The sequence below is a fragment of the Halalkalibacter kiskunsagensis genome (assembly GCF_037027555.1).
Taxonomy (GTDB): Bacteria; Bacillota; Bacilli; order Bacillales; family Bacillaceae_D; genus Halalkalibacter; species Halalkalibacter kiskunsagensis.
Genome location: NZ_JAXBLX010000005.1, coordinates 1 through 57,671, shown reverse-complemented (window position 1 = coordinate 57,671; position 57,671 = coordinate 1). Strand labels below are relative to the sequence as shown.

Here is a 57,671-nt window from a genome sequence, read left to right as displayed (position 1 = left end):
TCTGTTTTATCTTTGATAACGGAAAGCTCTTCTTTCGACTTAGTTAAAGCCTCATCAAGACGACTAACCTCACTGGTTGGATCTTGTACTTCTTTTAACTCAATTGTCATATCAGGCTCTTCATGTACGAAAGCCTTCGCAATCGCCACACCAGAAGAAGCAGCGATACCCGTCAGTTTTTGCATTATTCTCCTAATCCTTCCTTAATAACTCCTTCAATTGCTTGTAGAGCTTCTTCAGCATCTGAACCTTCAGCTTTAACCGTAACCTCTGCTCCTTTGCCTACGCCTAAAGACATAACACCCATAATTGACTTAAGATTTACTGCTTTCCCTTTATAATCTAGGGTAATATCTGAAGAGAATTGACCTGCTTTGTTTACTAATTGTGTAGCTGGGCGTGCGTGAATTCCCGTCTCTGCTGTAATTAAAAATGTTTTTTCTGCCATAATAATCTACCTCTTTCTTTTTAGATAAATTTATTAAGAAAAAGGGATCTATCCCTTTTCTCTCTTACCTACTTCCCCCACTATCTGTACCTTAATCACGTTATATTGAAAAAGGCATGAGTAAAGAAACGCATATGCAGATAACAATGAGAGCGTACAACTATAGAGTACCCCAACTGAATCCCATATACACTTCCATACTCATGCCTGATCGAATCAGTAACACGTTATATTAAGTGCATTCATCTTAGAAGAATGTAATGTACAAGTACGAATGTAGGATTTAAACAATAATTAGTATAGCATAACTAATTTTTTATTTACAATAGATTAAATCATTGTTTTTGGAATTCATAAACGTTTTGTGTTTATTTTTTCATTAATTCGTAATCATGTTTGAAAAGCAATCATAAGTAGACCAAAGTGGATATATGCAAGAAGTTAATAATAATCCTCGAAATAAAACACGTAGTTATAGTTCTACACATATACTATCGAGACTAAAACCCTTCAATCGTGGGACTGAGTCCCCACATCGCTCTCAGCCCGAGCAAGAAGGAGTGAACTCATTGAAAGGAGCAGAATTCGGACCTAAACCTTTGCTTACGAAAAGGGAACGCGAAGTTTTCGAACTTCTTGTCCAAGACAAGACAACGCGTGATATTGCACAAGAACTTTTCATAAGTGAGAAAACCGTACGAAATCACATCTCTAATACGATGCAGAAGCTGGGAGTCAAGGGGCGCTCTCAAGCGGTAATCGAATTAATAAGACTAGGAGAACTTGAAATATAGGTACGCTAAAAATCTCAGCATTATTTCGTTGTTTCACCTAAGTTTTAGTCGTATCATATTTAGAATGAAGGTGACTCATCTTTTTGATAATTAATTCATTATCCTTTACTGACCTCACGTGCCATGCAATAGAAATTAGTCGATACACTCTCTATTATTGCATAGTGGAGGTCAGAAAGATGCAGTCACCTTCTTTCTTCTATTCTAATTCTTTTTCTAAAACCATTTTCATCTCATCATCCCACGGAATCGAACGACCTGTATTTTTGCTTATTTGGACAACCGTCCCTCTTCCTGTCAAACAAAATTCAGCATTTTCATTCACAACCATATAATGTAAATCAAGGGAAGAACGGCTAATATGATTGATATGAATTGATACTGATAATTTCTGATCAAACGTCATTTGTTTGATGTAATCACACTGCAAATCTGCTACGACAATCATCGTCTCATACCTAACAGAAGCCCATTTTTGCATGAAACCGAGATGTTTAAAAAACTCCATTCTCGCCTCTTCAAAGTAAACAAAGGCGCTTGTATTATTTACATGGCCAAAAGCGTCTGTTTCAGAGAATCTCACTTTCACTGGAATCGAAAAAATAAATTTTTCTTTCCACTCATTTATATTCTCTATATATGAGGGTATCTTCATTTCAAACCACATCCTTCTCTTACTAGTAAGAAGAAAGAGCCTGATCTCTAAGAGACCAGACCCCTATCTTACGCACCGAAAAAGTTTTTAAATGATTGTAAAGTCGTTGAGCGGTTTAATGCTGCAATTGACGTTGTAAGTGGAATCCCTTTAGGGCAAGACTGTACACAGTTTTGTGAGTTTCCACAGTTAGCCAGTCCACCTTCACCCATAATAGTCTCTAAACGTTCTTCTTTGTTCATTTCACCTGTTGGATGAGCATTAAACAAACGAACTTGTGAAAGCGGTGCTGGTCCGATAAAGTCAGCTTTGCTATTAACATTTGGACACGCCTCTAGACATACACCACATGTCATACATTTTGAAAGTTCGTACGCCCATTGACGCTTCGTTTCTGCCATACGTGGACCAGGTCCAAGATCATACGTTCCATCGATAGGAATCCACGCTTTTACCTTTTTTAGCGAATCAAACATACGGCTGCGATCAACCATTAAATCTCGAACGACAGGAAAAGTTTTCATAGGCTCAAGACGAATCGGCTGCTCAAGCTGGTCAACTAGCGCCGTACAAGATTGACGAGGCTTACCGTTAATAACCATTGAACAAGCCCCACAAACTTCTTCTAAACAATTCATGTCCCAGGCAACTGGAGTTGTTTGTTCCCCTTTTGTATTAACAGGGTTACGACGGAACTCCATTAATGCAGAAATGACGTTCATATTTTGACGGTACGGTACCTCAAACTCCTCAACATAAGGAGCACTATTCGGGTCATCTTGACGTGTTACATTGAATTTAATTGTTTTTTCACTCATGATTTAGCAGCTCCTTGCTTTTTTTGTGAGTAGTCACGTTTACGAGGCTTAATAAGTGACGTATCAACCTCTTCCCATGAAAAGTCAGGGCCATTTTTCGCTGGGTTAAATGTAGCCTTCGTTGTCTTCAAGAACTCTTCATCATTACGCTCTGGGAAATCAGGCTTATAATGAGCTCCACGGCTTTCATTTCGGTTGTAAGCTCCAAGCGTGATCACACGTGCCAAACTTAACATTCCGTCTAGCTGACGAGTGAATGAGGCACCTTGGTTGCTCCACTTCGCTGTATCATTGATATTAATGTTTTTAAAGCGTTCCATTAATTCTTGGATTTTCTCATCCGTTTTTTGTAGCTTATCATTGTAACGAACTACCGTTACATTATCTGTCATCCATTCACCTAGTTCTTTGTGAAGAATGTAAGCATTTTCTTTTCCATCCATCTTCATGATATCATCATAAGCTTGCTGCTCTTTCTTTGCTTCATTCTCAAATAAAGAAGTAGGCATAGCATCCGCTGTTTTGTCTAAGCCATTCATGTATTCAACCGCTTTAGGACCTGCCACCATTCCACCATAAATAGCTGATAGAAGTGAGTTTGCTCCTAATCTATTTCCTCCATGTTGTGAATAATCACACTCTCCGGCTGCGAACAATCCAGGGATGTTCGTCATTTGATCATAATCGATCCACATACCACCCATAGAATAGTGAACAGCAGGGAAAATTTTCATAGGCACTTTACGAGGATCATCACCCATGAATTTTTCATAGATTTCAATAATTCCACCTAGTTTGATATCAAGTTCTTTTGGATCTTTATGAGAAAGGTCAAGGTAAACCATGTTCTCACCGTTAATTCCAAGCTTTTGCTCAACACACACATCAAAGATTTCACGTGTAGCGATGTCACGAGGAACTAGATTTCCGTAAGCTGGATACTTTTCTTCTAAGAAGTACCAAGGCTTACCATCTTTATACGTCCATACTCGTCCACCTTCACCACGTGCAGATTCACTCATTAGACGAAGTTTATCGTCACCAGGAATCGCGGTTGGATGAATTTGAATAAATTCTCCATTTGCATAGTGAACCCCTTGTTGATATAACTTCGCTGCGGCATAGCCTGTATTAATTACGGAGTTAGTAGACTTACCAAAGATAATTCCAGGTCCTCCAGTAGCCATAATAACTGCATCACCTTGGAAGCTACGGATCTCTGATGATTTCAAATCTTGTGCTGTAATTCCACGACAGGTTCCCTCATCATCTACGATCGCTGAAGTGAATTCCCAGCCTTCGTACTTGGTAACAAGACCACTTACTTCGTGGCGACGAACTTGCTCATCAAGAGCATATAATAATTGCTGACCTGTTGTTGCACCTGCAAATGCTGTACGGTGATGTTGCGTTCCACCAAAACGACGGAAATCTAGTAAACCTTCTGGTGTACGGTTAAACATAACACCCATACGATCCATTAAGTGAATGATTCCCGGTGCCGCTTCTGTCATTGCTTTTACTGGAGGTTGGTTTGCTAAGAAATCCCCTCCATAAACTGTATCATCAAAGTGTTCCCAAGGAGAGTCACCTTCCCCTTTCGTGTTAACCGCTCCATTAATTCCACCCTGTGCACAAACCGAGTGCGAACGTTTTACAGGAACTAATGAGAATAGATCAACGGGTACACCTTTTTCTGCTGCTTTAATTGTCGCCATCAGACCAGCTAGTCCGCCTCCGACAACAATAATTCTTCCTTTACTCATATTGACCCACTCCTTAAATGTTTGCTAAGTCTGGATTAACGAATGCTAGAATAGCTCTAATACCAATGAATGTTAATACAAAGAAAACCGCGATCGTTACATATGTTGCAATTTGTTGTGAACGAGGTGTCACTGTAATTCCCCATGAAACTGCAAATGACCAAAGACCATTGGCAAAGTGAAACGTTGCAGCAACTACACCAACAATATAAAATGCAATCATAAATGGATTGCTGAAAATATCAGCCATCATGTCGTAGTTCACTTCTGCCCCAAAAGCTGCGGCAATTCTTGTTTCCCATACATGCCAAGCAATGAATATTAATAGAACTACACCAGAAATACGTTGTAATACAAACATCCAGTTACGGAAGAAGCCATAACGACTTGTATTGTTTTTTGCCTGGAAAGCAATATAAAGACCGTATATTGCGTGATAAAGTATTGGGATAAAAATAATAAAAATTTCTAGTGCATAACGGAAAGGCAAACTTTCCATGAAGTGAGAAGCTTGATTAAATGCGCTTGCTCCTCTTGTTGCAAAATGGTTTACTACTAAGTGTTGAATTAAAAATATTCCGATTGGAATCACACCTAGCAATGAATGTAACTTACGATTGAAATACTCTCGATTACCAGCCATACTTTTTTCCCCCCACAAATGTTTTGTCCTTCCAAACTTTTTAACACTATGATTTTTTTCTATCTTTTTTATTATATTGTAACCTTCCAATTTTAAATTAAAAGAAAATTGGAAAGTAACAATATTATGAAACTTTTAGTAAGTTTCTGTGAAAAAAATCCGACAAATTTATTGTACCCCCATCATGTACCCTCGTCAAGAAAACGTATACAAATCTTCAAGGTTTCAGATAGAGAAAAAAGCCCTTCCATGAGGGCTTTTGAGATATTTTAGTGAATTTATCCAATAATAATTCTTTCCGTTGGATATTTGAAATGTGTTTTTGTTTCCCTTTTTCTAATTGAGAATAAAAATGCTATTAATCCAACTCGTCCAATAAACATAAGAATCATTAGTACGAACTGACTTGGAAATGACAGATTAGGCGTAATCCCCATTGACAAACCACATGTTCCAAACGCTGAAGCTGTTTCAAAGATAATAGAGATTAAACTGATTTGACTTCTCCCTTCAAAGGCAGCTATCAATGTGACAGCCGCAAATAGCATGATTAGGAATACCGATAGAACAATAAATGCTTTTTGTCGATCCTCAGGGTGTATTTCTCTCCCAAAAACTTTTACATCGTCTTTCCCTAGCGCAAAACTACGAATCGTTAAAAACATGACAGCAACGGTAGTCGTTCGTATTCCTCCACCTACACTAGAAGGACTTGCTCCAATAATCATAAGTCCAGAAATAAAAAGCAAGGTTCCAATATTTAATTCTGAAACATCCATAATCGCAAGCCCACCACTTCTAGCTGTTGCCGAATTAAATACGGAATAAAACAATTGCTGGTGCCATTCTAACCCAATGTAATAATGTCCAGTCTCTAACGCCCATATACCGATAATACCGATAATAAACACGGCAAAATAAGTCGTTGTTGTAATTTTCGTAAACAAACTAAACTTAAAATTATTATTTCTTTTTGAGAAGTACTCTCTTAGTTCTAATAAAACTGGGAACCCAATTGCCCCAGCAAAAATCAACAAAATGACAACAAACTGCACGTAATAATCATTTACAAACGGAAGAAGGGATTCCCCTGTCACATCAAACCCAGCATTCGTAAATGCACTTAATGATGCAAACGCTCCTTGGTAATAAGCTTGTCCAACCGTATCAAAATAACGGATAAAATAAGTGCCAAGTATAAGCGCACCAACTAATTCAATGATCAAAGCGACAAATAAAATTCCTCGCATCAAATTAACAAGACCTGAAAACGTATTTTGATTTTGGTCAACCATTATAAGCATGCGTTGCGAAAGGTTAATTTTTCGACCAAATAGCATCCATACAAACGTCCCCATTGTCATAATTCCAATTCCACCTAGTTGAATGGCCAATGCAAGAAAGATAATTCCTATGTAACTGTATGTTTCAGGAACATTGACAACCGTTAATCCGGTAACACTTACCGCACTAACAGATGTAAATAAAGCCTCTGAATACGAAACATCTACCCCTGGCAGATGAGAGATTGGTAAATATAACAATATGCTAAAGACAAACATTGCAATAATATAGGCGATAATAATAACCCTAAATGGGGAAAGGAATTGATTTAGACCTGATTTCATGTGATACGTACCTCCGTGTTCATTCGCGCTTAAGTATATCATTTAAGAAACAGCAAGGCTAGAATCACAAGGAAATGAATTCCAAGGTCCTAAAGTCACCTCCTGATAATCTTTTCACATCACAGCTTACCTAATTTGATCTTCTTTTCTCCTTATCGTAAATTGATGATTGTTAATTTTGCTTGTACGCTATTGCAACATCGTTTATGATCAAAACTATAAGAGAAGCAGCACGCAATTGTTTCTTACAAGCAAACAACAGACCCTATTTTATTCGTTAATATTACGCCAATTTCTCCATTGGCTACATAACGTTAAATCACTTGACATACGAACTAGTCATTACTAACAAGAGGATGGAAGAGGTGCATCACCCGATGGAAGTAGAAACAAAACTATTTGGATATGATTTAATTCGCAACGATGTGTTAAAAGATTTACTAGGTAAAGACCATGATACGATTCTTTATTGGGTTGGAAAGTCTCTTGCACGTAAATACCCGGTTTTGACAGTGGAAGAACTAATCACTTTTTTTGAAGAAGCGAATTGGGGAACACTCTCAAGACTTAAAGAAAAGAAACAAGAGCAACTTTTTGAACTTAGTGGTCCATGGATGAACAAATCGGATCAACGTTGTTACCAGCTAGAAGCCGGTTTCCTAGCCCAACAAGTGGAAACTTGGAACAAGTGTATCTCTGGTGCGACATATACCGAAAAAAAAGGCACAATCCTTATCAAAGTCGAAACAGACAAAAAAGACACCGTTTGAATAAGAAAAACGATGCGGCTTTCTTTTGAAGCAATGTGTAGAACTATGACTTAAATCGTTTAGGTGTGCTCTTCTCCAAAGAAGCACGCATCGCAGGGCTATTGTCCTACTTCGAGTAACAAAAAAGACCTCTTTGAACAAACCTTCACCGTTTAAATCATTATTCACACTTATTATTTTCTTACCTAAAAAACAAACGCAAACCTCGGAGCATTTCTTATCAAGCAAAAATATAGACGAAAAGGCATCGAACCTTTTCGTCTATCTCATTACCAAAAGGGGCTGACAGTTTTGGCATAAGGTTAAACTGTAACAACCTCTCGTACTTCTCCTGCTAATTGAAAATGCTCATGAAGCATTTCCACTGCAAGAACCATGTCTACTTCTTTCACAACAACAGACACTTTTATCTCTGACGTACTCACCATTTTTACGAATACATCATTCTGTGCAAGTACTTCAAACATTTTTGCAGCGACACCAGGGTTAGAGACCATACCTGAACCAATGATTGAAACCTTAGCAAGTCCTTCCTCAAAAGAAACATCGGCAAATTGTAAATTATCTTTTGACTTTTCTAAAACTACAAGTGTCTCCTTTAAGGAGCTTTGTGTAATCGAAAATGAGATGTTTACGTGCTCATCATCATATTGATTTTGAATGATAATATCAACATTCACTTGATTTTCTGATAGCTTCGTAAATAATTTTGGTAATGTATCAATGCGGTTTGGTAAGCCCCTCACTGTCACTTTCGTCACATCATTCTCAAATGCAATACCACGTACGACCAAATTTTGTTCCATTGAAACTTCCTCCTCGATTAACGTACCACAAACTTCTTCCATACTCGATGCCACCATTAGTGGCACTTTATAATTTTTCGCAAATTCCACTGCACGCGGATGCAACACTCCCGCACCAAGGTTCGCCATCTCTAACATTTCATCGTATGAAATAGAGTGTAATTTTCTTGCTTTCTTCACATAACGTGGATCAGTGGTAAATACCCCTGTTACATCTGTATAAATATCACAGCGACTAGCTTTTAATGAAGCAGCTAGAGCGACTGCAGTTGTATCTGAGCCCCCGCGTCCGAGCGTTGTAATTTCACTATTCTCACTTATGCCTTGAAAGCCTGCTACAATAACTACTTTTCCTTTAGCAAGCTCTGCTTCTACTCGTTCATTGTTAATAGATGAAATTCTTGCATTGCCATGACTCGCTTCCGTTACCATGCCAGCTTGCCATCCCGTCAATGAAACAGCTTCAATTCCACACTCATGAAGCGCCATTGTTAATAAAGAGATCGTAACTTGCTCTCCTGTTGAAAGAAGCATATCCATTTCTCTCTTACTCGGGGTGCCGGTAATTTGATTTGCTAATGATACAAGTTCATCCGTTGATTTCCCCATTGCAGATACGACAACAATAAGTTCATGGCCCTCTTTAACAGACTGTTCCACTCTTGATGCCACATGCTTGATTCTCTCTACTGATCCTACTGATGTTCCGCCATATTTCTGTACTATCCTTGCCATTTTCCGCGTCCTCTCCTTATTCCTCACGGGGATAATGGAATGCAAAAAAGCAACAATAAGGAAAACCCCTCACTGTTGCTAGTCATACCAGTCCGGTACCACACTGCTCCCTTGTTCTCTCGTGAGATAGTTCTCCACATACCAATTGGGTGTAGGCATGTGACAGCCCTATGCTTCTTCAACATAGGTCCAGCACAAGAAAGATGAGACTGTTCTTGCACTTCGGCGAATTCCCCTTTCAACTTTCATCAACGGTTCTCATACCTCCGAAAGTGTACTCTTAGTCTTCGCTCCTCTACCAATCACTTCATTTGAAGTGTGGCATATTCAATTGATTTACATTTTAGCAAAGGATTTAAAAACACGCAAGAGAGATTTATAAACAAAAAGGGACGACCTTTCCTTTTTGTTTATAAATCGAAGCAATGTGCGGAGCCGACGTTATCTTTTAAGCCTTTTGAGCGCTTTTCTCAAAAGGCGCACGGCGTGTGGAGCCATTGCCGCAGGTTCGCACTCTTTATGATTAAAGGGACGACCTTTAAGGCCACTAAAAAAGGTTGCTTTTTACCTTTTCAGCGGCCTCCGATTTTTCCCTTTTTGTTATAACTTTTACCCTTTTTCTTTTAACGTCTCAATAATCGTCTCTGCTACTTTTTCTGGAATCGCAAGCTGTGTTAAATCTTCAACCGTCGCTTCTTTTATTTTTTTCACTGATCCAAAGTGTTTTAAAAGCTGACGTTTTCGCTTTTCTCCAACTCCAGGAATATCATCGAGCGCTGATTTGAAAAATGTCTTACTGCGAGTTTGTCGATGAAACGTAATTGCAAATCGGTGCACTTCATCTTGAATTCGTTGCAGCAAATAAAATTCATGACTGTCACGTTTAAGTGGTACGAGTACAGGCGGATCTCCCATCAACAATTGTGATGTTCGATGCTTTTCATCTTTTGCTAGTCCACAAACTGGAATTGATAAACCAAGTTCATCGGCAATCACTTCTTGGGCGACTGCAATTTGCCCTTTTCCACCATCAATAACAATGAGATCAGGTAAAGGGAGAGACTCCTTTAACAGCCGAACATAACGCCGTCGAATCACTTCACGCATCGATCCATAATCATCTGGGCCTTCTACTGATTTTATTTTGTATTTCCGATAATCTTTTCTACTTGGTTTACCATCAACAAATGAAACCATTGCTGAAACTGGGTCTGTTCCTTGTATATTCGAGTTATCAAACGCTTCGACTCGATAAGGAGTAGCAATACCCATTGCTTCTCCTAACCGTTCAACTGCTTTAATCGTTCTTTCTTCATCTCGTTCAATTAACGAAAATTTGTCTTTCAATGCAATCGCAGCATTTTGATTCGCAAGATCAAGTAACTCTTTTTTCTTTCCTCGTTTCGGGTGATGTGCCCTCACTTCTAATAATTGTTCCATCAATTCCAAGTCTACATCATCTGGTAGTATAATTTCTGTCGGTTTAATATGTTCTTTTTTCATATAAAATTGCCCTATAAACGTCATTAAGTCTTCTGGGGCATCTTTATAAAAAGGAAAAATCGAAACATCGCGTTCAATCAATTTCCCTTGTCGAATAAAGAACACTTGAACACACATCCAGCCTTTATCGTACGAAAATCCGAATACATCACGATCAACGAGATCACCAATCATCATTTTTTGCTTCTGAATGACCGTATCCATATGTTGAAGCGTATCACGAATTTCCTTTGCACGCTCAAAATTCATTTCTTCAGCAGCTTTCATCATTTTCTCAGTAAGCTGTCCTTTAATTTCATCATGACCAGAACGAAGAAATTTCGTTATCTCTTGAACCAACACTTGATTCTGCTCTTTCGAAACCTCAGCCACACATGGTGCTAAACACTGACCAATGTGATAATAGAGACATACTTTATCGGGGAGTGTTCGACATTTCCTTAATGGATAAAGACGATCAAGGAGCTTCTTTGTCTCATTAGCAGCCCCTGCATTTGGATAAGGTCCAAAATACTTGCCTCCATCTTTCTTTACTTGTCTTGTTGTAATAAGTCTCGGGTGGTCTTCATTCGTAATTTTTAGATAGGGGTATGATTTATCATCTTTTAACATGACATTGTACTTCGGATCGTGCTTTTTTATTAAATTCATTTCTAGAATTAACGCTTCAATGTTTGACGATGTAACAATATATTCAAAGTCGGCAATTTCACTAACAAGACGCTGTGTCTTGCCATCATGTGATCCTGTAAAATAAGACCGAACTCGGTTTTTCAATACTTTTGCTTTTCCTACATAGATGATCGTACCCTGGCGATCCTTCATTAAATAGCAGCCAGGCTGATCTGGAAGAATTAATAATTTCTCTTTAATCTGGCTCATCCCATTTCCACCTCTCTTTCTATTGTTTATCCAAAAGAGCTTGAAATGCAAGTCAGAAAAACTGGAAGTAGTAAAACAAAAAAACTACTTCCTCAAAGAGAAAGCAGTTCCTTATCTTAGTTTACGTTTAAAAGCCTTTTATAGATGTTTATTAAGCAGTTCAGCTAATGCTTCTTTTGGTTGGAAACCAACAACTTGATCAACCACTTGACCATCTTTAAAAACAAGAAGTGTGGGGATACTCATAACGCTGTACTTTCCAGCTGTTTCTTGATTTTCATCTACATCAAGTTTAGCAATTTTTACTTTATCGCCCATTTCAGAATCTAACTCTTCAAGGACTGGAGCAATCATTTTACAAGGTCCGCACCACGGTGCCCAGAAATCTGCAAGTACAACACCTTCACTAGTTTCAGATGCGAATGTTTGATCAGTTACTTTTACGATCGCCATATTTATAGCCTCCTCATGTTTTACTTTTTGAATTCAAAACGATTATACCAAACAGTTTTCCTGCTGGCGAATAAGTTGCTTGAGAAAATTCGAATCTCCCTTAAAAAAGCTTGGAAATATCTTTAGTTACGTGTAGTTTTATTTAAAAGTGTGTCGACACTTCTTACATTTCTACCTTTCATACTTTCCCCTATTGCCTCTTTGTCATTCGCCTGTGATTAATAGGCGGCAATGAAAAAGAGAAGGTCTTCACCTCCTCCTTGACAGTTATTAGTTTGATACTAAGCTGTTTTTTAATTCTTGCGTTAATATCGGGACAATTTCAAACAAGTCTCCAACGATACCATAATCAGCCACTTCAAAGATCGGCGCTTCTGGGTCTTTATTAATGGCAACAATGACCTTCGAATTCGACATTCCTGCTAAGTGCTGAATAGCGCCTGAAATACCAATCGCAAAATATAGGTCAGGAGTAACAACTTTCCCTGTTTGACCAATTTGAAGTCCATAATCGCAGTAGTCGGCATCACAAGCTCCACGCGAGGCTCCAACAGCACCACCTAGTAGGTCTGCGAGTTCTTTTAGGGGTCCAAATCCTTCTTTGCTCTTTACACCACGCCCTCCAGCTACAATGACGTTGGCTTCTGATAAGTCAACACCACCCGTTGCTTTACGAACAACATCACGTATCGTCGTTCTAAGGTCCTTTATATCAACTGTCAAAGTAGAGACATCGCCGCTGCGAGAAGGATCTATGTCAAGTGCTGCTATGTTGTTTGGACGAATTGTCGCAAACACTACTCCTTCATTTACTTTCTTCTTTTCAAAAGCTTTCCCCGAGTAAATAGGCCTAGTAAATATAGGTTTACCAGCTTCTACTTCAATTGCAACAGCATCTGATATCAAACCTGCGTTAGCTTTCATCGCAAGACGAGGCGTAACATCTTTTCCTATAGCGGTATGTCCAAGTATAACCACTTCAGGATTTTCTACATCGAATACTTGCAACAATGCTTGTTGATACGCATCAGTCGTATAACTTTTTAAGTCTTTATGATTGACCACAACGACACGATCAGCTCCATAGTGAATCAGTGTTTCAGATAAACCGCTTACATTTTCACCTAACAAGACACCGACAACTTCCCCACCGTCAGCCACTGTCTTACCAGCTGCAATCGCTTCAAATGAAACATTCCGTAATTCTCCATCTCGAACTTCCCCGACGACCACTATTTTTTTAGCCATGAATACCCCTCCTATTTATATGTGTATAAAGCCCATTGTTACTAATTATCCAGCGCTTCGCTTATTGCGGTCTCTGATTTATCCAAAAGGGAAAAACGCCCTTCTTGATTTTCGAATAATTTCTCACTGAGAAATTTAGGCAATGGCTTCACTCGCTGCACGTTTACTATGAGAAAATCACTCATAGTAGACTTAAAACCTTGCAGCGGCTTCGCTCATTGCGGTCTCTGATTTATCCAAAAGGGAAAAACGCCCTTTTGGATAAATCTCTTATATTACTTTCGCTTCAGTTTTAAGTAATGAGACAAGCGCTTTTACTTGAGTTGCTGCATCACCTTTGAGAATCTTTCCAGCTTGCTTTTCAGGAGGCAAGAAGATTTCCACTGTTGTTGTTTTGGCTTCTACATCATCTTCTTCTAGATCAAGGTCATCTAAATCTAACCTTTCTAATGGCTTTTTCTTCGCCTTCATTATCCCTGGCAAAGACGGATACCTCGGTTCATTTAACCCTTGTTGAGCCGTCAATAACACAGGAAGTTCAACTTCAATCGTTTCCTCATCGCCCTCTACATCTCTTCGAATCGTAGCGACTCTACCTTGAACTTCTACCTTTGTAATCGTGGTTACTTGTGGAATGGCTAACAGTTCTGCCACTCTAGGTCCAACTTGACCAGATCCACCATCAACAGCGACATTTCCAGCTAACACAATGTCCAATTCTTGATCTTTTAAATAAGTTGCAAGAAGAGTTGCTGTTGTATATTGATCGAGCTCATCTACCTCTTCACTATCAATTAAAACAGCTTTATCAGCTCCCATTGCTAGTGCTGTGCGAAGCTCTTTCTCAGCTTCTTCTTCTCCAACTGTAATAACTGTAACCTCTCCACCATGTTTATCACGTAGTACAATTGCTTCTTCAATTGCGTATTCATCGTATGGATTGATAATAAACTCTGCTCCGCTATCATCAATTCGATCACCACTAATTGTAATCTTCTCTTCTGTATCAAAAGTGCGTTTCATCATGACAAATATATTCATATTCGTCCCTCCTAATAAAAGTAATGTTCAATGTACTAGACATTTCTTACTTATTAAATGTTGGTGAACGCTTTTCAATAAAGGCAGCAATTCCTTCCTTTCCATCAGGAGAATCAAATACTTGACCGAATAACTCGGCTTCACGAATCGAACCCTCTTTATGGGATCGTGGATAATTGTAACGTAATAGTTCAAGGGTAGCCTTAACAGATTCTCTGCTTTTCTCAGCAATTTTCTTTGCAAGCTTTTTGGCTTCTTCTAAGAGAACATCCTCGGAATAAACTTGATTAACAAGCCCAACCATTTTCGCTTCAGAACCGGTAATCGGATCGCTCGTTAACAGCATTTCTGTCGCTTTAGCTGTTCCAACAAGATGAGGGAGGCGTTGACTTCCAGAAAAACCTGGGATTAGACCGAGTTGAAGTTCTGGTAACCCAAGCTTAGCATCCTCCGTTGCTAGTCTCATATGACATGCCATCGCAAGCTCTAACCCACCTCCCAAAGCTGCTCCGTGTATGCAAGCTATAATTGGTTTCTGAAATTCTTCGATTCGATCAAACAATTGTTGACCATTTCGTGCCATCTTTGCGAATTCTGCTCCATTTTTCACACTTGTAAATTCTTTAATGTCAGCCCCGGCTGCAAAAAATCGTCCTTTGCCATATAATAAGAGAACGTGAACGTCTTCATTGCCTTCCAATTCAGAAAGTACTTGATCAAGTTCTATTAGGACAGCACTTGAAAGAGCATTTGCTGGCGGCTTTTCTAACGTAATGACAGCAACCCTTTCTTCAACTTTCACAGTGAAAAATTGCACATTCTTCGCTCCTCTCCCAATCGTTATGCACGAAACCCACGCATGAGCATTTTGTGTACTGGTTTCGCTGATGATTCTAAATTATATTTACAATCTTTCATTACCCAATTTGTCACAACCTCATCTAATGTACCAAAAACCATTTGACGAGCTAGACGATTATCAAGATCTGCTTGGAAATAGCCGCTGCTTTTTCCTTCCGTTAATAATTCTTCTAGCAATAGCAGGTAATCTTTTAAAATCTCATTAATCTTCTGACGAAGCTCTGTATTTGACTGGCGTAATTCAAGCTGTGTGACAATCGCAAGGTGTTTGTCTGCTTGGAGCTGTTCAAAGTGCATCGTGATTAAAAGTAAAAATTTTTCCTCGATCGATAAGTTTGGAGTCATGCGGTCACGAATTTTACGAACGAAATCACCCATTTTCTCTTCAAATAACGATGTCAATATATCTTCTTTGTTCTCAAAATATAAGTAGATGGTCCCATCAGCCACTCCAGCCTCTTTAGCAATTTTTGATACTTGTGCTTGATGGTACCCATGATTAGCAATCACTTTCACAGCTGCTTCTATAATCTGGTTGTATTTAGGTCCTTTTTTCTTTCCCACTGTCGTCTCTCCTTTTCAATGAATGAATATTCATTCATACCTTTTATTTTAGTTAAAAAGAATGAGACTGTCAATGACCTACCTTAAATATTAGAAAAATTCACCCTAATTTCTTTTCTTCTTCAACTAACACTCTTTTTAAAATCTTCCCTACCATCGTTTTCGGTAGTTCCTTTCTAAACTCATACTTACGCGGGACTTTGTAAGCCGCTAGATATTTCCGACAATAGGCATTTAATTGCTCTTCTGTCAAACTAGCCCCTTCTTTTTTCACAATAAATACCTTCACTGTCTCTCCACGGTATTCATCTGGAATGCCTATAGCAACGGCTTCTTGTACGTCTGAATGGTTATAGAGCACCTCCTCAATTTCACGAGGATAAATGTTGAATCCTCCAGCTATTATCATATCTTTTTTACGATCGACAATATAAAAGAAACCATCTTCATCCATATATCCCATATCACCAGTTAAGAGCCAATTATCTTTCATAACGGCATCTGTTTCTTCTGGACGATTCCAATAGCCCTTCATGACTTGAGGACCTCGTACGGCCAATTCGCCTACTACGCCTACTTTTGCAGGTTCTCCTGAATCCATCGACAAAATGATAGCGTCTGTATCTGGCCAAGGCAAACCAATGCTCGCTTTCCTCCGCTCTCCTCAAACCAAATTACAATGAGTAACTGGAGCAGCTTCAGTTAAACCATACCCTTCGACTAGCTTCCCTCCTGTAAGCTCCTCAAATCGCTCCTGTATTTCAAATGGCAGCGATGCCGAGCCGCTTATGCATGTTTTAATTGAAGATAAGTTATAGTTTGTAATATCTGGATGATTAATTAATCCGATATACATAGTCGGCGCACCTGGGAAAGACGTAATTTTCTTTTCCTCGATAATCTTTAATACTTGTTTCGGTTCAAAGCGAGGAACTATGTACAATGTATTCCCCATGATTAAATTTAAATTCATACATGCTGTCATGCCATAGACGTGAAAGAAAGGAAGCACTGCAAGAGCTCTTTCTTTTCCTTCTTCCATTTTGTACATCCAATGGCGTGTTTGAAGAGTGTTTGCAATGACATTTTCATGAGTTAGCATCACTCCTTTTGCCACTCCTGTTGTCCCACCTGTATACTGCAAGAGAGCTAAATCTTCTTTTGGGTCAATCTGAACAGTTGGCCTTTTATCTACCCCAGTACTGACTAGCTTTACAAATAGATGTGTCGTTTCATTATACTCGACGTTGATTTTCATCCCCGTGTTCTTTTTTTGAATAAATGGATAAAGCAAATTTTTTGGAAAGGGGAGGTAATCTTTGATAGCGGTTACAAGAATGTGTTCGAGTACAGTTGAATTCTTTACTTTCATCACTTTCGAATACAATAAATCAAGACAAATCATCATCTTTGCACCTGAATCAACTAATTGATGCTCGATTTCTCTTTCCACATACAAAGGGTTTGTTTGAACAACAACTCCTCCTGCCATTAATGTTGCAAAATAAGCAATTACTCCTTGAGGACAGTTTGGTAGCATAATAGCTACTCGATCCCCTTTTTTCAAACCTAATAATTGCAGATTGTTTGAAAACCGTCTGACAGATTGATCAAATTCCTGATACGTTAGTGATTTCCCTAAGAATTCAAGGGCCAAATGATTCGGAAAACGTTTGGCAGCTTCCTCTACCAATTCATGTAAACCTACTGCTGGGTATTCAATTGTAGTTGGAATTTTATCATGATAATGTGTTATCCACCGTTTCTCAATTACATTAATCAAACAAATACCCTCCTTAAACTCTCCTTTCAAATAAAAGCTATCCTCTCTTCTCTATTGTAATGAATATCCATTCATTTTCCTATAGCTTTTTACTATTTTTAAAAAAAATTCATTCTAACTCATAGGTTTCAGAGTTTTTTCTTGTGAAATACTAGTTAATGAGGTGATTTATGATGAAACACTTGTTTTATTTAGTTGTGCTTTCTTGTCTTCTACTCTTTGGATGTCAGTTAGAAAATCTGACTAAACCAAGTCCTACTGATGATAACGAAACTGTGTCAATTCCTGATGTAGAAGAAGAAGCAGAGCAAGGTGAGCGAGACGGTGAGATGAAAGAAGGTGAAATTTCTTTAACTGAAATCATCCATACATATCAACCCTTTACTGATTATGATATGTATCATGAGGGAACTGGTTTAGGTGAAGGGATGACCTTTCTTGCAACGAACGAACCATTTGTTCTCGCCCATGGACATCAAGGGCAAGCAGTAGCCTTTTATCGAATTCTAGAAATAGTTGAAGAGGAAAATAAGGTTGCCATAACGCATGATTATAGAGAAGAAAGTGAAGAATTTGAATCGATTCATAGCCAACTCGAGAATGGTATTTCTGCATTTGAAATACTTGAACAATACAAGGTTAAAGAACCGAATGCAGACATCGAATATTTTTCATCTACAAATGAGCGCGATAAAGTAACACTTACAGATGGTCAAGAACTTACAACCCTTCCTGTTCGAGTAGATGATACCATTTACCATTTCGCCAAGGACCATGGGCTCGTTCAAATCCATTACAAAAGTGACAGTGTGATTGAGATGTTTGGTGAAGAACAAATAGCCCAGCAGAATCCTCATTTATAAGAACAAATCCGCAAAGCGGTTTTGTTTGAAAGCTTTGAATATACTTTCACTGATCTACAGGTTAAGATCGTTTTTAATTTCCTTTACAAAAACGAAGGTCTGCCCCGTTTTTTGGGACAGACCTATTACTTTTACTCATTAATGACTGTTTGTTCTAATGCTTGCTTTTGTTTCTCTTCTTCTACAAGTACGCGACGAAGGATTTTTCCAACTAATGTTTTTGGTAGTTCATCACGAAATTCATATAACCTTGGTACTTTAAATGCTGCTAGGTGCTTTCGGCAATAGTCATTTAATTCTTTCTCCGTAAGAGAACTACCTTCTTTTCGGACAATAAACGCTTTTACCGTCTCTCCGCGATACTCATCAGGCACTCCAATTATAACCGCTTCTTGAACTGCCTCATGTTCATATAACACTTCCTCAATCTCTCTAGGATAGATATTAAATCCACCCGCGATGATCATATCCTTTTTTCGATCAACGATATAAAAATAACCTTCTTCATCCATGTACCCCATGTCGCCTGTAAGAAACCAATCATCTTTAAATACTTTTGCCGTTTCTTCTGGGCGGTTCCAATAGCCTTTCATGACTTGAGGCCCTCGTATCGCAATCTCTCCTACTTCACCAATATCGGCTCGTTCTCCTGTTTCTGCCGATATTATAACCGCTTCTGTGTCAGGCCAAGGCAGACCAATACTTCCCGACTTGCGTTTTCCCCAAATTGGTGTTGCTATGGCAACAGGGGATGTTTCGGTTAATCCATATCCTTCAACAAGTTTTCCGCCAGTTAGCTCTTCAAATTTCTGCTGTACTTCTAACGGCAAAGGGGCTGCTCCACTTAAACATGCTTTGATCGATGATAAATCATGGTCTTTAATATCAGGGTGATTGATAAGAGCAATATACATCGTTGGAGCTCCTGGAAACAACGTAATTTTCTCTTTTTCAATTGCTTTCAAGACATCTTTCGGTTCAAATTTTGGCAGAATAACCGTTGTATACCCATTCATAATACCTAAATTCATACTTACGGTCATTCCGTACACATGAAAAAATGGCAAAGCCGCTAAGCCCTTTTCTTCTCCAGCAGTTGTCTTATATGTCCAATGAATACATTGGATCGTATTCACGACAAGGTTTTGATGAGTGAGCATAACTCCTTTGGCTGGTCCTGTTGTTCCGCCAGTATATTGAAGAAGGGCTAAATCACAGACAGGATCCACCTCAACCTTCACGTCCGTTGTTTTTCCTACCTTTATAAAAGGTTTAAAGGACATTGTATGTTTATCGTAGACAACATCAACTTTTATGCCAGTTTTTTTCTTTTGAACAAGCGGATAGAGTAAGTTTTTGGGAAATGGTAGATAGTCTTTAATGCTCGTGACGATGACATACTCTAGATTCGTTTTCGACCGTACTTTTTGCACTTTGGGAAATACAAGATCTAGACAAACGATGACTTTTGCTCCTGAATCAATCAATTGATGCTCCAGCTCTCGCTCTACATAAAGAGGGTTTGTCTGAACAACGATAGCACCAATCATGAGTGCTCCATAATAACTAATAACTCCTTGTGGACAGTTTGCGAGCATAATCGCAACACGATCCCCCTTTTTTACACCAATAGATTGTAATTGATTAGCAAACCTCTTTGCTTCGGTGTATAGTTCGGTAAAGGTCATTTCTTTGCCTAAAAAATGAAGAGCAACATGGTTTGGATAGTTCTTTGCTGATCTTTGCAAATAATCATGTAAACAGTTCTCATCATACTCAATGGAGTGTGGCACTTCCTCAGGATACTGATCAAGCCAAATCTTATCAATCGTTGTCATTGCTATCTCCTCCTCACCAAAATAAGCTTACTCCTTTCTCATAGTTCAATCTCCTCTACCTCCATTCTATTGTAATCGCTTACAATATTGAATCATTTTTTTTGAAAATTCCGCTCTTTCGTCAAATTTCAATTAAAATAGTGCAATCTCACACAAAATTCCCTTCTGCAGGCTCTTGATTTAATATGAATTATTGAAAAAGCAGACCACATTGTCGTAGTCTGCCAAAAAAATATTGTTACTTTTGCACTAGCTTCTTTTTTATGGAGCATAAAAAATCATAAATATGATGCCCGCTAAAATAAATACCCCACAACTGACATATAAAATTTTCATTAATAACTCCACTACTTATAACTCCTTTTCCTGTGTTCAAGAAATCATACTTCACTTAGAATTAAACCATTTACTAGCGTCCAATAATACTTGCTCCTATAACATAAGATAAGCCAACCGATATGATCATAGCAATGAAGCCAACTGCACGATTATCACGTTGAATTTCCTCATCAACCTTGAAGCTTGGAGTTAAAAATTCAAACATAAAATAACTAAACAGCAATAAGAGAAACCCGAGTACTCCCCACCCAAGCATGGTGAGAAGAGAATCTGAATGCTCAATTGAATGCCTGAAAATATTAGCCATCCCAAAGATCTTTCCTCCCGTTGCTAGAGCTACGGCAATATTCCCATTTTTAATTTCATACCAGTTTCGATAGCTTGTTACGATTTCAAAAATCGCTAAAAATAAAATAAGAGCAAGCAAAGAAACACTATAATAGGCTATTGTTCGAATCCATTCATATTCAAATAATACGTCCATTCGTTTTCGCCTCTCTTATTTTAATTCAACCACGGTGTTTCCGAGTCCGCCTTCATTCATTCCTCCATCACGCTCACCTTTAACTTGCGGGTGCTTTTTAAGTAACTGCTTTACCCCTTTACGAAGAGCCCCACTCCCTTTACCGTGAATGATTGAAACTTGATGATAACCAGCGAGCAACGCATCATCGATGTATTTTTCGACAAGGAGCATGGCTTCTTCAAATCGCTTACCACGTAAATCCAATTCAGATTTCACATGAGATTCCCCGCCCCGAATCATGGCAAGAGGTTTCGTTTCAACTGGCTTTGGTCGATCAAGAAGTTGTAGGTCATCTTTCTTTACTTTCATTTTCATGATACCCATTTGTACTTGGAATTCATTGTCATTGATTTTGTCTACGACAAACCCTTTTTGACCAAAACTAAGTACTTTGACTTCATCTCCAGCTTGAATCTTCTGGTTGGATTTAGCCGCGTCTTTCTTTATTTTCTTTTGCTTAGAAGTTAATTTTGGTGTAGCTTGCTCCAAGTGTTTCTTTGCATCAATAATCTGATGTTCTTTAACAGAAAGGCCTTCTTTTTGCATTTCCCGAAGTTCTAAAATAATAAGCTCTGCTTCTTCCTTTGCATTTTTAACAGCTTTCTCAGCCTTTTCTTCTGCTTCTCTAAAGATTCGTTCCTTCTCCTCTTCTAAACTCTCTAATTCTTTAATGAGATCAGCTCGTAGCTTTTCCGCTTCTAGTCGGAGTGATTCTGCTTCCTCTCTCTCACTTTCAGCTGATTTTTGACTTGTTTCAAGAGAAGAAATCATTTTCTCAATTTGATTTGTTTCGCTGTCAATTTGCTCTTTTGCTTTTTCGATCACTCTTTCATCAAGTCCAAGTCTTCTTGAAATCGCAAATGCATTGCTTCGTCCTGGAACTCCTATTAATAGACGATAAGTCGGTCTTAACGTTTCAACATTAAATTCTACACTAGCATTAATCGCTCCTTCACGATTATAAGCATAGCCTTTTAACTCGCTGTAGTGTGTTGTTGCAACAACGCATGCTCCGCGGTTATAAACGTCATCTAAAATAGAAATGGCTAGAGCAGCCCCTTCCGTTGGGTCTGTCCCTGCTCCTAATTCATCAAAGAGAACCAAACTTTGAAAATCAACTTTATCTAAAATGTCCACTATGTTCGTCATATGAGAAGAGAATGTACTTAAGCTCTGCTCAATTGATTGTTCATCGCCAATATCAGCAAACACCTGTTTAAAAACAGCCACTTCAGACTCTTCTTCAACTGGCACATGTATACCTGCTTGTGCCATAAGAGTAAGCAAACCAACCGTCTTTAAAGTGACCGTCTTTCCTCCTGTATTTGGACCTGTAATAATTAAGGAACGATATTGGCCACCAAGTTCAACATCAATAGGAACGACTTCATCCTCTTCTAATAATGGATGGCGTGCCTTTTTTAAATACATAAAGCCATCTTCATTTAATATTGGTTCTGTTGCTTTTATTTGCTTAGCATACCTTGCTTTGGCAAAGATAAAATCAAGAACTGCAAGAACAGTGAGGTTATGCAAAAGGAAATCTGCCACTTCAGCTACTTGAGTCGAAAGCAGAGCTAAAATACGTTCAATCTCTAGCTTTTCTTTGACTTTCGCTTCACGTAATTGATTGTTTAGTGTCACGATTGCTTGCGGCTCGATAAAAAGCGTTGCTCCAGAACCAGATTGGTCATGAACGATTCCTCCAAATGAACTTCGATACTCTTGTTTCACCGGAATCACAAAGCGATCATTTCGGATTGTCACGATAGCGTCTGATAACATTTTCTGTGTACTAGAAGATCGCGTGATGCTCTCTAATTTCGAACGGACGGAGGATTCATAACTTCGAACTTGTTGACGAATCGTTCGAAGTTCTGAGCTAGCCGAATCAAGTACATGGCCATTATCATCTATGCATTGCTTAATTTCACGTTCAACGTCCGTTAATGGCTCGATTTGCTCTGCATACTCATTAAGAAGTGGTAAAGCAATCTCCTCTTCTTCTACCATTGTATGGATAAACTTCTTGAGTCTACGTCCTCCATAAATCGTACTTGCAATCGCGATTAACTCCGTTGCAGAAAGTGCTCCGCCTACTTTTGCCCTCTTCGCATTTGCTGCCACATCTGTAATTCCACCAAGTGGTGCCTGCCCCTTTAATCTTAGAACTTTCGTCCCCTCTGCTGTTTCCTGCTGCCATTTGCGAACTTCTTCTATATTGGTAGACGGTTTTAATGCTTCAATTTTCTGTCTTCCTAGAGAAGATGACACATGGTCGAGCAGTTGTTTCTTCATTTTTTCGAATTCTAACACTCGTAATACTCGTTCCATTTACGTAACTCCTTCACCTTTTTAAGGACCAACTCATACTGCCTTATTTAATAATAATATCCTTAAAACGTTTCATCGAAAACATCGAGAAATCTTGTTTTATTTTCTGATTCAAAATCATTTGACTCATCATTTCGCCAATAGCACTTGCAAACTTAAATCCATGCCCTGAAAAGCCAGCTGCTATTACAACATTGCTATGTTTTGGATGATAGTCAATAATAAAGTCTTCATCTGGTGTTTTTGTATATAGACATACCTTTCCTTGCTTCAACTGACCGTTTGCTTTCTTCATATATGTAGCGAGAAACGTTCTTAAATCTTCTTCATCTTCAGGGAATGAACTGAAGTCTCTGTTTACATTTGTTGGATCGACTAATAATCCACCGTCATGACGTCCCACTTTCAAACCAGAACCTTGAAAACTTGGAAATCCATAATACATCCCTTCAGGAACATCAAATGCAAAAGCTGGGTAGTTTTCAGATCTGTATAAATCCTCATTGGAGTCAAACCAAGCAAAGGTTTTTCGAACCGGTTGAAGTGGTAGGTTTAAACCTAAATTTGTAAGAATTTTTTTTGAACAAGCTCCTCCACTAATTACCAGGCACTCCCCGTAATAAGTATCTTTATTGCTCTTTACTTCTACCGTATTTGCATGAAGGTTTATATGTTTAGCTTCCGTATATGGGAGAACCTCGGCACCATGTTTAATAGCTAGTTCTCGGTAAGCCTTTAAACATGCTTCGGGAAACAACACACCAGAATTGCGTTCATAACAACCTATATAGTTAGAAGAGACGGTTATCCCTCTCCATCGATTTTCTATTTGAGATTTGTCTAAAGTTTCAAGTGACAACGAGAACGTTTCAGCACTTTTGATTAATTCTTTCATAAAGACAGATTCTGATTCACCAACACTTAATACGCCAGTCTGACGAAACAAATTTCTCCCTGACTCCTGTTCTAGTTCGTTCCAGAGTTCTTGTGCTCTAAGCGCTAATGGAACATAGCCACTCCCTTCCCCATATGCATGGCGAATAATACGCGTTTCACCATGGTGGCTTCCAAACGCATGAGGAGGATCTTGTGAATCAATTAGTAGAACCTTCTTCCCTTGCTTTGCTATATAATAACCAGCAGCCATCCCCATGGAGCCTGCACCTACAACAATACAATCATATTTCATTTTCATTCCCCTTGTTTAACCCATCTATCGACGAAGATAGTTTTGCATTTTTTTTAGCGACCACGTATTCATCACTGAATCTGATGGAAGCATAGCCTTTCTAGCTACAGCGGTTCCATAATCCATTAATTCTAATGATTCCTTGCTATGTGCATCTGTGTTAATGGCCAGAATAACACCAGCTTCTTCTGCTTTTTTAACCCAATAAGCAGATAAATCTAAACGATGCGGATTAGCATTTAACTCAAGTGCAGTATTTGTTTCTTTTGCCAATTGAATGAGCAATTCCACATCTACATTATAGCCGTCGCGACGACCAAGCAGTCGACCTGTTGGATGAGCGATTAAATCAACATGTTTGTTCTTTAGTGCAGTGGTTAATCGCTTCATGATCATTTCCCTGTCCTGTTGAAAGGACGAATGGATCGCAGCAATGACAAAGTCCACTTCAGCAAGGATGTCATCTTCATAATCAAGTGTACCATCAGGCAAAATATCCATTTCAATTCCTGTTAAAATCGTAAAGTCATCATATTGTTTGTTTAATTTTCGAATCTTTTCATGTTGTTCTTTTAAACGCTCAACCGATAGTCCGTTAGCAACTCTTAAATACTTTGAATGATCGGTTATGGCGATATACTCATACCCTCTTTTTCTTGCTGTTTCCGCCATATCCTCAATCGAGTGAGCTCCATCGCTCCACGTCGTATGCATGTGCAAATCACTGAGAATTTCTTCATTTGTTATATAGATCGGAGCCTTATCTTTTTTAGCAGCAAGCTCTACCTCACCTTGATCTTCCCTTGCTTCTGGTGGAATAAAAGGGAGATGAAAATGCGCAAAGAATTCCTTTTCATTCTGAAAGGTTTTTACTTCACCTGTTTCAACGTTTTCTACTCCATATTCACTTATGCTTTCCCCGCGCTTCTTTGCTAGTTGTCTCATTTTCACATTATGGTTTTTCGAACCGGTAAAATGATGAAGAGTCGTTGCAAACGCCTCTGGTAATACCATTCTAAAATCAACCGATACCGGAAAATCTGTCGTGATTTCTACAGAGACTTTCGTATCTCCACTAGCGATCACTTTACTAATTGCTTCAAGTCCAAGTAGCCGTGATTTCACCGTTTCTGGATCTGTTGTCGCAATGATAAAGTCTAGATCTTTCACCGTTTCGCTCATTCTACGTAAACTTCCTGCACGTGAAAAACGCTCGACTCCTTGCATGTCTGTTAAAGCGCGTTCAATTGCTTCTGCTATTGGTAGTACGAGGGGCAGAGCTAAACGTTCCGGACGCGTATTTGCTTCTTGAATTGCAATCAGAATTTTCTCTTCTGTTTTCTTCCCAAATCCGGCTAACGCTTGTACTTTCTTCTCTTCACACATTTGCTTGAGTGTCTCAATATTTATTACTTGTAACTCCTTGTATAGTTTCCCTATTTTCTTTCCTCCTAGACCAGGAAGCTTTAAAAGAGATAAAAGTCCAGGCGGAACTTCTTGTTGTAGCTCTTCTAACAAGGTAGACTTCCCTGTGTTTTTCAATTCCAAAATGACTTCTGCCGTCCCTTTTCCAATTCCATTTAACGAAGCTGGCTTTTCAATTTCATCTAATGTACGTTCATCTGACTCTAATGCTAATGCTGCCTTCCGATAAGCAGATATTTTAAAAGGGTTGTCTCCTTTAATTTCTAGATAGGTTGCAATCGTTTCAAGATAACGAATGACATCTTTTTTGTTCATATTCACCGTTCCTTTCTTTCTACTATCCATCATACCGATAGTTGGCAGACAAAATCAACGGTTGTCACTTAAGAAAAGCGACTGCGTCGGTTTTCTTATAGCAATAAGCGTAGCTGCTGCCCAGGATTCAAGTCAAACTACCAGTGGAGAATAGTCGTTTGACGCAAAGCGTGCGAACCATTTCCCTTCTTCGAGCAATCAAAAATCCTCCTCAATCATACCTTCACACTTGTTGAATCGTTATTCAAATTTTGTTATTTACCTTTAAAAAAAGGTATGGAAAAGAATGAGCATCCCTTTTCCATACCTTGATCTATATTATATATTGAACCATACGATGTTCGACTACAATTGATTATTTATCCATAGTTCTTTAAGCCACTCTGATAAAAATGGTGTATGGTTAAGCATGACTTGAACTACAATTGATCGTTGCATCACATCTTGAACAACTTCAATCGGTAGAAGTGCCACCACAAATAGTAGTACAAACAAAATAAGATACGTCTCTACAAAACATAATATTCCACCAAATAATTGATTAATCGAACGCAATATTGGTAAATGTGCAAGGAAATCCAGCATTGACCCTAGTAAATGTAGAACAATTTTTGTTGCGAAGAACAACATAGCAAAAGCAATTCCGGAATAGTAAACACCTTCAGCATCAAAAGTATTAATAATCATTCCGACCGTACTATCTGATGAAAATTGCGGGTATGGAATCCATAATCGAATATAGGTTGCAAGCTCCCCAAAGTATTTATAAGCGACTACGATGGCAACAACAAAACTTACTAGATGTATAATTTGGAGAATAAACCCTCTTCTTCTACCAATAAAGAAACTACAAAATAAGATAAATAGGATGAGAAAGCTAAGCATGTTATTCGTCTCCTGTCGTGCTTTCTTGGTTGATTTCTTCGTTTAACCTTTCATTTTCCTTAATTAACTTCATATAATCATCAACAATGTTAACGGCCGTTAATACAGCTAAACGGGTTGTATCAAGATAAGGGTTGCGTTTTTTTATTTCTCTCATTTTTCGATCCACTATATGAGCCACTTCTTTTACATGTGCCGGAGGCTCTTCACCGACGACTGTATACTGTTGACCATATATTGAAACAGATATCCGTTGCTTTCCTCTTTGCTTTGCCACGGAAAAGCCTCCTATCTGACAATCAAATCTATAACTCCATGAAAATCCTACATTCTATCATAACATGAAGATTTGGTTATTGAAACAAAGTGTTTGTAAGAAAATATGAGAATGAGTACACAAATCCATTCTTTGCACAGGTCAAAGAGGGAGAACCTTTTATTTTAACCGCGGAGATACATTCAAACAAATAAAAGGAAAAAAAGACTACCACGTCTAGTCAGCTTCATACATTGTGCAGCACTAGCGGGGTAGCCTCTTTGGTTCCTTTTTTTAGTCACAAAAAACAACTGAAAGGGATCCTTATCCTCTTAACGCAGCTCCTACATGTTCTTCAAGCATTTTCAATACTTGTGAATGTGCTTTTGTAACTTCCTCATCCGTTAACGTACGTTCTGGATCAAGATAAGTTAGTGAAAAGGCGAGCGACTTTTTTCCTTCTTCCATATGCTCACCCTCGTATAAATCAAAGAGTCGAACTTTTTTCAATAGTGCTCCTCCTGCCCAGCGAATAACAGCTTCCACTTCTCCAGCAGAACGATGACTGTCAACAACAAGAGCAATGTCACGAACCATCGCAGGGTATCGTGGTAAATTCTGATACACAACTGGCTTCGTTTCAAATTTCAGAAGAGCTTGTAATTCAAGCTCGTAAACGTATGTTTCTTTTAATCCTAATTCTTTTTGCAAAGCTGGATGTACTTGCCCGACAAAGCCCACTTCTTTCCCATTAAGCAAGACTCGTGCTGTTCTACCTGGGTGTAAGTCAGGCAATTTCGCTTGTTCAAATACAATTGGCTCAGTTAAGCCTAATTCTGCAAACAGACCTTCTAGAATTCCTTTTATAACATAGAAATCCACGGCCTTTTTCTCGCCTTGCCAGCTATGCTCATGCCATAAACCTGTCAAGGCACCTGCAACCATTTCTTTCTCTGTTGGTTGTTTCGTTAGTGTCTCTTCATCCATTAAGAAAACTGAACCAATTTCAAATACGTGTACATCTTGATTTTTTCGATTCACATTGTAGCTTAGAACATCAAATAGATGTGGTACTAAACTTGTTCGCATTGTACTTCGATCTTCACTCATTGGCATCGCCAGGCGAATTGGTGAGTTTATCGTTGTTTCAAATGCAAACCCTTTTGCTTTTTCAGGGCTCGTTAAGGAATACGTGATGACTTGAGATAAACCTGAACGTTCTAATACGCGACGAACATGACGTCTTTTTGTCTGATATTCAGTAAGAGCACCTTGAGTTGTTGCCCCTTTAGGAAGTGTAGTTGGAATATGATCATAACCATATAATCTTGCTACCTCTTCCATTAGATCTTCTTCAATTTGAATATCTGAACGACGAGAAGGAACGGTTACATGCAAGACATTGCCATCTTGCTCATACGTAAATCCTAACCTCGACATAAAAGAAGCTGCTTCTTCGATTGTCACACTCATCCCTAAACGATTGTTTACTCGGTCTAAATCAAGACGGACGGTTGCCATTTCATATGAAAGGACATCTTCCTCCACTACACCTGAAACAATAGTTCCACCAGTAAGCTCAGCAATCATAGCTGCTGCTCTTCGGCCAGCTGCCAGTACGCGGTCTTGATCGATACCTTTTTCATATCTTGTACTCGCATCACTTCTAAGCCCTAAGTCGCGGGAAGCTTTCCGAATCGTTGCCCCTTTAAAATAAGCTGCTTCTAAAAGTACAGTCGTCGTTCCATTATGGACCTCAGACGTCGCGCCACCCATTACACCAGCTATGGCTACAGGTTCGTTGCCATTTGTGATAACAAGGTGTTCATTTGAGAGCGTACGCTCTTGATCATCAAGCGTTACGATCTTTTCGCCATCTTTCGCGCGACGAACGACAACTTCTTTTGAACCAAATCGATCATAATCAAAGGCATGAAGTGGTTGACCATATTCAAGCAATACATAATTTGTTACATCAACAACATTGCTAATTGGACGAATCCCTGCTGCCATTAGACGATTTTGTAGCCAAAGAGGGGACGTGCCGACTTTTACGTCCTTAATGATTATCGCTCCGTAATATGGATTATCCTCACTTGCCTCAACTGTAACATTAATATAATTAGATGCCTCTTCTGCATTTGTTATGACATCAATGTTTGGCAACGTTACTTCTCGTTCATATAATGCCCCGACCTCATAGGCTACCCCTAACATATTCAAGCAGTCCGAACGGTTTGGTGTTAAATCTAATTCTAATACTTCATCATCGAGGTTGAGCGCACTAAGAGCGTCACTCCCTACTTCTACAGGATCTTGGAAGACATAAATCCCTTCAGCAAATTCTTTTTGAACGAGTTTGCTCTCAATTCCAAGCTCTTGCAATGAGCAGATCATACCTTGTGATACTTCACCACGAAGCTTTGCTTTTTTGATCTTGAAATTACCTGGAAGCACAGCCCCTACTTTTGCCACTGCAACATGTTGACCTGATGCTACATTCGGAGCACCACATACGATTTGTACAAGTTCATCTCCAATGTCCACTTGGCAAACATTTAATTTATCTGCATTTGGATGTTGCTTACATTCTTTTACAAACCCAACTACAACACCTGAAACCCCATGGTTTAATTGATGAACAAAATCAATTTCAATGCCGCCACGAGTCATTTTCTCTGCTATGTCAACAGCAGAAAGATCTTTAATATCAATATAATCTTGTAACCATTTATATGAGACTAACATGTATAATCCTCCTTTACACCCGTTTGAACTGTGCTAGAAAACGCATATCATTTGTATAAAAATGACGAATATCATCAATATCGTATTTTAACATTGCTAATCGCTCTACACCCATTCCAAATGCAAAGCCACTATATTTCGTTGAATCAAATCCACTCATTTCAAGAACACGTGGGTGAACCATACCAGCACCTAGCACTTCAATCCAACCCGATTGTTTACAAATACGACAACCGCTTCCACCACACATCCCACAAGACACATCAACTTCTACAGATGGTTCTGTAAATGGGAAGAAGCTTGGACGCAAACGGATTTGACGATCTTCTCCAAAAAATGATTTTGCAAATTGCTCTAACACACCTTTTAAATCACTCATTCGTACGTTTTTATCAACGAATAAACCTTCCATTTGCATAAATTGATGTGAGTGTGTTGCGTCATCATCATCACGGCGGAACACTTTGCCAGGACAGATAATTTTCACTGGCCCTTTACCTTTATGTATCTCCATCGTCCTCGCTTGCACAGGTGACGTGTGCGTACGCAACAGAAGTTCTTCAGTAAAATAGAAAGAATCTTGCATGTCTCTTGCTGGATGATCTTTCGGAAGATTTAACGCCTCGAAATTATAATAGTCTACTTCAATTTCTGGACCCTCTGCAACAGAAAATCCAAGTCCTAAAAACGCATTTTCTACTTCCTCAACTACTTGTGTTAATGGATGAGTTGAACCTCCTTGTACAGGTCGACCTGGCAAAGTCACATCTATGCTTTCACTTGCAAGCTGCAATTCAATCGCCGCTTGCTCGAGCTCAACTTCTTTTTGATTCACTTTTTCTTTAATCGCATCTCGAACGTCATTTGCCATTTGACCAATCACTGGTCGTTCCTCAGCTGAAAGCTTCCCCATGCCACGCAATACTTCTGTTATAGGACCTTTTTTGCCTAAATAAGCGACTCTAACTTCTTGCAATGCTTTAACATCTAAGGCTACTTCAACTTTTGCTAATGCCTCGTCACGCAAAGCTTCTAATCGTTCACGCATCATTTTGCCTCCTTTAATTTTACAGCTTGTCAAAATAAAATAATCTTTGACTCCATTATCTTTTTATTCGTTTGTTCAAAACGGTAAAAGACAACCGTTTTGATGATTAAATTGCAATGGCTACTCTCGCTACGCGTGATCTATAAGAAAACCACTTATAGATCACTTTACACACAGTAGCGGCTCCACTCATTGCTGCGAGTTTGTTCAAAACGGTAAAAGACAACCGTTTTGAACAAACTCTTTAACCAAAATAAAGAGCCTTCGCTCCCGCAAAAGGGACGAAGACTCGTGGTACCACCCTTATTAATGAGGAAGTGACTAAAGCCTCATTATCTTCATTGCTGTAACGGTCGAAACCGGAACACCTTCACAAGATTCACTTGTGATCCAGTGTCTGCTCCAGAGTGAATTCGGACTTTCCTTCCATAAAAATGCTTTCAGTCTAAGGCATTTTCTCCCTGAATGGCGGTTAAAGACGTACTACTCTCTTTCGATGCATTTTTAATATATCGTTGATTTATTTATTATAGTGAATATGGAATCGTGATGCAACCGTCTTTTCGACTTTATCCCCTTAAATAATACAATAAAATTCCTGCTGCTACAGCAACATTTAATGATTCAGCATGACCATGAATCGGAATGTAAATATTTTGATCTGTTATTTCCAGTAACGACTTTGCTACTCCTTCGCCTTCATTTCCCATAATTAAAGCAAATTGAGCTTGTGGCTGTATGGCGGAGTATGAGCTTGCTCCTTCAAGTGCTGTTCCAAATACAGGAATAGAGGCTTTTTTTAATGCTTCTATCCATATCTCTAAAGGCCCTTTTACAACAGGGAGGTGAAAAATAGACCCTTGGGATGCACGAATCACTTTACTGTTTAATACATCGACACTCCCTTCACCAAGTACAACCCCAGTCATCCCAGCAGCATCTGCCGTCCGAATCATTGTTCCTAGATTTCCTGGATCTTGAATCCGATCTAATAACAAGTATCGACCTTCTAAGCTTTTAACAGTAGGGGGAGAAGGAATGATACAGACAGCTGCAATTCCTTGTGGTGACTCTGTTTCAGACAGTTCCTTCATCACTTGTTCACTAACCAAAATGACATCTTGGTTTTGCACTGATAATGTAGACGGTAGAACTATTGCTTCTGTCATTAATATATATTCTACGACCATTTCTGCCTTTATTGCTTCTTCTACAAGGTGATAGCCTTCAACGAGAAATCGTCCAGATGTTTCTCTTCCTTTTCTCGTATGTAATTTTTTCCAACGTTTTACGTGGTCATTTTTCACTGAATCTATTCGTTTCATGCTCTGCTCCTTTAAACACTTCTTTCTCATTTCATCCATCATACCCATTTTTTTCGTCATAATCCAGCCCATGCTGATACATACTAATAAGAGATTCATTATTATCATCCAAAAAGGAGTGTAACAACATGGGATTTAATTTACGCGGGGCAATTATGTCCAACATTCAAGGAAACTCAGAACAAGAAGTGGAAGCAACGATTGTTGATGCTGTTCAAAGAGGTGAAGAAAAGATGCTTCCAGGCTTAGGTGTTATGTTTGAAGTATTTTGGAAAAATGCTAGCGAGCAACAAAAAGACGAAGTATGCCAGCAAATCAGTCAAGGTTTACAGTAAATAGAAAAGCATGAGTAGTGCTATGCGCTTCTCATGCTTTTTTTCTGTTCAAAATAAATTCTTCATTTAAGCTCTACAGAAGACCTTATCTTTACTTACGTTCTTATGGTACATTGTAATTAAAAACGATTGGAGCGATAGTTTGAACAAACGGAAAAAAGGATTACGCTTGCAAACAACAATCATTTTACTCGTTTGCAGTGTTGTACTTGTCGTCTTAATTGTTACTCATTTATTAATTGGAATTAAACTAACAGAAACAACAAGGGAATCTGAAGGAGAAAAAGCGATGACCGTTGCAAGAACGGTCGCACACTCTCCCTACATCATTTCAGCTATGAAAAATGAACGACCTAAAGAAGAGATCCAAGACTATGTAGAAGAGCTAAGAACACTAACATTTGTTGACTTTATTGTTGTTTTAGATATGAATGGGATCCGCCAATCCCATCCTGACCGTAGTAAAATTGGAGAACCTTTTGTCGGTGGAGATGAGATCTTTGCATTAGAAGGCAATGAACATATATCAATCTCACAAGGAACCCTTGGGCGTTCACTGCGTGCGTTCGCTCCTTTATATGATGAAACAGGAAACCAACTTGGGGCAGTTGCAGTCGGAATTGCTATCGAAAGCGTTGCTCAGGCAACCGGAAAGAATCGAAGTATCTTATACATAGGAATGGTAGTCGGCCTCCTTATTGGAATCTTAGGAGCTACTCTTTTAGCAAAAAGAATTAAACGTATTTTATTCGGATTAGAGCCAGCAACAATTGCCCAAATGCTAGAAGAACAAAACGCCATGCTAGAATCAACAAGAGAAGGAATCCTAACAGTTAATCAATATGGGCAAATCACCTTAGCGAATGCTCAAGCTAATCAATTATTTTCTAAAGCTCGAGTTCAGACGAAAGTACTTGGTGAGCCAATCGAACACTACATGCCTATTGTTGTTCAAGTGCTTAACTCAGGTGAACCAACCTTCGATTATGAAATGGACTTAAACGGTGTAACGATTGTTATTAATAGTACCCCTCTGTATGTTAATCAACAACTTGTTGGTGTCGTATCAACATTTCGAGACAAAACAGAGATTAAAATGCTAGCTGAACAATTATCTGGTGTGAAGTCTTATGCGAATGCTCTCCGTGCGCAAACTCATGAATTTATGAATAAGTTACATGTTATAATGGGCATGGTTCATTTAAAAGCAATAGAGGAGATTCCTCCCTATATTATGAACTTAACGAATAGTTACCAACAAGAAGTTGGATTTGTCTCTCAACTTATAAAGGACCCTGTATTAGCTGGTTTTTTATTAGGAAAGATGAGTTATGCGAGGGAAAATGGGTGTAATTTACTGCTAGTTCAAGAAACAGTCTTACCTAAGCCACAACAAGCCGAATTGACACACGAAGTGATTAAAATAGTAGGAAACTTAATCGACAACTCTTTGCAAGCCATCGAAAAACAGCATGAAAAAATTGTAAAAGTAACTCTCATCTACAAAGAAAAAGAACAAACCCTAGAGATAACCGTCTCTGATTCTGGAAGTGGGATCGATCCACGGTTACAGGCAAAAGTTTTCAAAAAAGGATTTTCTACAAAAGGAGAAAACCGAGGACTTGGGCTTTATTTAATTAAACAAAGTGTAACTCGTTTAAATGGACAAATATCCATTGATTCCAAAAAGGAGGAAGGGACAACAGTAATCGTTTGCTTACCTTATCCATCTAAGGGGGATGACATTGATTAATGTAATGATCGTAGAAGATGATCCGATGGTAGCAGAATTTAATAAACGTTATTTAGAACAAATAGATGGCTTTCATTTAGTTCGAATTATTCACTCAGCGGATAACGCCTTCACATATCTTCAGGATGAAACACTTGACCTTCTCTTACTTGATATTTATATGCCAGGAAGTACCGGATTGGAGTTAATTGAAAAAATAAGGAAAAGCGGAAGCTTATTAGACATTATTGTGATTTCTGCAGCTAGAGATGCTGACAGTATAAAGAAAGCACTACGCTACGGAGCGGTTGATTATTTAATAAAACCATTTGAATTCCAACGATTTTATCAAGCATTAACTACCTACCGAGAACGAACTACCGCGGAGAAAGAAAAGCAGTCATTTAATCAAGCAGAAGTAGACCAACTCCTTTTAAACCGGACTCTAATAGAAAAACATTCTTCTTTACCGAAAGGCTTAACGAGGGCAACATTACAAATTGTAATTGATAAAATTGAAACAATATCTGGTGACTTTACAACTGATCAGTTAGCTAATGAGATTGGTATGTCTCGTGTTTCTATGCGCAAATATTTACATTTTTTAGATGAGATCGATGTTTTATCTAAAGAGGTCAGCTATGGTTCAGTTGGAAGGCCTGTCTTTTACTATACTTACCATTCAAAAAATGAAAATTTGCTTCGGCGCTTTCTGTAGGTGATATTGTGATCACCTACTTTTTTTAATTACTTAATGATTATTAAAGTTTATTAACCTTTCTAAATTGTTATGTTTCTTTACAATGATTAGTAAGCAATATTTCTGAATGTTCAACAATTGATCGCGTAATCAGGATTACCCTTGACTATCTCATTAATTTGAGTCAAGAAAGTAAAGAGACAATCAAAAAAGAAAGCGTTTTCTAAACTATGCGTACTGGAGGAGAAAACAATGAGTCAACCTATTCGAAAAGTAGAACATGAACTAACACCAAAGAAAATCCAGAAACAAACACAACCATCTATTCCGAATCAAAAGCAACCTTTATCTCTTGTTGGAACACCGTTCCCTTGGTTCCTTATTTTTGCAGCAATCTCTTTAACGTCCATGTATACTGGCAGCTTACCAGGTGGCATGATTGGTAGTTTAATTATTATGATTGTTTTAGGTGAATTGCTCGGTTGGATCGGTAACCATACACCTATCGTAAAAAGTTACTTTGGTGGCGGAGCGATTATTGCTATTTTTGGCGCCGCTTACATGGTTTATGCTGGTTTATTGCCTGAGACAACCATTACAATGATTACTAATTTTATGCAAGGCGGAGAATTTCTGAATTTTTATATCGCTGCACTTATTACTGGGAGTATTCTTGGAATGAATTCAAAAACATTAATTCAAGCAGGTTCTAGATTTATTCTTCCACTTCTTGCAAGTGTAACAGGCGCTATGTTACTCGCTGGTATCGCTGGTTTTCTTGTTGGGTGGGATTTTCTTGAAGCTGTACTTATTATCGCAGTTCCAATTATGGGAGGCGGTATGGGGGCTGGTGCGGTTCCGATGTCCCAAATTTATTCAGAGTTAATGGGCAATGATCCTGGTTATTATATTTCTTTACTTGTTCCTGCCCTCGCACTCGGTAATGTATTCGCGATTATTTTTGCTAGTCTATTAAATGTATTAGGAAACAAAAAGCCTTCATTAACTGGGAATGGACAAATTATGAAAGGCTTCTCGCTTGAAAAAGATAAGGAATTAAAATTAAGTCTTGAAAAAATGGGAGCTGGTCTCCTTGCTGCCTTAACATTTTTTGTAGCTGGACAAATTTTAGGCATGTTTATCCCTTTACATCCTTACGCATTGATGATTGTCTTGGTTGCAGTTGTGAAAATTTTAAATCTACTTCCTAAAGTCGTCGAAGAAGGTGCCAATCAATGGTATCAATTTGTTGCTAAAACGTGGACGTTTGCTCTATTAATTGGAATCGGAATTGCTTATACGGACCTTAATGCTGTCATCCAAGCACTTAGCTTACAATATATCGTTATTGTATTCTCAGTAGTACTCGGAGCTGTTATTGGTTCTGCTGTAGTTGGACGAATGGTTGGTTTATACCCAATCGAATCAGCTATTACTGCTGGTCTTTGCATGGCTAACATGGGAGGTACAGGAGACGTTGCTGTTTTATCTGCAGCAAGAAGAATGGAGTTAATGCCATTTGCTCAAATTTCTTCACGTTTAGGCGGAGCGTTAATTCTATTACTTGCAGGTATCCTTATTCCAATGCTACTTTAGGTGAATTAGAAAAAAGAGAACTCAGCCTGTCTGAGTTCTCTTTTTTGGAATTGCAATGGCTTCTCTCAACTAGCGCGCCTGTTAGGAGAAACCCACTCCTAACTGGCTTAAAACCTTGCAGCGGTTCCGCTCATTGCTGCGAGGTAGAACCAAAAGGGAAAACCACCCTTTTGGTTCTACCTCTTTAGTTAAACGTAATCTTTTCAACTGTTTCTTTATCGAGCTTTTTAATTACTTCGACGATCAGCTTTACTGTATTTTCGTAATCATCGCGGTGTAGCATGGCTGCGTGTGTATGAATGTATCGTGTAGCAACTGTAATGGATAATGCAGGAACTCCGTTGGCCGTTAAGTGAATTGCACCTGAGTCTGTACCTCCTCCTGCCATTGAATCAAATTGGTAAGGAATATTATGTTCATCTGCCGTGTCTGTGACAAAATCACGTAATCCTTTATGAGAAATCATCGATGCGTCGTATAGAACGATTTGTGGACCATCTCCCATTTTGGCGAGAGCTTCTTTCTCGGTAACACCAGGTGTATCGCCTGCAATTCCTACATCAACTCCAAATCCAATATCCGGCTTAATTAAATGAGCGGACGTTCTGGCCCCTCGAAGCCCTACTTCTTCTTGTACCGTTCCGACTCCATACACCGTGTTCGGATGATCGACTCCCTGTAATTCACGTAATACATCAATAGCAATGGCACAACCAATGCGGTTATCCCATGCTTTTGCCATTAGAAGCTTTTCGTTTTTCATTACAGTAAATTCGCAAACAGGTACGACAGAATCACCAGGACGCACTCCAAATTCCATTGCTTCTTCTTTGCTTGTAGCACCGATATCAATAAACATATCTTTTTTATCGACTGGCTTTTTACGTGCTTCAGGAGCAAGAATGTGAGGTGGCTTTGAACCGATTACACCAGGAACATTCCCTTTTCTCGTTATAATTGTCACACGTTGAGCAAGCATTACTTGCTCCCACCAACCACCAACTGTTTGAAAGCGTAAGAACCCTTTATCATCAATACTTGTTACCATGAAACCAATTTCATCTAGGTGACCAGCTACCATGATTTTAGGTCCATCAGCCTTCCCTGTTTTCTTCGCAACGAGACTTCCAAGCTTGTCTGTTGTTACTTCATCAGCAAACGGCGTAATATACTTCGTCATGACCTCACGTACTTCGCGTTCATTTCCTGGAACACCATTGGCATCTGTTAAGTCTTTTAGCATTTGCAGTCGTTCATCAAGATTTGACATATGTATACCCTCCTCCAATATCCTACAATTTAAGTATACAGAAAACGATTTCACTACTCAAATAAACTAACAGAAATTCTACTAGTACCCTTCATCTTGACGTTGATGATTCACTTTATTTTTGTGTAAATAGGATTCTTCGATTTCAGCATGAGAAAAACCAAGTTGATTTCCCAATTGAAGAAATGAATCCACCAATTGTTGATATTGGTCTTTCGTTCGATGCATATCAAGTTGATGTGTTTGTTTCATAATGAGAAGAAACTGTTTGGTTACTGATTGATCTAAGTTGCCAGAATCATTCAACTTTATATTTTCAAAGCCAAGTGATAATCCTAGTGTTAACACAAAATGCAAACCATCTACATACTCTTCCAATATAACAGAACGTTCAGATGAAGATTTCCGACTCCAATATTTGAAGCATCTCGTTTCATTCGCAAGTTCTCCTACCTCCACTAGAAAAGCGAGCAGTTTTTCTTTAAATAAATCTTGTTCCTTCAGCTGATGTTCTTCTACAATTCGATCATTCAGCTGCTTTTGAATCGTAAATAATACTTGAATATTCATCTATTCACTCCTTTACTTATTAATTATAACAATTTTTTTTTCAAATTCACGCAACCAAACGATAACTCATTCGTAAAACAATAAGAGAGCTTTACTTTTTTTATAAAACTGTGTCAAAATTTAATTAATCAAATCGAACACTAGTTACCTCATAAGGAGGAAATATATATTATGGTAATTTTATTTCGATTATTGCTATTAGTTGCTCTTATTGTGCTTGCATACACAGCTTTTAAGTATTTATTCCACCCTAGGCGCAAACTAGAACAAGCTCATGACCGCAAGCAATTTTATTTTTACGATGATGATAAAGATGTACGGAAAAATTTTCTTATTACGTACAAAGGAGTCATGTTTGAGGGAGAAAAATATCTAGGTACGACCGACCAATCGTTTGAGATTATTTCCATTTACGTTTGGGCAAAACACACAGATCAGTTAACTGGCTTAAATAAGGAAGACTTTCATTTTATAGCCGATGATATTCATTTACGTTATCCAAACGCTAAAGTAGAATGGAAAAGTCCAATAAAAGAGCTGTTACGAAAATAATGTTGAGTTCAACGCATGACAATAATAGGTCATGCGTATCTTTTGCTGCTTACAAAAAAGATGATGAGCATCGTGACTCATCATCTTTTTTATGAATTCTTCGGAGAGAAGAATTCATCCCACCTAATATTAGTTCGTTTCTTTCGGAAGAACAGAAACAAAAGAGATAAAAATATGGCAAAGACAACCGTTCCCGCTAGGGGAAGTTCATGAATCATGTCTCCAAAAGCCGTGTAAACGACAGCTGGAGGAATACTTACAAGAAAAGAATATTTCGTATATTCTTTTACATTTTTTGTTGACTCTATTAAATATAACGAAACAAGATGAAAATGAATAAAAGGCATTAGTCTCATTATCATCATTTGTGGCAATGTTAACTGATGTTTGCCTTTTAAAAATCGTTGCTTCAGCGCAGTTAGTTTATCTTTCATGCTAGGAAGAATTTGAATAAGTCCATAAAAGACAAGACTGACAGCAGTAAGTCCAAAGATTGAATAAAGCGATCCGTATAATGTTCCAAACAAGTAACCTCCCAGTAAGCAAATAAGTAATACGGGAATGAAAAGTACTTGCCTAAACACGTGGAGCAAGACAAAAAACAACGGAGCAAACCAACCACTTTGTTCAATAAATAAGAATGAACGCTCTAATAACTCCTCCATTTCAAGTCCCCCTCTCTCTACTCTATGCTTAACTAGATAATAAGATGAAGACAACTACGGTCAATTGCGCTATAAATATTAACGGAATTCCAATAGTAAAGCTTTTGTGCTTTGTTTTATGTCGGAATGTTTTCATTCCAGCATATATTCCCAAACTCCCACCAATGACGGCGAACATAAACAAGCTTCGTTCTGGTACTCTTCTCTCGCGTCGTTTCGCTCTGTCCTTGTCCACTCCCATTACAATAAAAGCTAGTATATTTATTATAATAATACAGATGATTAGGATTATTATTAACACCTCCAATTAATGCCACAAAATACTAGAATGAGCAACATCTCAATAGTAAATCTAATAAACTAAGTTTTGCATTAAGAGTTTACTTTGACTAAATGTATTCTTTTCTTTGCTTTTAGAATAGCACAATCATACTTGAACTGGCATGAGTTTAGTAATCTTTTAATAAATAGCGAAATAAGTTCTCTTAAACATCATTTTTAAAAATAAAAAAAAACGCGACATAAGCCGCGCTTTTTATTGTTATGCATTAAGACTTGCTTTTGCTTTTTCAGCAAGTTGTGCAAATGACTGTTCGTCAGTAACAGCAAGTTCAGCAAGCATTTTACGGTTAACATTGATATCAGCAAGCTTCAACCCGTGCATGAAACGGCTATAAGAAAGACCGTTCATACGTGCAGCTGCATTGATACGAGTAATCCATAGCTTACGGAAGTCACGCTTCTTGTTGCGACGATCGCGGTAAGCGTATAGTAAAGATTTCATTACCTGTCCTTGCGCTGATTTAAATAATGTATGTTTAGAACCGTAATACCCTTTAGCTAACTTTAATACCTTCTTACGACGACGACGAGCGACATAACCGCCTTTTACTCTTGGCATCGAAGTTCCCTCCTTTTTCTTTCAAAACGAAATCAATTATTTTTTGTACGTTAACATTTGACGAATGCGTTTGAAGTCACCAGAATGAACCATTCCAGCTTTGCGTAACTTACGCTTTTGCTTTGTTGACTTGTTACCGAATAAGTGACTAGTAAATGCGTGTGAACGTTTAAGCTTTCCAGATCCAGTCTTCTTGAAACGCTTAGCTGCTCCACGGTGAGTTTTCATTTTTGGCATAACTCAGGTCCTCCCTTTTATCTTGTTCAAGCAAAGATATTACTTTTCAGTTTTAGGAGCTAAGATAAGAAACATGCTACGACCTTCCATCTTAGGCATTGATTCAACCGTTGCAATATCTTCACATTCTTTTGCAAGACGCTCTAAAACTTTCCGTCCAATTTGAGAATGAGTAATGGCACGTCCACGAAAGCGGATCGCAGCTTTTACTTTATCTCCTTTTTCAAGGAACTTTCGAGCATTACGAAGCTTCGTATTAAAATCATTATCCTCGATATTCGGGCTCAGACGAACCTCTTTCACGTTGATAATCTTTTGTTTCTTACGAGCTTCTTTGTCTTTCTTTTGTTGCTCATAACGGAATTTTCCGTAGTCCATAATACGACACACAGGCGGTTTCGCAGTTGGAGCAACACATACTAAGTCAAGGTTGACGTTTTGTGCCATCTCAAGTGCTTCTTGTTTAGATTTAACGCCGACTTGATCGCCGTTCGCTCCAATAAGACGTACTTCACGTGCACGAATCCCTTCATTGACCAACATGTCTTTACTAATAATGAGCCACCTCCAAAGGATTTTAACGAATCAAAGCAAAGTCTCGCATGGCTATTTTCATAGCTTTCATGCACCTTCTTCAAGTACAAAAAAAGTGTGGGCGTATTGCGCCCACACTTTGTCCATTTGTTCTTCAAATGAAACTGATTCATACCTGTAAACTGCTAATGCGTCAATCAGGTGAGAAGCGGGCGCTTCTGCTTGCTTTGTTTCCAATGTTAAATTGTTTACTAAGTGACTATACCATAACCATTGAAAGGCGTCAACTCTTTAGTGGCCGACTTAATTATTCTAACCGTAAACTTCTGTGAATGCAATCATTAATTTAAGAGAGACCTCAAAAAGGTTGTTTTCTCCTTTTTGAGGTCTCTCTTGCAATGAGTGGAGCCGCTGCTTTCTTTTAAGTCCACTAGGAGTGCTCTTCTCCTAGTGAACTCGCAGCGTGCGGATCCATTGCCAGTCTTTCCGCTACGAATTGATCACCTCAAACAGGTCGCTTTTTCCCTTTTTGAGGCTGTCTTAGCAATCAGTGAGCCGCTGCTTTCTTTTAAGTTCACTAGGAGTGCTCTTCTCCTAGTGAACGCGCAGCGTGCGGATCCATTGCCAGTCTTTCCGCTACGAATTGATCACCTCAAACAGGTCGCTTTTTCCCTTTTTGAGGCTGTCTTAGCAATCAGTGGAGCCGCTGCTTTCTTTTAAGTCCACTAGGAGTGCTCTTCTCCTAGTGGACGCGCAGCGTGCGGATCCATTGCCAGTCTTTCGCTACGAATTGATCACCTCAAAAAGGTTACTTTTCACCTTTTTGAGGTCGCTCTTTTATTTTCGTGCTTCTAACTTCATTTGCTCTACAAACGACTCTAACGATACGGACTCAGAATCTTGCTCGCCATATTTTCGAATATTAACAGCTGAAGCTTCCATTTCTTTATCACCTAGTACAAGCATATACGGGATCTTCTGCATTTGCGCTTCACGTATTTTGTACCCTAATTTTTCTTCACGCTCATCAATTTCAACCCGTACACCAACTAGTTGTAGGCTTTCTTGAACCTTTTTCGCATATTCTAGATGAACATCATTTGAAACAGGAATAATTTGCGCTTGAATAGGTGCTAACCATGTTGGGAATGCCCCTTTGTATTCTTCAAGTAAAAACGCGACAAAACGTTCCATCGTTGAAACGACCCCACGGTGAACCACGACTGGCCGATGTTGCTGTCCGTCTTCTCCCACATATGTTAAATCAAAACGTTCCGGTAATAAAAAGTCTAATTGTACAGTTGAGAGCGTCTCCTCTTTTCCTAGAGCTGTTTTGACTTGAACGTCAAGCTTTGGACCGTAGAAGGCAGCTTCCCCTTCTGCTTCAAAGTACTCAATTCCTTCAAGTTCATTCATCGCATCTTTTAGCATACTTTGAGCTTTATTCCACATTTCATCATCATCAAAGTACTTTTCTGTATCTTCCGGATCACGATAAGACAGACGGAATTTGTATTTATCAATTCCGAAGTCATTATAAACTTCTTGGATTAGACGAACAACACGGATAAATTCATCTTTGATTTGATCAGGACGACAGAAAATATGAGCATCATTTAGCGTCATCCCACGTACACGTTGAAGTCCAGATACCGCCCCAGACATTTCATAACGATGCATCATCCCAAGCTCCGCAATTCGAAGTGGTAGTTGACGATAACTTCGCATGTCTTGTTTGTACACCATCATGTGATGTGGACAGTTCATCGGACGTAAAACGAATTCTTCATTATCTCGTTCCATAACAGGGAACATGTCATCTTTATAATGATCCCAATGTCCTGATGTTTTATATAATTCAGAGCTTCCGAGTATTGGCGTGTACACATGTTGATAGCCAAGTCTTTCTTCTTTATCAACAATGTAACGTTCAATAATACGACGAACGGTTGCTCCTTTTGGTAACCAAAGGGGCAGACCTTGTCCAACTTTTTGCGAAAGCGCAAAAATGCCAAGTTCTTTTCCAAGCTTACGGTGATCACGTTCTTTTGCTTCTTCTAGCAAGCGAAGGTGCTCTTTTAAATCCTCTTTGTTAAAGAACGCTGTCCCGTATATACGTTGGAGCATTTTGTTTTTACTATCCCCGCGCCAATACGCACCTGCTAAACTTAATAGTTTAAATTCTTTGATTTTATTTGTTGATGGAATATGCACCCCACGACAAAGATCAAAGAATTCACCTTGCTCATAGATTGTTAACATTTCGCCTTCAGGGATGGCTTCGATTAACTCAAGCTTATACCCATCTCCTATTTCTTTGTATTGTTGGATTGCTTCTTCACGAGTAACTTCCATACGTTTTACTTCAAGGTTTTCAGAAATAATACGCTTCATTTCCTTTTCAATCTTTGGCAAATCCTCTGGTGTCAGGGACTCTTCTGAATCAATGTCATAATAGAAGCCACCTTCAATTACAGGTCCCACCCCTAGTTTCACATTTTTATAAAGACGTTTGATCGCTTGTGCCATCACGTGAGCTGTACTGTGACGAACGATTTCTAAAGCTTCGTCAGAATCAGAGGTCACAATAGCAATCGTTCCATCCTCTGTAATCGGTGTACGTAGATCAAGCAATGTATCATTTAATTTACCAGCAATTGCCTTCTTCTTTAATCCTGGACTAATTGATGCTGCAATGTCTTCTGTTGTTGTTCCACTTGGAAATTCTTTAACTGCTCCATCTGGAAACGTAATTTTCAAATCGGCCATACTTATCCACTCCTTCTTTCTCGTTACAAATTCGCAACGGCTGCGCTCGTTGCGGTCTGAGGTTATCGCATAAAAGCAAACAAACTCAAAATAATAAAAAAACACCCATCCCTCCATATAGAAGGGACGAGTGTAGTTCGTGGTTCCACCCTTGTTTAAGACTGACTTTTATGTCTGTCTCCTCAAGATACAACATAACGGCTGTTAACCGGCGTCAGATAGTCCATGCAAAATGTTTCCCTGCCGCAGTTCAGAGGTGGTAAGAACGCCATTCTAGTTAGGAAGCTCTCAGCAAATGCTTCCCTCTCTGACAACCGATACGAGCGCCTCATGTCCTCATCAAGACTCTTACTTGTTTGACTATGATATGTAGTATTATAGGGAGGCTTGATCAGAAAATCAAGAGGCAATGAAAAGTTAGCTCCATTCCTGTTCATATGCTTTTAACGGAAACAGCTTCATTCTCTCTTGAAAAATGGCTTGAATCGATAAAATGACCCCATGATCTGGATCATCCGAAAAAACATGGACACGGTTCGGCACCATACTAACGAGCGGGCTTATAACCATATCCTCCACATCGACTTCTTGTTCAAACACCAAATCGTCTTGTAAATGAAAGAGAAGTTCTTCTCGGGTCATTCTCCGGAAATGTTCATCGTAAAAAGTAAACGATCCATCATGAACAACATACACCATATCAAGCTTCGAACGTTTTGATTGAACAAATTGGCGAAAATCTTCTATCATATTCTGATACTCTTGTTCAAGCATATACTCATCAATAGCAATCTCCACACAGTCAATCAACATTTCACCATAATCACGTAATCGAAATGTTAAGAATGGTTCATAATAAAACGTCGTCTCTTCTTCTAGGTGATTGGAAAAAGCATGATAAATAAATTCCCTACGATTAAAAAATGGCTTCATTTGAGGTAAATCATTACGATCCCCTTCTAGTATGGAACGGGCAACAGTTAAAATCTGCTCTTGTTCTTCTTCATCCGTAAAATAAAACATATTTTCAATAATATCTAATAACCATTCATCTTCTTTCGTACTAATAACATAATCAGTTAAAACCGAAGAAAGCAAAGGGTGAAACGAATCATAGAAGTTAATATACTTGTGTTCATAGTTGAGAATAATCGTGTCGTCGCCTTCTGCCCGTACGATTCCACCTAAGCCGTACGCAGCGTACTTTTGAATATACAGTTTCAGCTGAGAAAACAGCTGTTTACAATCATGCTCTTGTTCAAAATGGATTGCTATCAACGCTTACTCCCCCTTACATATTACAAACACCTCTATTGGCATATCATTCTTGTCGTCCATTTCAGACAGGCTCTACTTTCATCCTATGTTTGGTTTTTAAAAACATGATTAGAAAATAAATTTTAAAAGTAAGAAGCTAGCAATCTTTTTATTATCATCTTTTTTAATACTGAAATCTTAATAAGAGTGGGATCCCAGTCGCTTTTTTCGGTTCAACTAGTTCTGTTCCGCCCCTTACCTTTCTTGGTCTTTCTGCCTCTGGCTCTGGTCTCAGCCAATACAAAAAGGGTCTGTACCTCCAATGAGGACAGACCCGAATCTATTTCTAACTCTAATTTTGCATGATAAAATCTTTTGCTGCTGTTTCTTCATCATCAAACACGCGTAAAATTCCATACTTTGTATCGCGTTGTGCTGGTATTTTGCCAGCTTCACGGATCAAACGAAGAATTTCATTTGTGTTTACCTTATGAGTGGTCCCGGCAGCTGAGACAACATTTTCCTCCATCATCGTACTACCAAAGTCATTACAACCGTACTGAAGGGATAACTTCCCAACTTCAGGTCCCATTGTCACCCATGATGATTGGAAGTTAGGAATGTTATCAAGGAACAACCTAGAGATTGCTACATTTTTTAAATAATCACGAGATGTAAGTTTCTTAGTTTTATACATTCCAGTATTCTCCGGCTGGAACAACCATGAAATAAATGCTGTAAAACATTCCGTTTCATCTTGAGCATCTCGGATTCGTTGCAAGTGAAGTGCACGCTCTTCAAATGATTCACCAAAGCCAATCACCATTGTAGCTGATCCGTGCATTCCAACACGTTTTGATGCTTTCATAGCATCAATCCATTGTTCCCATGTGATTTTCAATCGACTGACTCGCAGACGCGTTTCTTCTGTAAGAATTTCAGCACCACCACCGGGCATACTATCTAAACCAGCAACGTGCAATTCACGTAGCACATCCTCAACAGATAGACCAGAAACCTCTACAATTTTCCAAATCTCTGCAGGAGAAAAAGAGTGCATCCAAATTGAAGGATAACGCTTTTTAATTTCTCGAAGGAGGTCTGTGTAATAATTAAGTGGCAAGTTTGGATTCGTACCACCTTGCATCAAAATCTCAGTACCATCAACGGCAAGTGTCTCTTCTATTTTCTTAAAGATTTCTTCATCTTTAAGAACGTATCCCTCATTGTGACCTGGAGCACGGTAAAACGCACAAAAACGGCAATACGTATCACAAAAATTCGTGTAGTTTACATTACGACCAATAACAAAAGTCGTAATCGGTTCAGGATGCCATTTCAACATAATTTTATTGGCAGCTTCCCCCATTTTCTCCACTTCATCACTTTCATATAGAGCAACGGCATCATCCATTGACAATCGTTCACCATTCACCGCACGTTCTAATATAGCATCAATGCTCATGTTGTACCCTCCGCAATAATCAATATATGATACTCTCATCCTATCATAGTTATCTCTTTGCGCAAAGCAATCACTCTGCTTTTGGAATAAACTTCAAGCAATCTATCTTGAACGTCGATTTGCTCCATCAACGGTTACGAAGGTCGTAAAATGTTTAATTCTCTCCATAATTCGTTTGGCTTTTAATTCTTCAATCCCGCCACGTTCAGAATACGCTAAGTGTTCTTCAAGTTCATCATAATCATAATTGGATGTAAACAAGGTCGGTAACTTTTCAAGCATGCGATGTTGCAATATTGCGCCTAATACATCATCTCTTATCCAGCCTGAAATTGTTTCTGCTCCAATATCATCAAGAATTAGCACTTGAGCGCGTTTTACCATATCTATTTTTTCCTGAAATGTACCATCTCCTATCGATTGCTTCATTTCTCTAAAGAAATCTGGTGTGTACACAATATATGATTCAATATTCCGATCACGTAACTCATTTGCAATCGCACCCATTAGATGTGTTTTTCCTACACCAAATCGACCATAAAAATATAGGCCTTGGCCGTCACTTCCAGGCATTGCATTCACAGCGAATGCTAATGCTTTTCGGCTCGCCTCTTCACGTTCGTGATCCCGATCTAACTTCTCAAATGTAGCATCCAATATATCTCTTGGAACATAAAGCGATTTAATGAGCTGACGTTGCTTACGAGCATTTTCTTCATTTTTCTTTAATGAACAAGAATGATACTCTAGGTCAAGCGCTCTTCTTGTGAGAATGATTTCTGGCTGGTAGCCTTTCATCATATTTGGACAGGCTGCTAATCCTGGACAACTCTCACAGTTTTGCCGCTCTTTTTGAAATTCATATAATTTAATCAAGCCTTGGTCAAGAATATCATCGGTTACTGGCTCACCCTCAAGAGCGTTATTTACTAATGGGTCAGCTAATAATGTTTTTCTAGCGTCATGTAAACGTTGCTCGAGCTTATTATCTTTCGTCCATTGTTTTAACGCCGATTGAATTGATTCCATGCTTACCCCTCCCCTTTCTCTACCTTGCTTTTTCGTAGTTCTTTGAGCATTTGATCAAAACTTTTCTCATTTTGATGAGTATCTATTTTTTTCGATTCGATTGGCTTTTGAGATGGGCCTTCCTCCATCTTGTTTTCTTTCTCTGCTACCAACCATTTCGGTAGTTTATCTCGCTTTTGTTGTTGCTTTCGTTGCCCACTTCTTTTCATAGAAGATGGAGCTTTCACTTTATTGGCTATCTCTTTTGATTTCCGTTGTTCCTGCTTCGCTAGTTGCATCGCTTCTTTAACCGTTTGTACTTTTTTTCTAGACCAGTGACCGGCAATCTTATCAATTAACGCCTTTGATAATTTCATATCTTGACTATAGAGCATAAATTCAAGCAAAACATTTGCAACACCAGGAAGCAACTGATGGTCAATCAGTAACGATTCGATGATTTTCACATCAGCCACAGGAACCTTAGAGCCATCCGAACGGATCTCAAGTAAGGTTAAAGGAGGCGTTGTTTCATAAAACTTAATTGTACGCTCTTCCTCTGTCTCTGGCTCCTTTCCAATCATCGTCTGATATTTTGCAGGTTGTTTTTGCAGTCCTAAACCTGGTGGTTCATTTCCGTGCTCTACCTTATACCACTCTTGTGTCTTTTTTCTTAATTCGCTTAAATCTAACTTATCATCATGTAGAAGGGCTTGCTGAACGATACTACTCATTTCAAGCGGTTCAATCTTATACACAAACGCTAGCCTGCTAATTGTTTTTCTCACTTCCACTGTTAAGACATCTGAAGGGACAATAAATGTCGATAAGCTTTTTTCAAGAAGGTCAAAATCAAATTGTTGAAATATAAATTCACTTGAACCATTCTCCTGAATTAGTTCTTGATTACGCCGCACCTTTAATGCGTTTTCTGTTTCTGATTGCAGATTCGATACCATCTCTGAATGGTGTAAGGACACGTACACTTCGTCAAAGGCATATGTCAGTTCGTCATACTGCTCGTGATCAAGCTTATCAAGTGTAAATCGTTCGCGCAATTGACGATAGTGCGTTTTCCCAAGGCGGTTAAATAGATACACACTTAAAACATCATTTTCGAAAAATTGTTTCGGAGTCATAGGAGGTTGTAGTTCATATAAATATGTTGTTCCTCCACTTTCGTCCTTACGTTTAAACGTCTTTAATAGACCGATTCCTTCAAGTTTCTTTCGTTCTTCATATATAACTTCAAGTGACACACCTAAGAGTAACATTAATTGCCTGTGTGTTTGTTCATTGCTCCAGTATTGATCATGTTCAAGTTGAGACAGCATGGTTACGTACAGACTATGAGCCATAGCGCCTGTAAGTGGTTGATATAACAATGTTAACGTACGTCGGTCAATATCTGTTATATGATTACTTGTCCGAACAGAAAAACGATCAACAGGTAGTAATTCTTTCCAATGCCATGTCATTACACTCACCTCCACAATCTTTTTTGGCAAAAGCACTAGAATTCAGCTTAGCATCATTTCATTGCTCAAGTAAAAAGAGCTTGCAGCGATGATCGCTTAAGCTCTATTATTCACTAATTCTTATTCATTAGTTCCGTTAATTCTTTTATAAATACATTAATATCTTTAAATTGACGATAAACGGAAGCAAACCTTACATATGCAACATCATCAATATCTGCTAGCCTCTCCATTACAAGCTCGCCAACATCTTGACTGTTAATCTCATTTTTCCCTAATCCACGTAACTCACGTTCAACCCCATTGACAATTTTTTCAAGGGTTTCAAGTGGAACAGGTCTCTTTTCACACGCTCGAATTAATCCTCGTAATATCTTTTCTCGAGTAAACTCTTGACGGGTACCATCTTTTTTTACAACAATTAGCGGAATTTCTTCTACCATTTCAAACGTCGTAAAGCGATGGCTACACTCTTCACATTCTCTCCTCCGACGGATAGAACGTCCTTCATGACTAGGCCTTGAATCAAGTACTCGAGTTCCATTATGATGACAAGCAGGACATAACATTAGATCATCTCCACTTTCCGTATCGTACTCATTCGTTCATTTTTCTTATATTTATTTTAAGATATAGAAAGAGGTCTGACAAGATAAACACTATTTGTCAGTCCTTCATCCGTTTTTGTATATGTATATCATATCATACTGACATTTTATAAAAGCAATTTTCCACAAAAAAATGAACACAAAAAGAGGCTGACTCCTAAACATCCATTCTATTAACATTTTTATACAAAACCTAAGTCTCATATGTTGTAAATGCCAAATAATAGATGCTTGTAGAGTCAACCTCTTAAATTTTCAGTTATAGCGCTTGAACTTTTGATTTCGGAATTTTCACTGGTCCCATACCTCTAGGTACTTCAATAACCTCGCTTGATTTTGCACTTAATTGCTCAGCGATGTAATTGGCAGCAACATTCGGATCAAGGTCTCCACAAGTATACACATCAATACTTGCATAACCATGTTCAGGGAAGCTGTGAATCGTTAAATGAGATTCTGAGATAATAACAACTCCACTTACTCCATGAGGAGCAAACTTGTGAAAAGCTACCTCTCTTACCTCAGCTCCTGACTTTAACGCAGCATCGACAAATACTTGTTCAATAAAACTCATATTATTCAACTTCTCCACGTTACATCCCCATAATTCTGAAATTACGTGACGACCCATAGTGTCCATAAGTTGAATCCCCCTTTACAAAAAATTCATGCCTTCTCAAGCATGTAGGAATGTTTTATTACACGGGGGAAAGTTAGTCCAGAGAGGTCCTAACCCTTTCTGCAAAAAAACAACTCCTGATTTGCTTTAATTGAAGTTCACGAAAATCAGTATACTTTGTTTACAATTTGATTGCAACAGTCCCAAGAATTTTTTTTGGACAACTTATTCATAAGGGACCATAATATCTTCCTTTCACATGCTAATGCATAGGTGTTTATTGCTACTGCTTATCTTCCAATCCCCTATGTTTGCATCGATGTTGCACTCGATCTTTGCAGCCCATCCAAACAATAACTTATTTCACTTCTTTAAAAAGTTGCACCCGTCTATTGACGCAATCAAACTTTTTTCTTATTTGAACAACAATTGATTTTAGGATTTCACAACGAAACAAACACTATACAGAATTGTACATTAGCACTTACTATTGTTAAGGTCCACTAAAAAAAAGCGTAGGTTTCCCCACGCTCTGGATTGCTTTGTTTTATTCAAGAAGCTGAGTGGATTTTACTCGTCTCATGTAACTTATTAGCGACTAGATTCATCAAGTCCACAACTCGGCAGGAATACCCCCACTCATTATCGTACCATGCTAATACTTTTACTTGCCGTCTATTTATTACCATAGTAGATAAACCGTCAATAATTGAAGAATGTTCATTACCATTAAAGTCAATGGACACAAGTGGATCATAAGTAAAACCAAGAATGCCTTTTAGTGATTTCGTAGATGCCAATTCAAGGACACGGTTAACCTCTTCTACTGACACATCCTTTTTCAAATTGACAACAAAGTCAACAAGTGACACGTTCGGTGTTGGTACACGTAAGGCCATACCATTTAACTTTCCTTCTAGTTGAGGAAGAACTTTTGCTATAGCCTTAGCAGCTCCTGTTGAAGTAGGAATAATCGATTGACCGCATGCTCTAGCCCTACGCAAATCTTTATGAGGATTATCAATATTTTTTTGATCATTTGTATAAGCATGTACGGTCGTCATTAAACCACTTTCAATTCCAAACTCTTCATCAATTATTTTTGCAACAGGTGCTAAACAATTTGTTGTGCATGAGGCATTAGACAGAATATGATGTTGTTCATTGATGTATTCTCCATCATTCACACCCATGACAATTGTTAAATCTTCATCCTTTCCCGGTGCCGTAATAACAACTTTTTTAGCGCCTGCTTCAAGATGATAACTCGCTTTCTCTTTTGATTTAAATTTTCCGGTTGCTTCAATTACTATATCGATCCCTAACATTGCCCACGGAAGGTTCCTTGGGTCTCGTGATTGGAACAGTAATATTTCCTTGCCATCTACGACAAGAGTATTCTCTTTCGCTTCAACAGGAAAACCAAATGCCCCGTGAATACTGTCATACTTAATTAAATGAGCTAATGTTTCAGCAGGGTAGCTTGCGTTAATCGCAATTATGTCGACCTTTCCTTCTTGTATTGCTTTTCTAAAGACCATACGACCAATACGACCAAAACCATTTATTGCAACTTTCGCCTTCATTAGAATAACTCCTTCCACAATAAAGTTATACTTATTAACCTTTTCTCATTAATTAGTATAACACATTAAGAGGTTGAGGACATTAATTTTTTGGTAATAAAATCAAAAATAAAAAAAGTGCCTATGTCATTCGTCTTCTCAACCTTATACGTGGTTAAAAATCAGAATCACATCGGTCACTTTTCTATCGACCACTTCTTTAGAATAGCATCGAGTTGCTGTTTCGTTTCTTCTAAAGTAAATGAATTATCAATAATAGCATCTGCTTTTTCTCGCTTGCTTAGTAAAGACATTTGAGAAGCAATTCGCTGCTTTGCATCTTCTACCCCAGCTTGATCTCGTTCAAGAAGCCTATATAATTGCGTTTGTTCATCAACATATACGAGTAATACTTTATCTACTAAGTGAAACAAATTGCTCTCAAATAACAACGGGATATCATAAACAATAGTTTCAGCGCCCTCATTTACCGCCTTTATTTTCAATTCCTCCATCCGATTTCGCACGGCTGGATGAACAATTTGATTTAATATGTCGCGTTCATTCGGGTCTTCAAAAATGATCGAACCTAACTTTTTTCTCGCTAACGTCCCATCGTGATTTATAACACCTTGTCCAAAATGATCAGTAATTGCTTGCAAAGCCTTTGTACCTGGCTCTACAACCTCCCGTGCAATTTTATCAGCATCAATGACAGGAATACCTTTAGTTTGTATCATTTCACTAACAGTCGACTTTCCACTTGCAATTCCGCCAGTTAATCCTATGAACATCTTATCCTCTCTCCTAACCAGTACTCATTTTCAAGTTTTTTCGAAAAGGTAAAAAGCAACCTTTTTTATATAGGCAATGGCTTCTCCGCTACGCGCCTGCTAGGAGAAAATCACTCCTAGAAGGCTTTAAAGATGGTAGCGCCTTCGCTCATTGCTTCAAGTTTTTTCGAAAAGGTAAAAAGCAACCTTTTCGAAAAAACTCTATAAACTGAATACACCTATTATCATTAATAAAAGACCAGGAATAAAGGAAAACTTCTTTATCCAAGCTGAATCAGCAAAACGGTTCCCACTTTTCATGCCTAATGTAACAAATAATGCACTCATTGTCGCTACACTAATAGCCATCAAAACAGGAGAAAACCCAATTAACGCGGCCCCGATACCTGCCCCGAATGCATCCAATGATAGTGCCACTCCAAGCAAAAAAGCCTCACGTCCTGTAATGGTTCCCGAATTATCAATATCTGCTACCATCGGCTTTCGTAAAATGCGGATTACAACACCTAATACACGAATCTCAAAATTAAGGATGATCTCATCACCCTCTGTCTTCACCGTATTTTTGGCAGGGCGATACACTTGATACAAAGCCCAAGCCCCTATCATAATTAATATGATCCCACCTAATGATTCTGCCACACGTGGAGACAAATACGTTTGAATAATGGTACCAAAAAACATCGCAACCAAAATGGATGTAGCTGAACAACCTGCAATAAAAAGCAACGATCGCCAAGGCAATATCATTTTCCGCAATCCATATGTTAAGCCAACACCAAAACTGTCAAGACTTACAGCAAGGGCGATAGCCAATAAGGAGAGAATCTCAACCATCTTGATAAGCTCCTTCCTTTTCAAACATAAGATAGTATATGGCAGGAGCCTATCCAATGGTACTTTATTTTTGACAATTATTGCAGAAGTGTGTACCTCGTCCCCCTACAACTGTTTTTGAAACTTCTTGTCCGCATTCGATACACGGTTCACCTTTTCGTCCGTAAACGGTTAGTTGTTGCTGAAACATTCCCATCTCACCTTGACCGTTCACATAGGACTTAATGGAACTTCCACCGAGTTCAATAGCTTGCTGCAATGTCGTTACAACGGCTTCATGTAAACGTGTTAATTCCTCTACTGTCAACGTGGATGCAGCCCGCTCTGGATGAATGCCAGCCTTAAAGAGCGCCTCATCAACATAGATGTTCCCTAGGCCTACGACTGTTTTTTGGTCTAACAGTACGACTTTAATGTTTCGTGTTGTTTTTTGAAACGATTGCTGCATAAGATTAATGGTGAAGGAGTCTGAGAACGGTTCGACCCCAAGTTGAGACAAAGGCATCATCTGATCTTCTGTACCTTTTTTAAAAATATGCATCGTTCCAAACTTTCGAACATCTTGATAGCGTAACTCTGTTTTATCAGTAAAAGAAAAGATGACATGAGTATGAGCAGGAAGCTCCTCTCCTTGTTGAAAGAGACCATATCGTCCTTCCATTCGCAGGTGTGAAACCATTGTCACATCATCTAATACAAATAGAAGAAATTTCCCTCGACGATTCACTTCATGAATTGTTTGTCCAATTAATTCTAACTTAAATTGCTCAATATCATCAGGTCTTTTGATAATGTTAGCCCATAAGACATCTACAGAGTCAATCGTTTTTCCAATAACCAATTGTCGTAATGTTCTGCTTACCGTTTCAACCTCGGGTAATTCAGGCATACTCTATTCGCTCCTTATTTCGCATCATACCAAGTCTCACCAAACGAGACATCCGCTTTTAATGGTACGTCTAATTTGACCGCTTGCTCCATCACTTCAGGTACAAGCTTCATCATTGTCTCCATTTCTTCCACTGGTACTTCAAAAATCAGTTCATCATGGACTTGTAAGAGCATACGGCTTTTCAAGTTTTCTTCCTCTAATTTTGAAGACATTTCCACCATAGCTTTTTTAATGATATCCGCAGCTGTCCCTTGGATTGGAGTATTCATCGCGGTTCGCTCAGCAAAACTACGCTTGTTAAAATTTCTACTTGTAAGATCTGGCAAATAACGTCTGCGCTGTAATAGAGTGGATACATACCCCTTCTCCCGAGCGTCTTCGATAATATTGTCCATATATTCTTTGACCTTTGGATAACTTGCTAAATAACGCTCAATAAATTGTGCCGCTTCTTTTCTCGTAATCCCAAGACTTTGTGACAAGCCAAAGTCGCTTATCCCATACACAATTCCAAAATTTACCGCCTTTGCACTCCGACGCATATTTGAAGTTACCTCTTCCTTATTTACATGAAACACATCCATTGCTGTTTTCGTATGAATATCCATATCCGTCTGAAATGCTTCAATCAACTTTTCATCACCTGAAATATGAGCAAGGACTCGTAATTCAATTTGTGAATAATCAGCTGCAACCATCTTCCACCCTGGTTCAGAAGGGATAAAAGCCTTTCGAATTTTCCGCCCTTCTTCTAATCGAATCGGGATGTTTTGTAAGTTTGGATCAGTTGAACTCAACCGTCCTGTTTGCGTTAGCGCTTGATTATATCTTGTATGGATTTTGTTTGTTTCTTCTTTCGTTACTTTTAATAATCCTTCGATATAGGTTGAGTTTAGTTTCCCTAGTTGTCTGTAATGCAAAATATACTCGACAATTTCATGATCTTTGGCCAATTTTTCAAGCACATCAGCAGACGTGGAATAACCCGTTTTTGTTTTTTTAATAGGTGGTAGCTCTAATTTTTCGAATAATACTTCCCCTAGTTGTTTTGGAGAATTAATATTGAAAGTACCTCCAGCTAACTCATGAATTTTTTGCTCTAAATCGCGCAATCGACCTTCGAGGTCTGTCCCCATGTTTTCAAGCTGTTCTTTGTCTACTTTCACACCTGTTGTTTCCATTCGCCCTAAAATGATAGATAGTGGCATTTCAAGCTCGCGAAACAGCTCTTCTTGCGAGTTATCTTTCAGTTCTTTCTCTAAAACTGGCTTTAATTGATACAAGGCATCTGCTTTTCGAACTAAATGCTCTGCTACCTTTTCTTGCTCGGGAACTTTTTGTTTTGCACCCTTGCCATAAATCACTTCATCTTCCTGAACTTGACCTTTGTCTTTCCGTTTAGCTACATCACTTATTTCATGAGAAGACAACGATGGATCTAGTAAATAAGAGGCCATCTGCAAGTCAAAGGTCACCCCATTTAACAGAATCCCTTTCCAGCCTAACGCAACTACAGCCCGCTTCGCATCAAACACTGCGATCTTTGTTGATTCATCTTTTAACCAATCAACGAAATCTTTAGAGTTTAGTGCGTGATCCGTTTGAATAAAGAATCGACCTTTCTCGTTAACAATTGCAAATCCTTCAATATTCGCTTGATGATAATTCTCACTTAACACTTCAACGATAAGCGCAGCTTCGTCTGAAAGATGACGTTTCTCAATTGTTTCTAATACTTCATATGTAATCTCATCAAGCTCCTGAGCTTTTGCACCTTCTGTATCAAACTTCGTAACAAGCGATGTAAACTCAAGTTCTTTCATAATTGCTACAACTTTTTGCTTGTCATAATCGCCAAAGCTTAAATCATCTAATTCTGTCTCAAATGGAACCTCAAGATAAATCGTGGCAAGTTCTTTGCTCATAATTGCTTGTTCACGGTTTTGCTCGAGCTTCTCTTTCATTTTTTTACCTGAAACTTGATCAATAGAATCCAATACATGCTCAACTGAACCAAACTCTTTTAATAGCTTAAGTGCGGTCTTTTCACCAACACCAGGTACACCTGGAATGTTATCTGAACTATCGCCCATTAAGCCTTTCATATCTATAATTTGTTTAGGGGTAATCCCGTATTTTTCAGAAATTAACGCTTCGTCATACGCTTCAACATTTGTAATTCCTTTTTTTGTTAAAATGACAGTTACTTTATCCGACACAAGCTGAAGTAAATCTTTGTCTCCAGAATACACCTTTACTTCATATTCCTTTTCCGAAGCATCCTTAGCTAATGTTCCGATAATATCATCAGCCTCATAATTCTCTACTTCAAAACGAGAAATATTAAAGGCATCAAGCATTTCTCGAACTAACGGAAATTGTTCTGATAATTCTGGTGGCGTTTTCTGACGCCCCCCTTTATATTCATCAAAAGTCTTATGGCGAAACGTTGTTTTTCCTGCATCGAATGCCACTAACATATGAGTCGGTTTTTCTTCCTCTATTATTTTCAATAGCATAGTTGTAAAACCATACACTGCATTTGTATAAACACCCTTGTCATTATTCAATAACGGTAAAGCAAAAAAGGCACGATACGCAATGCTATTTCCATCTATCAATACGAGCTTTTTCAACTAAAAGCCCCCCTCTTCATCCAAATTATTCTTCCTTTTATTGTAGCATAGTGACACGAAAATGAGAAAAAAAGGGAGCCCCAAAATAATATGGTACCTGTAGTTAGGACACTTGAAAAAGAGTGTTTTATCTACAGGTATTTTTTTATATACTTGAATTTC

52 protein-coding genes, 1 pseudogene, 1 riboswitch and 2 other annotated features (1 of these 56 running past the window's edge) are annotated in these 57,671 nt (G+C 38.5%); of the genes and pseudogenes, 9 read left to right on the top strand and 44 right to left on the bottom strand.

The features are described from left to right. Together ptsP and SLH51_RS04200 are read right to left on the bottom strand one after the other, a co-directional pair. Positions 1 to 185: the beginning of a phosphoenolpyruvate--protein phosphotransferase gene (gene ptsP, locus SLH51_RS04205; protein ID WP_335959346.1), read on the bottom strand. Its footprint begins 1,531 nt before the window's first position; 185 of the gene's 1,716 nt are visible here — the first part of the coding sequence; the start codon lies at positions 183 to 185; the stop codon falls past the left edge of the window. Continuing rightward, positions 185 to 448, bottom strand: coding sequence for a phosphocarrier protein HPr (locus tag SLH51_RS04200; protein ID WP_335959345.1), 264 nt, complete (start codon positions 446 to 448; stop codon positions 185 to 187). Before SLH51_RS04200 ends, ptsP begins: the two co-directional genes overlap by 1 nt. Positions 449 to 1,017: 569 nt before the next feature. Between SLH51_RS04200 and SLH51_RS04195 the strand changes: the two genes are divergently transcribed. Beyond that, positions 1,018 to 1,242 (top strand): helix-turn-helix domain-containing protein, encoded by a 225-nt coding sequence (locus SLH51_RS04195; RefSeq protein WP_210595076.1) that lies wholly within the window; start codon positions 1,018 to 1,020, stop codon positions 1,240 to 1,242. A 199-nt stretch (positions 1,243 to 1,441) separates the two neighbouring features. Here SLH51_RS04195 and SLH51_RS04190 read toward each other — a convergent pair whose 3' ends face one another. The 5 genes from SLH51_RS04190 to SLH51_RS04170 all read right to left on the bottom strand — a co-directional run bounded on the left by SLH51_RS04190 (position 1,442) and on the right by SLH51_RS04170 (position 6,752). Further along, positions 1,442 to 1,897, bottom strand: a complete 456-nt coding sequence (locus SLH51_RS04190; protein WP_335959343.1) for an acyl-CoA thioesterase — start codon at positions 1,895 to 1,897, stop codon at positions 1,442 to 1,444. A gap of 68 nt (positions 1,898 to 1,965) precedes the next feature. Further along, complete coding sequence (sdhB, locus tag SLH51_RS04185) at positions 1,966 to 2,715, bottom strand: succinate dehydrogenase iron-sulfur subunit (protein WP_335959342.1); 750 nt, start codon at positions 2,713 to 2,715, stop codon at positions 1,966 to 1,968. Further along, the gene (sdhA, locus tag SLH51_RS04180) at positions 2,712 to 4,481 is read right to left on the bottom strand and encodes a succinate dehydrogenase flavoprotein subunit (protein ID WP_335959341.1); all 1,770 of its coding nucleotides are present in this window, start codon (positions 4,479 to 4,481) and stop codon (positions 2,712 to 2,714) included. Before sdhA ends, sdhB begins: the two co-directional genes overlap by 4 nt. A gap of 13 nt (positions 4,482 to 4,494) precedes the next feature. Then, complete coding sequence (locus SLH51_RS04175) at positions 4,495 to 5,124, bottom strand: succinate dehydrogenase cytochrome b558 subunit (RefSeq protein WP_335959339.1); 630 nt, start codon at positions 5,122 to 5,124, stop codon at positions 4,495 to 4,497. A 278-nt stretch (positions 5,125 to 5,402) separates the two neighbouring features. Next, positions 5,403 to 6,752 (bottom strand): TrkH family potassium uptake protein, encoded by a 1,350-nt coding sequence (locus tag SLH51_RS04170; protein ID WP_335959337.1) that lies wholly within the window; start codon positions 6,750 to 6,752, stop codon positions 5,403 to 5,405. 377 nt (positions 6,753 to 7,129) lie between these two features. Here SLH51_RS04170 and SLH51_RS04165 point away from each other — a divergent pair, with 377 nt between their 5' ends. Further along, positions 7,130 to 7,522, top strand: coding sequence for a YslB family protein (locus SLH51_RS04165; RefSeq protein WP_335959336.1), 393 nt, complete (start codon positions 7,130 to 7,132; stop codon positions 7,520 to 7,522). 302 nt (positions 7,523 to 7,824) lie between these two features. On the opposite strand, the gene SLH51_RS04160 is transcribed toward SLH51_RS04165, so the two are convergent. The 8 genes and pseudogenes from SLH51_RS04160 to SLH51_RS04125 all read right to left on the bottom strand — a co-directional run bounded on the left by SLH51_RS04160 (position 7,825) and on the right by SLH51_RS04125 (position 17,398). After that, the gene (locus SLH51_RS04160) at positions 7,825 to 9,063 is read right to left on the bottom strand and encodes an aspartate kinase (protein ID WP_335959335.1); all 1,239 of its coding nucleotides are present in this window, start codon (positions 9,061 to 9,063) and stop codon (positions 7,825 to 7,827) included. A 119-nt stretch (positions 9,064 to 9,182) separates the two neighbouring features. Beyond that, a riboswitch (Lysine riboswitch) is annotated at positions 9,183 to 9,369 on the bottom strand. Positions 9,370 to 9,672: 303 nt separating this feature from the next. Further along, a complete protein-coding gene (gene uvrC / locus SLH51_RS04155) occupies positions 9,673 to 11,448 on the bottom strand; it encodes an excinuclease ABC subunit UvrC (RefSeq protein ID WP_335959333.1) in 1,776 nt (591 codons plus the stop codon). 138 nt (positions 11,449 to 11,586) lie between these two features. Continuing rightward, a complete protein-coding gene (trxA, locus tag SLH51_RS04150) occupies positions 11,587 to 11,901 on the bottom strand; it encodes a thioredoxin (RefSeq protein ID WP_332689662.1) in 315 nt (104 codons plus the stop codon). Between the two features lie 270 nt (positions 11,902 to 12,171). Beyond that, positions 12,172 to 13,149, bottom strand: coding sequence for an electron transfer flavoprotein subunit alpha/FixB family protein (locus SLH51_RS04145; protein ID WP_335959332.1), 978 nt, complete (start codon positions 13,147 to 13,149; stop codon positions 12,172 to 12,174). Between the two features lie 270 nt (positions 13,150 to 13,419). Further along, positions 13,420 to 14,190: an electron transfer flavoprotein subunit beta/FixA family protein gene (locus SLH51_RS04140; protein WP_335959330.1), complete on the bottom strand. Its 771-nt coding sequence runs from the start codon at positions 14,188 to 14,190 to the stop codon at positions 13,420 to 13,422. 46 nt (positions 14,191 to 14,236) lie between these two features. Then, entirely contained in the window at positions 14,237 to 15,007 is a 771-nt protein-coding gene (locus SLH51_RS04135; protein WP_335959328.1) for an enoyl-CoA hydratase, read from the bottom strand. A gap of 23 nt (positions 15,008 to 15,030) precedes the next feature. Next, positions 15,031 to 15,615, bottom strand: a complete 585-nt coding sequence (locus tag SLH51_RS04130; protein ID WP_335959326.1) for a TetR/AcrR family transcriptional regulator — start codon at positions 15,613 to 15,615, stop codon at positions 15,031 to 15,033. 100 nt (positions 15,616 to 15,715) lie between these two features. Further along, positions 15,716 to 17,398, bottom strand: a pseudogene (locus SLH51_RS04125) (AMP-binding protein). 170 nt (positions 17,399 to 17,568) lie between these two features. Here SLH51_RS04125 and SLH51_RS04120 point away from each other — a divergent pair. Beyond that, positions 17,569 to 18,261: a hypothetical protein gene (locus tag SLH51_RS04120; RefSeq protein ID WP_335959324.1), complete on the top strand. Its 693-nt coding sequence runs from the start codon at positions 17,569 to 17,571 to the stop codon at positions 18,259 to 18,261. 131 nt (positions 18,262 to 18,392) lie between these two features. Here SLH51_RS04120 and SLH51_RS04115 read toward each other — a convergent pair whose 3' ends face one another. From SLH51_RS04115 to SLH51_RS04070, 10 genes are all read right to left on the bottom strand, one after another. Then, positions 18,393 to 20,099: a long-chain-fatty-acid--CoA ligase gene (locus SLH51_RS04115; protein WP_335959322.1), complete on the bottom strand. Its 1,707-nt coding sequence runs from the start codon at positions 20,097 to 20,099 to the stop codon at positions 18,393 to 18,395. 409 nt (positions 20,100 to 20,508) lie between these two features. Then, entirely contained in the window at positions 20,509 to 20,922 is a 414-nt protein-coding gene (locus SLH51_RS04110; protein ID WP_335959321.1) for a DUF350 domain-containing protein, read from the bottom strand. Between the two features lie 15 nt (positions 20,923 to 20,937). After that, on the bottom strand, positions 20,938 to 23,298 hold the full coding sequence (locus tag SLH51_RS04105; RefSeq protein ID WP_335959319.1) for an endonuclease MutS2: 2,361 nt from the start codon (positions 23,296 to 23,298) through the stop codon (positions 20,938 to 20,940). 43 nt (positions 23,299 to 23,341) lie between these two features. Then, on the bottom strand, positions 23,342 to 24,493 hold the full coding sequence (gene solA / locus SLH51_RS04100; protein ID WP_335959317.1) for an N-methyl-L-tryptophan oxidase: 1,152 nt from the start codon (positions 24,491 to 24,493) through the stop codon (positions 23,342 to 23,344). An 18-nt stretch (positions 24,494 to 24,511) separates the two neighbouring features. After that, positions 24,512 to 26,233, bottom strand: coding sequence for a DNA polymerase/3'-5' exonuclease PolX (polX, locus tag SLH51_RS04095; protein WP_335959315.1), 1,722 nt, complete (start codon positions 26,231 to 26,233; stop codon positions 24,512 to 24,514). Between the two features lie 339 nt (positions 26,234 to 26,572). Continuing rightward, on the bottom strand, positions 26,573 to 27,112 hold the full coding sequence (locus SLH51_RS04090; protein ID WP_335959314.1) for a CvpA family protein: 540 nt from the start codon (positions 27,110 to 27,112) through the stop codon (positions 26,573 to 26,575). A 1-nt stretch (position 27,113) separates the two neighbouring features. After that, positions 27,114 to 27,389: a cell division protein ZapA gene (gene zapA / locus SLH51_RS04085; RefSeq protein WP_335959313.1), complete on the bottom strand. Its 276-nt coding sequence runs from the start codon at positions 27,387 to 27,389 to the stop codon at positions 27,114 to 27,116. Between the two features lie 303 nt (positions 27,390 to 27,692). Then, entirely contained in the window at positions 27,693 to 30,116 is a 2,424-nt protein-coding gene (gene pheT, locus SLH51_RS04080; RefSeq protein WP_335959312.1) for a phenylalanine--tRNA ligase subunit beta, read from the bottom strand. Positions 30,117 to 30,129: 13 nt separating this feature from the next. Further along, entirely contained in the window at positions 30,130 to 31,164 is a 1,035-nt protein-coding gene (gene pheS / locus SLH51_RS04075; RefSeq protein ID WP_335959487.1) for a phenylalanine--tRNA ligase subunit alpha, read from the bottom strand. Positions 31,165 to 31,438: 274 nt separating this feature from the next. Then, positions 31,439 to 31,670 (bottom strand) — a binding site (T-box leader). Positions 31,671 to 31,733: 63 nt separating this feature from the next. After that, positions 31,734 to 32,489 carry a TrmH family RNA methyltransferase gene (locus SLH51_RS04070; protein WP_335959486.1) on the bottom strand — a complete coding sequence of 252 codons (756 nt, stop codon included), beginning with the start codon at positions 32,487 to 32,489 and terminating at the stop codon, positions 31,734 to 31,736. A 128-nt stretch (positions 32,490 to 32,617) separates the two neighbouring features. Between SLH51_RS04070 and sspI the strand changes: the two genes are divergently transcribed. The 4 genes from sspI (at position 32,618) to SLH51_RS04050 (ending at position 36,852) form a co-directional block, all read left to right on the top strand. Further along, positions 32,618 to 32,824, top strand: a complete 207-nt coding sequence (gene sspI, locus SLH51_RS04065) for a small acid-soluble spore protein SspI (RefSeq protein ID WP_335959310.1) — start codon at positions 32,618 to 32,620, stop codon at positions 32,822 to 32,824. 142 nt (positions 32,825 to 32,966) lie between these two features. Then, on the top strand, positions 32,967 to 34,577 hold the full coding sequence (gene dcuS, locus SLH51_RS04060) for a DcuS/MalK family sensor histidine kinase (RefSeq protein WP_335959309.1): 1,611 nt from the start codon (positions 32,967 to 32,969) through the stop codon (positions 34,575 to 34,577). Then, on the top strand, positions 34,564 to 35,274 hold the full coding sequence (locus SLH51_RS04055; protein WP_335959308.1) for a response regulator: 711 nt from the start codon (positions 34,564 to 34,566) through the stop codon (positions 35,272 to 35,274). Before dcuS ends, SLH51_RS04055 begins: the two co-directional genes overlap by 14 nt. Before the next feature lie 234 nt (positions 35,275 to 35,508). Then, a complete protein-coding gene (locus tag SLH51_RS04050) occupies positions 35,509 to 36,852 on the top strand; it encodes a 2-hydroxycarboxylate transporter family protein (RefSeq protein WP_335959307.1) in 1,344 nt (447 codons plus the stop codon). 184 nt (positions 36,853 to 37,036) lie between these two features. On the opposite strand, the gene SLH51_RS04045 is transcribed toward SLH51_RS04050, so the two are convergent. Together SLH51_RS04045 and SLH51_RS04040 are read right to left on the bottom strand one after the other, a co-directional pair. Beyond that, positions 37,037 to 38,122: a M42 family metallopeptidase gene (locus SLH51_RS04045; protein WP_335959306.1), complete on the bottom strand. Its 1,086-nt coding sequence runs from the start codon at positions 38,120 to 38,122 to the stop codon at positions 37,037 to 37,039. Positions 38,123 to 38,203: 81 nt separating this feature from the next. Beyond that, entirely contained in the window at positions 38,204 to 38,692 is a 489-nt protein-coding gene (locus tag SLH51_RS04040; protein ID WP_335959304.1) for a dUTP diphosphatase, read from the bottom strand. Positions 38,693 to 38,863: 171 nt separating this feature from the next. On the opposite strand from SLH51_RS04040, the gene SLH51_RS04035 reads away from it, so the two are divergent. Continuing rightward, the gene (locus SLH51_RS04035) at positions 38,864 to 39,244 is read left to right on the top strand and encodes a sigma-w pathway protein ysdB (RefSeq protein WP_335959303.1); all 381 of its coding nucleotides are present in this window, start codon (positions 38,864 to 38,866) and stop codon (positions 39,242 to 39,244) included. A gap of 89 nt (positions 39,245 to 39,333) precedes the next feature. Here SLH51_RS04035 and SLH51_RS04030 read toward each other — a convergent pair whose 3' ends face one another. The 5 genes from SLH51_RS04030 to infC form a co-directional block, all read right to left on the bottom strand. Then, entirely contained in the window at positions 39,334 to 39,909 is a 576-nt protein-coding gene (locus SLH51_RS04030; protein ID WP_335959302.1) for a TVP38/TMEM64 family protein, read from the bottom strand. A 28-nt stretch (positions 39,910 to 39,937) separates the two neighbouring features. Next, positions 39,938 to 40,210: a DUF1294 domain-containing protein gene (locus SLH51_RS04025; protein WP_335959484.1), complete on the bottom strand. Its 273-nt coding sequence runs from the start codon at positions 40,208 to 40,210 to the stop codon at positions 39,938 to 39,940. Positions 40,211 to 40,450: 240 nt separating this feature from the next. After that, positions 40,451 to 40,810 carry a 50S ribosomal protein L20 gene (rplT, locus tag SLH51_RS04020; protein WP_034750879.1) on the bottom strand — a complete coding sequence of 120 codons (360 nt, stop codon included), beginning with the start codon at positions 40,808 to 40,810 and terminating at the stop codon, positions 40,451 to 40,453. A 36-nt stretch (positions 40,811 to 40,846) separates the two neighbouring features. Further along, positions 40,847 to 41,047: a 50S ribosomal protein L35 gene (gene rpmI, locus SLH51_RS04015; protein ID WP_332689724.1), complete on the bottom strand. Its 201-nt coding sequence runs from the start codon at positions 41,045 to 41,047 to the stop codon at positions 40,847 to 40,849. Between the two features lie 39 nt (positions 41,048 to 41,086). Further along, positions 41,087 to 41,590 carry a translation initiation factor IF-3 gene (infC, locus tag SLH51_RS04010; RefSeq protein WP_335959301.1) on the bottom strand — a complete coding sequence of 168 codons (504 nt, stop codon included), beginning with the start codon at positions 41,588 to 41,590 and terminating at the stop codon, positions 41,087 to 41,089. Between the two features lie 94 nt (positions 41,591 to 41,684). Then, positions 41,685 to 41,811: a sequence feature (ribosomal protein L20 leader region), on the bottom strand. 220 nt (positions 41,812 to 42,031) lie between these two features. Here infC and SLH51_RS04005 point away from each other — a divergent pair. Continuing rightward, positions 42,032 to 42,301, top strand: coding sequence for a hypothetical protein (locus SLH51_RS04005; protein ID WP_335959299.1), 270 nt, complete (start codon positions 42,032 to 42,034; stop codon positions 42,299 to 42,301). 117 nt (positions 42,302 to 42,418) lie between these two features. Here SLH51_RS04005 and thrS read toward each other — a convergent pair whose 3' ends face one another. The 12 genes from thrS to polA form a co-directional block, all read right to left on the bottom strand. Beyond that, a complete protein-coding gene (thrS, locus tag SLH51_RS04000; RefSeq protein ID WP_335959298.1) occupies positions 42,419 to 44,350 on the bottom strand; it encodes a threonine--tRNA ligase in 1,932 nt (643 codons plus the stop codon). 417 nt (positions 44,351 to 44,767) lie between these two features. Next, the gene (gene ytxC, locus SLH51_RS03995; protein WP_335959297.1) at positions 44,768 to 45,628 is read right to left on the bottom strand and encodes a putative sporulation protein YtxC; all 861 of its coding nucleotides are present in this window, start codon (positions 45,626 to 45,628) and stop codon (positions 44,768 to 44,770) included. A 331-nt stretch (positions 45,629 to 45,959) separates the two neighbouring features. Then, complete coding sequence (mqnC, locus tag SLH51_RS03990) at positions 45,960 to 47,072, bottom strand: cyclic dehypoxanthinyl futalosine synthase (RefSeq protein ID WP_335959296.1); 1,113 nt, start codon at positions 47,070 to 47,072, stop codon at positions 45,960 to 45,962. A 102-nt stretch (positions 47,073 to 47,174) separates the two neighbouring features. Further along, positions 47,175 to 48,101, bottom strand: a complete 927-nt coding sequence (dnaI, locus tag SLH51_RS03985) for a primosomal protein DnaI (RefSeq protein WP_335959294.1) — start codon at positions 48,099 to 48,101, stop codon at positions 47,175 to 47,177. 2 nt (positions 48,102 to 48,103) lie between these two features. Then, positions 48,104 to 49,558 (bottom strand): replication initiation and membrane attachment family protein, encoded by a 1,455-nt coding sequence (locus SLH51_RS03980; protein ID WP_335959292.1) that lies wholly within the window; start codon positions 49,556 to 49,558, stop codon positions 48,104 to 48,106. A 113-nt stretch (positions 49,559 to 49,671) separates the two neighbouring features. After that, positions 49,672 to 50,127, bottom strand: coding sequence for a transcriptional regulator NrdR (nrdR, locus tag SLH51_RS03975; protein ID WP_335959290.1), 456 nt, complete (start codon positions 50,125 to 50,127; stop codon positions 49,672 to 49,674). Between the two features lie 298 nt (positions 50,128 to 50,425). Then, positions 50,426 to 50,806 (bottom strand): adenosylmethionine decarboxylase, encoded by a 381-nt coding sequence (speD, locus tag SLH51_RS03970; RefSeq protein ID WP_335959288.1) that lies wholly within the window; start codon positions 50,804 to 50,806, stop codon positions 50,426 to 50,428. Between the two features lie 530 nt (positions 50,807 to 51,336). Beyond that, a complete protein-coding gene (locus tag SLH51_RS03965) occupies positions 51,337 to 52,371 on the bottom strand; it encodes a glyceraldehyde-3-phosphate dehydrogenase (protein ID WP_335959287.1) in 1,035 nt (344 codons plus the stop codon). 176 nt (positions 52,372 to 52,547) lie between these two features. Further along, entirely contained in the window at positions 52,548 to 53,144 is a 597-nt protein-coding gene (gene coaE / locus SLH51_RS03960) for a dephospho-CoA kinase (protein ID WP_335959286.1), read from the bottom strand. 201 nt (positions 53,145 to 53,345) lie between these two features. Then, positions 53,346 to 53,981, bottom strand: a complete 636-nt coding sequence (gene ytaF, locus SLH51_RS03955) for a sporulation membrane protein YtaF (RefSeq protein WP_335959284.1) — start codon at positions 53,979 to 53,981, stop codon at positions 53,346 to 53,348. 64 nt (positions 53,982 to 54,045) lie between these two features. Continuing rightward, positions 54,046 to 54,870 carry a DNA-formamidopyrimidine glycosylase gene (gene mutM / locus SLH51_RS03950; protein WP_335959282.1) on the bottom strand — a complete coding sequence of 275 codons (825 nt, stop codon included), beginning with the start codon at positions 54,868 to 54,870 and terminating at the stop codon, positions 54,046 to 54,048. Positions 54,871 to 54,884: 14 nt separating this feature from the next. Then, positions 54,885 to 57,509: a DNA polymerase I gene (polA, locus tag SLH51_RS03945; RefSeq protein ID WP_335959279.1), complete on the bottom strand. Its 2,625-nt coding sequence runs from the start codon at positions 57,507 to 57,509 to the stop codon at positions 54,885 to 54,887. Positions 57,510 to 57,671: the final 162 nt, after the last annotated feature.

Bases quoted from the DNA above. Each gene is read 5' to 3' on its own strand.
- SLH51_RS04190 (WP_335959343.1), bottom strand. From the start codon at position 1,897: ATGAAGATACCCTCATATATAGAGAATATAAATGAGTGGAAAGAAAAA.
- uvrC (WP_335959333.1), bottom strand. From the start codon at position 11,448: ATGAGCCAGATTAAAGAGAAATTATTAATTCTTCCAGATCAGCCTGGC.
- SLH51_RS04175 (WP_335959339.1), bottom strand. From the start codon at position 5,124: ATGGCTGGTAATCGAGAGTATTTCAATCGTAAGTTACATTCATTGCTA.
- mutM (WP_335959282.1), bottom strand. From the start codon at position 54,870: ATGCCTGAATTACCCGAGGTTGAAACGGTAAGCAGAACATTACGACAA.
- SLH51_RS04035 (WP_335959303.1), top strand. From the start codon at position 38,864: ATGGTAATTTTATTTCGATTATTGCTATTAGTTGCTCTTATTGTGCTT.
- speD (WP_335959288.1), bottom strand. From the start codon at position 50,806: ATGGACACTATGGGTCGTCACGTAATTTCAGAATTATGGGGATGTAAC.
- SLH51_RS03965 (WP_335959287.1), bottom strand. From the start codon at position 52,371: ATGAAGGCGAAAGTTGCAATAAATGGTTTTGGTCGTATTGGTCGTATG.
- SLH51_RS04165 (WP_335959336.1), top strand. From the start codon at position 7,130: ATGGAAGTAGAAACAAAACTATTTGGATATGATTTAATTCGCAACGAT.
- mqnC (WP_335959296.1), bottom strand. From the start codon at position 47,072: ATGAGCATTGATGCTATATTAGAACGTGCGGTGAATGGTGAACGATTG.
- nrdR (WP_335959290.1), bottom strand. From the start codon at position 50,127: ATGTTATGTCCTGCTTGTCATCATAATGGAACTCGAGTACTTGATTCA.
- SLH51_RS04105 (WP_335959319.1), bottom strand. From the start codon at position 23,298: ATGGAACGAGTATTACGAGTGTTAGAATTCGAAAAAATGAAGAAACAA.
- SLH51_RS04030 (WP_335959302.1), bottom strand. From the start codon at position 39,909: ATGGAGGAGTTATTAGAGCGTTCATTCTTATTTATTGAACAAAGTGGT.
- SLH51_RS04040 (WP_335959304.1), bottom strand. From the start codon at position 38,692: ATGAATATTCAAGTATTATTTACGATTCAAAAGCAGCTGAATGATCGA.
- sspI (WP_335959310.1), top strand. From the start codon at position 32,618: ATGGGATTTAATTTACGCGGGGCAATTATGTCCAACATTCAAGGAAAC.
- sdhA (WP_335959341.1), bottom strand. From the start codon at position 4,481: ATGAGTAAAGGAAGAATTATTGTTGTCGGAGGCGGACTAGCTGGTCTG.
- ytaF (WP_335959284.1), bottom strand. From the start codon at position 53,981: ATGGTTGAGATTCTCTCCTTATTGGCTATCGCCCTTGCTGTAAGTCTT.
- SLH51_RS04090 (WP_335959314.1), bottom strand. From the start codon at position 27,112: ATGCTTAGCTTTCTCATCCTATTTATCTTATTTTGTAGTTTCTTTATT.
- trxA (WP_332689662.1), bottom strand. From the start codon at position 11,901: ATGGCGATCGTAAAAGTAACTGATCAAACATTCGCATCTGAAACTAGT.
- rplT (WP_034750879.1), bottom strand. From the start codon at position 40,810: ATGCCAAGAGTAAAAGGCGGTTATGTCGCTCGTCGTCGTCGTAAGAAG.
- solA (WP_335959317.1), bottom strand. From the start codon at position 24,493: ATGAAAATGAAATATGATTGTATTGTTGTAGGTGCAGGCTCCATGGGG.
- SLH51_RS04045 (WP_335959306.1), bottom strand. From the start codon at position 38,122: ATGTCAAATCTTGATGAACGACTGCAAATGCTAAAAGACTTAACAGAT.
- SLH51_RS04050 (WP_335959307.1), top strand. From the start codon at position 35,509: ATGAGTCAACCTATTCGAAAAGTAGAACATGAACTAACACCAAAGAAA.
- SLH51_RS03980 (WP_335959292.1), bottom strand. From the start codon at position 49,558: ATGACATGGCATTGGAAAGAATTACTACCTGTTGATCGTTTTTCTGTT.
- dnaI (WP_335959294.1), bottom strand. From the start codon at position 48,101: ATGGAATCAATTCAATCGGCGTTAAAACAATGGACGAAAGATAATAAG.
- SLH51_RS04120 (WP_335959324.1), top strand. From the start codon at position 17,569: ATGATGAAACACTTGTTTTATTTAGTTGTGCTTTCTTGTCTTCTACTC.
- SLH51_RS04160 (WP_335959335.1), bottom strand. From the start codon at position 9,063: ATGGCAAGGATAGTACAGAAATATGGCGGAACATCAGTAGGATCAGTA.
- SLH51_RS04145 (WP_335959332.1), bottom strand. From the start codon at position 13,149: ATGGCTAAAAAAATAGTGGTCGTCGGGGAAGTTCGAGATGGAGAATTA.
- SLH51_RS04110 (WP_335959321.1), bottom strand. From the start codon at position 20,922: ATGGACGTATTATTTGAATATGAATGGATTCGAACAATAGCCTATTAT.
- SLH51_RS04115 (WP_335959322.1), bottom strand. From the start codon at position 20,099: ATGACAACGATTGATAAGATTTGGCTTGATCAGTATCCTGAGGAAGTG.
- SLH51_RS04140 (WP_335959330.1), bottom strand. From the start codon at position 14,190: ATGAATATATTTGTCATGATGAAACGCACTTTTGATACAGAAGAGAAG.
- pheT (WP_335959312.1), bottom strand. From the start codon at position 30,116: ATGTTAGTCTCATATAAATGGTTACAAGATTATATTGATATTAAAGAT.
- SLH51_RS04200 (WP_335959345.1), bottom strand. From the start codon at position 448: ATGGCAGAAAAAACATTTTTAATTACAGCAGAGACGGGAATTCACGCA.
- SLH51_RS04170 (WP_335959337.1), bottom strand. From the start codon at position 6,752: ATGAAATCAGGTCTAAATCAATTCCTTTCCCCATTTAGGGTTATTATT.
- pheS (WP_335959487.1), bottom strand. From the start codon at position 31,164: ATGCGTGAACGATTAGAAGCTTTGCGTGACGAGGCATTAGCAAAAGTT.
- thrS (WP_335959298.1), bottom strand. From the start codon at position 44,350: ATGGCCGATTTGAAAATTACGTTTCCAGATGGAGCAGTTAAAGAATTT.
- sdhB (WP_335959342.1), bottom strand. From the start codon at position 2,715: ATGAGTGAAAAAACAATTAAATTCAATGTAACACGTCAAGATGACCCG.
- infC (WP_335959301.1), bottom strand. From the start codon at position 41,590: ATGTTGGTCAATGAAGGGATTCGTGCACGTGAAGTACGTCTTATTGGA.
- SLH51_RS04055 (WP_335959308.1), top strand. From the start codon at position 34,564: ATGACATTGATTAATGTAATGATCGTAGAAGATGATCCGATGGTAGCA.
- coaE (WP_335959286.1), bottom strand. From the start codon at position 53,144: ATGTTCATAGGATTAACTGGCGGAATTGCAAGTGGAAAGTCGACTGTT.
- SLH51_RS04070 (WP_335959486.1), bottom strand. From the start codon at position 32,489: ATGAAACGAATAGATTCAGTGAAAAATGACCACGTAAAACGTTGGAAA.
- rpmI (WP_332689724.1), bottom strand. From the start codon at position 41,047: ATGCCAAAAATGAAAACTCACCGTGGAGCAGCTAAGCGTTTCAAGAAG.